We start from the raw sequence: 57,671 nt of genomic DNA on the forward strand, positions 1-57,671 counted from the left end.
GGAAGTAGTAGAACAGTGACTCGGTCCGGGATTGTTCACCCATCATCTGGTGTGCTCCTCCTGAACATCTCATTAGCACACTTGATGATCATCACCAACAACAAAACCCGGATGTGCAGCCGAGTTTTTCAACAGTCTCATCTGGTTTAGAAACGGCCCTGGCGACTCCCAATGGGCTTGGAATTTCAGCTACTTAGCGCCACAGTTTTGATGAGGTTTTTGGAACGGCAACTTCCGTGTTCCGTCATCCGACCGCGATCGGGGCGCTTGATCCAGCGGACCAGCACTTCCGAGAACCGGACTTCTGGACCCGGATAAGTTACGGTTTGCCCGTGATCCGGGCCCAACGAATGGGGCGCGCGCTCACACCGCCTTGTGATGGTCGGCCTTTCAACGTCTTCACAATGAAGAACATCGGGTGAGCTGCAGTTGCCATAAACGATGGTCTTCATGGTTCAGGCAGCATCCTCGCGAGCGCCCTTGATCAGCGTCCAGAACACGAATCCGCCCTCCCCAAGGGCTTGCGGCAGCGTTGATATCTGGGCGACGATGCTTCCGTAACCCGGGAGGAAGAAATACGTCAAGGCGTCAATCACGTACGAACACCCGGCGATGAACACCAGGACGCCGAGCAGACGGGGAAGGAAGCCGGACTTGTAGACGAGAATCCCCAGTGGCAGGAGCCACAGACCCCAATACATTACGGCCGCGTGTATTCCCTGGTTTCGCAAACCAAGGAATCCCAGTGTGAGGGCATCGAGCTGCCGTTTGTCGAAAGCGGACAGGTAGCTGGCCCCGCTCGTCAATACGAGTGGGCCAGCCAGCACCACCATGTTGACGAACCCGATCGCAACCATGCCGAACACGAACCCCACCAACAATCGGGCCTGTTTGCGGTCCACGTCCTTGAACAGGTCATACAGGACCATTGCCATCCAGATGGCAAAGACTCCGCACATCAACTCGGCGAAGACCCCGAGCCGGTACAACGCCGGGGACGCCTCAATCCGGCTCGCCGTCGCCGCCGCGTCCCCCCGGACGAAGAAGACGTAAGGGATGTACACGAGCGTGAATGCACCGGGCAGGCTCATCGCCGCGTAGAGCACGCCGCCGAGTCTGGCTGTCTGTTTGCGTGACATCACTGTTGTCTCCCGTCTTCCGTTAGTCGTCTTTCAAAACCGTAGTTGCGATAGGCGATGGTCTTAGTGAGCGATTGAATCAGCCTGCATGCCGCGCTGCGCCTGAGCAACCGCAGAACAGACCGTGAGGAGGTTATTCCACCCTAGGAATAGGGTGCGCTTCGTCCTGGAGACAGATACGAGAACCGGAGCCCGACAGTTCTACTTTTCTTTGTAGGTGAAAGTTCGGACAACGGCTCTTCGTGACCAGTCGGCACACAGGCTATCTTATCTCAATGGGAGTTCAGGCCCACCTGCTCTGCGGACGGCCAAGTCCTGGTTAGTCGGCTACACGGAAGCTATCCACAAACGGGCTTGGGAGACATCATAGGCGATCTCCCACAAGCCGACTTCGGGCCCGGAATAGTTTCCCGATGGCCCGTCAATGTTCCAGGATCGTGGATTGTGCCTGCAGAATCGTTGGTAAACACATGCCGACTTCTCGGTACAAACTCGGCCAATTGCCTCGACGCCCGGTTGTGGACCTTGCGCGCGGGAGGCTTGAAAAGGCAGCAGAACGATTCAGCCGGGAGTATGATTTCGGAGAAATGCGCGTATTGGTCAAACTCATCTTCACTAGTTCCTTGGCTCTTTCGCTGGGCGCTTGCGCCCATCGGGATTCACCTTTTTGCGGACAAAAAGCTGACAACTCAAAGGCAGTTCGAAGCAAGTCGACGCTGATTACAAAAATTGAAGGAGATGCCGTTCACGTCACCGATTACCTGGGCGCGGAACGATGGATGCAAAAGGAGATTCCCTACGAGTCCTGGAGGCATGTTGCGGATCGGTTGTCCCGAGACGTTATCTCTAACACTTCTTTTCCTCCCCGGAACCACGGTCAGCCCAGTCTTTTGAAGGAAGACGGCTACAGAAAAGAGATGACCGGCGTTCTGCAAAAGCCGTTCCGGTTTCAATTTGTTTCTGGAAACCAGGTTGACGTGCTGGTCAACGGACCGGCTTCTTTCGCTAACAGAAAAGAGCTGATTGAGCAGGCCCGCGAGTCAATCTACATGTTTGCGTGGGCCTTCTATGATGATGGGACAGGTTGGGAATTCGCCGACTGGCTTATTAATGCCAAACTGAAACGTCTCTGCGAAGGCGGAGATTTGGATATCAAGATTGTGGTCGACGGCAATGTGGCCAAGGAAATCGGTTATCGGGACGTCCTCAACTATCTGGAAAAGTATCCCTCATTTTCCAAGAGCCCGATTCAAATTGTGCGCCTCAAAGACAAGCGGGACCCTTACATGGGAATGCATCGCAAAGTGATGATCGTGGATCGTCAATACATGGTCATGGGTGGAATGAACGTGGGAAACATATACAGCCACTTGTACCCGGACAAAGGTGGCCGCTGGAGAGATACGGACATTTACGTCAGAGGGCCTGCGATCAATCAGGCGCAAATGACGTTTGTCGATGAATGGAACGAGCAAAGGGGCCGGAAGGAATTAACTTTTCTTCCCTATGATTTCGGAGCCCCTTCGGGCGAAGGTCTTTCCATGATTGTCGATCATCAGCCCTTGCGGGATGACAACATTCATATAGCGACGGTGAAAGCTTTCTACGGCGCCTCGCAATCGATCGATATTGAGAATGCCTATTTTATTTTGGACGCAGTCATGGAAAGGGCGCTTGTAGACGCCCTCAAGCGGGGGGTTCGCGTAAGGATCCTTTCGAACTCCAAGGACAGCATCGATGAGCCGGTAATGACGGTCCCGATTTTGCAAAGTCTGGCACGGCTCAAGAAGCAGGGAGCGGAAGTCTTCACGAAAAAGGTCTATGACGGCTCAACGACTTTGCACAGCAAGTTCCTGTTGGTCGATGGAGTCTTCTGCTGGATTGGAAGTTACAATTTTCATCCCCGGTCTTACCGCTACGAGCGGGAGATCGTTTTTGCCTCATTCGATGAAAACCTGGCCGCGCAATTCGGCAAAATCTTCGCGGAAGATATCGCGCCCGAGCGAGCCACTAAGCCGTCTCTTGAAGAACTGCGCAACGTCAAGAGCAGCCTGCTCAACAAAGAGGTTAGCTCGCATTTCTTCGATCAGCTGTGATGCGTTATTCCTGCCGTCCCATCCTTGTGCCTTTGACATGTAGGCTCATTTCCCAAACGAGAACCTCTCTAAGAGGGGGTGCTAGTTACTCGTCCCCCCCAGCTTCTTCTCCAACAGGAAATACATTGCGGGGATCAGGGCGAAGATGAAGAACGAGGCGTAGATCGAAACGTAGGCCAGCGGAACGGAAAGCAGGTAGACGTGCCGGAGAGAGCGTTCTTGTGCTGGATGTGCTGATGATATTCGGTCATGGCGGAAGCGGATGAGGGAGGCGGTCGAGGCGGCTTCTGTGCGAGCAGTCGGTCTGCGAACCATCGCGACGACCCAAAGTGGCCTGCGTCAATTGTTCTGCGCAGAGCTCCGTTCCCGTTTCAGGACTCTGTACATCACCAACAACGGGGGGAACCGTCTCGAACAATAAATACCAGGGGCCGTCGTTCGACCTCCGTATGCAATTGACACTCTCTAGTTTGATGCGAGTTGTGTGTTGTGGTCTCCTGGGAATTGAATTTTTAAGTTCATTGTCATTCGATTCGTTTCTGTGGTGTGATCTTACTCTCAGGCGGCGGTGGCGAGTATTGAAGTGTTGGAGTGTTGGAGGGACAGTTGTCCTAACCTTGGAGGCTTTTGATGCGACTGATCGCCTGGAATTGCTGTATGGGTTTTACACGGAAAGCCCCGCGACTCTTTGGGCTCCAACGGGCCCTTGAGGGATATTTGGTTGCCGTTGCTGTCTGTGATCAGAGAGGCAAAAGCCAGCTGGGAACAGTACTGGTCGCCCCCATGCGTATCGTCGAACATTGCGGGGGTTGCCGGGAGCTGAAAGGCCGGACGATGGTTGCAGGAGCAAGTAAGTCTCCGCAGTTGTTGAGGTTAGAGGGGTGGGCGAAACACCACCCTGGGCGCAAGAGATGTTGATCTGACTCGTTTGCCTCTCTTAGAAATGGATTTTTGCTGTTTCCTGTCGATCAGGATAGTCGGTACTCATATTCCGGGTCCTCGCTTATTGCAGAGTGAAGTCAACGGCGCTATCGCTGCTAACGGTGATTTTCTTGGATTGGACTTTTTTACCCTCGTGCCAAGCGGTAATTGTGTATGGACCGTCGGGTACGTTAGAGAGAGTGAAGTCACCGGCTGCGTCGGTCTCGGCGAAGTAGGGAGTGGGAGACACGATGACGAAAGCCGACATTTCAGGGTGCGCGCTGCAAAGCAAGGGGACGATACCGGGGTCGGTAAACTTGAAAGACCGTTTCTGCCCCTCCGGCCAAGTGCCCAGGTTGTGGGTCTTCTTCTTGTCCCCGGAAATGGACGGCCAGAATACGTTGTGTTGTACTTTGTCGCTGTTCAGGAACTCGACCGTCGTCCCCACTTGGACCACCAGCACGTGCGGCTGGAAGAGCAATCCGCGTTGGTCCATGGTCACGATCTTTTCTGCGGGCTGTGGTGCAGTGCTTTCCAAATAGACTACTGACTTGCCCGGAGACACTTTGCCTTTGATTGAGCCGGCCATGCACAATTGAGACGCGACAAGGGCCAAAGCAATGACCTGGAGTGAATATTTGAGTTTCATTTTTCCTCTCTTCAAGACTACTGGCTGCAAATCCTCAACGGCCTCTATCGCCGAGCCGCATATTCGGCAAAGTAGATTGCCGCGATCTCTTCCTCAGTGAAATACGGGTAGGCGGGCATCACATCCCCCCCTGTTTTTTTCATCACGTCGCAGGAGCCATATTGGACCTGGTGAACAACGCCGCTGAGAGAGTGCCCTCTCGGGATGCTGGCGAGTGACGGAATGGTCCCCTGCTGCATGCTCGCGTGTCCAGCGCCTGGACCGGTGGCGTCGTGACATATGTGACAGGTCCCCCTCTCGATGTGCTCGCCCACCCGGGCGGCGGATTCGGGAACAAGAAGACCATCACGTTTTGTCGGTGGGACCCCAGCCAGCTTCTCCAGATGACCCAGCAAAGCGTCCACTTCATCTGCGCGCAGGTACTCAAAGGACGGCATGCTCTTTCCACCGTGTTGAAGCCGGTCGCGCAGGGAGGTGTCTGCCATTTCGGTCACCTCGTTGATCATGTCGTCATCCACATCGATTCCTCTCGCCGTCAGGCGAGTTCGCGTCAATACCGCGGACGTTCCCTGGACGGGGCCCAGCACCGAGTTGATTTCCGGCGTTGATCCTTTTCCATCGGGTCCGTGGCATCCCTGGCAATTCCAGCGGTAAAGATCAGCTCCCGTCACCACGAATTTTTCATTCAGGATTTCCGAAGATTGTTCCGGGCGGGCGCGGAACGTCGAGAGCAATCGCTGGACAATCGGTTTCAAGTTGTCCGGCCCTGCAGGAGTTCCCGTTGTAAGTCCCGGCTTCTGGTCGGTGGCGGGAACGGGCCCTCCTGCTCCCACCTGGCCCATCTGAGTTTGTGAGACTGTGAGCCCAAGATGTTTCAGCCAGCTTGGCCCCTGCACGGAAGTAGTGGGGAGCTCACGGGGTTTTGCGTCCGCAATCAGCATCTTTCCCGGTTGCTGCGCGCTCCCCTGCCCCCCGTTGGCTTGCATGTTTTGCCCTGAAGCGGAAAGCCGGAACCCGGCCACTGCCAGGGTCGCGGCGAGTACCAAAACAACATAGATCATCCGGTTCATGAAGTGTGGCCTCACTTGCTTTGGAAATTGGACTGCAAAGCGTGGTGAACATTGAGCGCCTGGGGTGTGCTTAATGTTACGGTTGATGACGCAGTCAATGCTGCGGTTGATGATGCGGCTAACGGCGTCTGGATCGATGCTGGTTCTGTGTCCTGGGAAACGCTGCGCATTTTCCATAGGATCAAGTATCCAAAAGTGTAGATAAATGCCGCCCACATGGTGCCGTAGAACGCCAGAAAAGGAACCGTGATAGACGGGGTAGCGAAAGGAGTGATCAACACACCGGTTTGAGGCAGCGAAGGCAACGGTCGTGCGCCGAAATCAACAGTGATGTTGAAGTCTGCAGGAGCGTATTCTTCATCGCCGCGGAAAGCCACTTGCACGGGATAGGAACCGTAGCGGCGGTCTTTGATGATCAGTTGCGCCTTGCCATCGGCCAGTGTGGGGCGGCTACCGAACGAAAGGTTGCCGAGACCGGTCTTTACTGAAAACTCCACGGGCTTGAAGCTGATGGGCGCCCCGCTCGCGTCACGCAAGGTGGCAATGACGGCCACGGGAGGCAGTGGTTTCGGCTCGTTTTGAGGTGAGCGGGTGAGCAGTCCATGCAGAGTGAAGAGGCCAGCGTACGTCGAAACACGTTCTTTCCCCACAGGAGCACTCTCGTCGGACGCGGACACGCGGGTCGCTTCCGCCAACGGAACCGTCTTCCACTCCGCAGTGATTGCGGCTACTTTGGTTGGCTTGGGCCGGACTGGGCCGGCAGCGTTCGCGCTTGTACCCCAAAGCAGCAGGGCCGCCAACATCAAGGCTGGAAACACGATTCCCGGTTTCCACCACCGCGCGGGCACAACCACGGCGGGCTCGGGCTGTGCGATCTCCGGTTCCTGCTCGCGCGTCTCCCACATTGATACGATCGGGAACACCTTGGCCATCAACGTGTAAATCAACGCGAAGCCGGCAACCGCGGCCGCAGTGATTGACCACTCCACCCAACTGGGATGGTAGTGTGTCCACTCCCAGGGCAGCCTTTGTCCCGAAGGCAGATAGGGGCTGCGCAGCGTTGGAACAACGATGATGTAGCGCTTCACCCAAGCGCCCACGATCACCAGTGCCGATGAGAACACCACGCCGGGTATGGTATAGCGCTGATAGCGCTTGAAGCCCAGCACGGCGATCATGACGGCCGCCGGAATAAATACGCACATGCTCTGCGCGACCCAGAACAATACGGCATAGTCACCAGTAAATAGGCGGTCCATCAGCATGCGCTCCATTCCTTCCAGCTTGTAGCCGGCGGTCAGGTACTCGTTGATGTTGAAGTACAGATAGATGAGCGAGAACGCGAGCAGCAGCAGGCCCAGTTTGCGGAAGTGCAGATCCTCAACGTATTGTTGCAGGCGGAAAACGCGCCGCAGCACCCACATGGAGAAGATCACGCCGGCTGTCCCGGAATAGATGGCGCCCACGACGAAATAAGGCCCAAAGATGCTACTGTTCCATCCTGGACGCAGGGTCATGGCGAAGATCCACGAGACCACCGTGTGCACCGAGACCGCCAGGGGGATAATGAAGACGGCCATGGAGGAGATGGACTTCTCCAGCAGCGCCTTCTGTCCCACTGTCCCGGTCCAACCCAGCGAAAGCGCGCGATACAGGCGGCGCCGCCAGGAAGAGATCTGCGGGAGTTTGGCCAGAATCGCCAGGTCGGGGATCATGGGGATGTAGAAATAGAGGATGCAGCCGGTCAGGTAGGTGCTCACACCGAGCACATCCCAGATGATGGGCGACTGTATGCGGCCGTAGCGGAACACGTTGAGCAGCCGGTCGGGCCGGCCCATGTCAATCATGACCATAGGCGCGCCAATGCACAGCGCAAACACTGTGATGGCCTCGGCCATGCGGGTGATCGGTTTCCGCCATTCGGTGTCCGTGACTCGCAGTATGGCCGAAATCAGCGTGCCCGCGTGGCTGATGCCGATGAAGAAAACGAAATTGGTAATGTACAGCCCCCAGGAGATCTGGTCGCGCATGCCGGTGACGATCAGCCCGTTCCGCAGCTGTTGGATGTAGGCGTACAGCCCCCACAGCAGGACCGCGACTAGGAAACCGACCCAGAGATAGAATCGCCAGGTGTTTTCCAGCATCGAACGCAGCAAATTCTGTTCACGAGCTTCCATGCTCACCTCTCAGTGCCCCATGCCTGCCATGTCGGTTTGCTGCTTCTCCTCGGGAGACGGGTACTTACGGCTGGCGGGAGGCAGGTAATAAACGCGCGGCTCAGTCCCCAGTTCTTCCAACAATCGAAAACCAGCCCCACGCTGGGCGATCTTGGAGAACTGGATGGTCTCCCCTTTGCCGTTGGTCACCGCATCGTCAAGTTGATCTCCGAAGTAGATGGCTCCCATTTTGCAGGTTGCGGCGCACGCGGGAAGCTTTCCCGCCTTCAGGTGCTCGGGACAGAAGATGCACTTTTCTATCGTGCCTTTGCGGTGCGGGTAGTTGTATTCCACGTCGTAGGAGCGGGCCAGTTCCTGCGACGTATGCGGCGGCTCTCCCCAGTTGAAGGAGCGCGCGGAATATGGACATTGGGCGATGCAGTTGCGGCAACCGATGCAGCGATCGTCATCCTGGATGACTATGCCATCCGTGCGTTTGTAAGTAGCGCCTACCGGGCAGGCCCGTACACACGGCGGGTTATCGCACTGCATGCAAGGACGGGGCAAAAAATAAGGCCCAGCAGCCTCATTGTCGGTAATTTCAAATACCTTGATCCACTCCTGCATCGGCGGAACGAAGTGCATCGCAGTGCAGGCTTTGGTGCAGTCCCGGCATCCGTCGCACTTGGCCAGGTCAATAACCATGACCCATTTCTGGTTGCCGGGAGCAATGGACCGCGCCGGAAGCACTTCGCGGAACATCTTCGCGGCGCCCGCCTTCCATGCCGCTCCCACAGCTACCACGACCCCGGTTCCGCGCGCCAGGAACTGCACGAAACCGCGCCGTGACATCGCGTTGTCCGAAGGCTTGCTCATGGGGTGACCACCAGCCGCATCTTCATGTCGTCGTGGCCTGCACCGCATTTGACCGTGCACTCCACCACGTATTGGCCCGGCTGCGCAGGCGCCGCCAGGGTAAAGTCTTGCGTGCCTTCCTTAAGGCGCAAGTCCCATCCCTGGTCCTTGAGCGCATTGATTGTGAAGGTATGGATGGTGCCGTCTTTGTCCCACTCCGTGCTCTTGTTGGCGATGATCCGCAGATGCACGACCTCATTGGCTTTCATAGTGATGACCGGCATTTTCTGGCCTTGAATCTTGAACAAGTTGTCCTTGTCGGCAATCACAGTAATCAGCCGCGGCGGGCCACCGGACATGGCCGGCGTAACCCAAACCAGGAACATGATCAGGATGACAGGCAGAATTCGATTCATTTTTAACAAGTGCCACCTCCCAAGAAACTGTGTAGGACAGATGCATTTTGGCCACCAGTCCGATATCGCGTGCAGCATGCCCCAGCCGGAGCGACAGTAAGTGCGCACAAACGTTGATCTCTGTGGCTGCCGGCAAGAGAGGTCACAAGTGATTAGTGATGACTGCGGCCGTTCTGCACGCGAAGAGCATCGGACAGTTTGTGTCAGATAGTCGGACATCTCAGTGGCGCGCCCCGGCCGGCAAATTCAGGAAGGCAAGCAGGTCGCCGACATCGTCTCCGGCCAAGGTTGGCCAGGCCAGTCCCAATTGGCGAGTTTGCGCATGCATCTGCTGGCCGTGTCGCCACAGTGCCACCGCCAGACTGATCGAGTTGTAGGTTCGCCCTCGAAGCGCGGGGGCCCGCGGGGTGCCTTCGGCGTTTTCGCCGTGACAGCGGCTGCAACCGCGCCACTGAAACACGCTTGCTCCCACATGGGGCGAACCGGAGGGTTCAACGTATGTAAGGCTGTAGAGGAACGCGAAAATATCTGTCATCTCCTGGGCCGAAAGCTTGGGGCGCGTGATGCCTTGCCGAGCCATCGCCTTCTCCATCTGGGGACAATGGCTGACCATAGCGCCGCCCAGTTCCATAAACGTCCCCGGCAACGGCCGCTCAGGCACAAAGCTGGGTCCCTCCAGGGTGTAGGCATCACGAATGGAGTGACATCCCGCGCAGGATTTCTGTTGAAACGTCTGCCATCCACGCTCGGGATCGCCGTACGGTACCGGGCCATTTGAGCTATCCTGCCGCACGAACGCATACAGGTCCCGCATCTCATGACCCTGAAATTTCGGCCATGGGACCCCTTCCTGCTCCGCGGATTGCCGCATTTTCGAAGCGTGGTTCCAAAGGGCTTCCGTCCACTCCATCGGCCCGATTAGGTCGTTAACTGCCGCAAGATCCGGCCCTGTCCTGCCGCCGGCCCCGTGAACGGCGTGACAACGCACGCACCCTTTGCTTTGAAATAACTCGCGCCCGATGACGGGATCACCGGGATCATCAACGTGGCGGGACATATAGAGGTAGGACAGCAACTGCGCAACGTCGTCGTAGCTGAGACTGGGACGAGGAACGCCGTCGGTGCGCATCCGCTCCCACATCTTGGGTCCGTGGTTCCACATCGCCGTGACCAGCTGTGGCAGGTCCGATCGGGACGGATCTCTGCGGCCCAGGTCGGGGCCCACGTTGCCACCCTCGCCATTCACCGAATGGCAGCGAATGCAGCCTTTCGCGCGGAACACTACGCTGCCTTGTTGTGGGCTGCTTGCCAGAAAAAGCGAAGATCGCTCGCGCGCTCGCCGGCCCTGAGTAACCATGGCCCCGGCGAACACCACCACAGCGACTGTAGCCAGGAGCGCCCAAGCGATCAGGCGAATCGGCTGGCGCCCTTCGGAACTCTGGCCATGCGACACGGTAGGTCTCCGCATGAGACTCCTGCAATCGCCTGGCCATCACGGGCGTGAAGTGATCTGAAAACTAACTTGATTGCAAACGGTTAGCGTTGGTGTTTGTGAAGAGCGGCCGGCCGGCAAGTGTCCGATCTGCGTGCATGTCAGAATATCGGACAGTCGCGGCGGTAGCTACGGTTCGGTACGGTACTCCCGCATCTTGCGATAAAGCGTGTCGCGAGAGATCCCCAGGAGCGCAGCGGCCTTGCTTCGGTTTCCTTCCGCCAGTCGCAGCGCCCGGTCGATGGCCATCCGCTCCAGCGGCTCCATCGCCACCGTCTGCCCTACACCTTTGGCCGCAGGCTCGTCCGCTAGTCCGGCCGGATCGAGTAACGGCCGCAGGTCTTTTTCCGTAATGGTCTGCGGATCGTCGCGCGACAACGCGGCGAGGCTTTCGAGCAGGTTCTCCAGTTCGCGGACGTTGCCTGGGAACGCGTACTTGAGCAGCAATTCCAGAGCACTGCGATGGAGTGTGATGTGCCGTTCGTAGCGTTGTTCCAGCCTTTGCAGCGTGTGTTGCGCAAACACCAGAATGTCCTCCGGCCGCGCGCGCAGCGGAGGAATCTCGATCACTACAGTCGCAATCCGGAAATAGAAATCCTGGCGAAGCTGCTCGTGGCGAAGCTCGTCGTTGGTGCGGTTGGTAGCAGCAATGATACGCACGTCCACGGGAATGGCCTTGGTGCCGCCTACCGGCCGCACCTCTTTATCCTGCAGCACCCGCAGCAGCTTCACCTGGACTTCCTTCGGCATCTCGCCAATCTCGTCCAGGAACACGGTGCCACGCGCCGCGGAAGCGAAAATTCCCGCGCCGTCCGCAAAGGCGCCGGTGAAAGCACCGCGACGATAGCCAAACAGCTCACTCTCAACCAACTCCCTGGGCAGAGCGCCGCAATTCACCGGAACGAACTGGTTGGCCGCGCGGCCGCTGGCGGCGTGGATGGCGCGTGCCAGCAGTTCTTTCCCCGTGCCGGTTTCACCCAGCACCAGAACCGGCGAATCGGATTCGGCTGCTGTCCGCGCCTTCTCAACCGCCCGCTGCATGAGCGGCGAAACGTACACCAGCGAGTCGAATGAGGGACGGCAACGATGCAAGTGACTCTCGAGTTGCGAGACCCGGCTTCGCAGCCGGAATACCTCCACGATCCGCCCCACTTTCTTCTTCACTGCTTCGGGCTCCAGCGGCTTGGTCAGATAGTCTTCCGCGCCCCGCTTGATGGCCTCGACTGCCGTTTCGATGGTTCCAAAGCCGGTCATGATCATCACCGCCAGATCGGGATCTTCTCTTCGCAACTGCTCCATCAGCGTGATGCCATCCGTCAGCGGCATCATCAGGTCCAGCAGCGCCAGGCAAATGCGGGGGTTCTTCTTCTGGATAGCGAGCGCTTCTTCGCCATCATGGGCAATTTCCACCAGGTATCCCTCTTCCTCCAGGAATTCCTGGAGGGTCCTGGTGAGGCTGGGGTCATCGTCCACGACCAGCACCGTGGGCTTGGCGCCTGACTCGTTCATGCTGATACCTCTTCCGGTGCCGCTGCTCTTGACGAGAGCGGCAGCTCGATCCGTACCACCGTGCCCTGGTTCGGAACGCTGTCAATGTGCATGCAGCCTTCATGTTCCTGGAGGATGGTCGCTGCAATGGACAACCCCAGCCCGGTACCCTTGCCCACCGGCTTAGTCGTGAAAAACGGCTCGCAAATATGTGGCAGGTTGTTCGGATCAATGCCGCAGCCGTCGTCTTCGATGGTTACGTGAATCCGCTGGTTTTCCGTGTGGCAGCCAACCAGAATATGTCCCTTTAGGCCGACGGCGTCCAGTGCATTGGTGATCAGGATCAGGAACAAGGCCTCAATCTGGTTGCGATCGGCCATGACCGCGGAACCGGGCACCTGGTCCATGTCCAGCGTGATGCGGGCCTGTTTGGCCACAAGTTGTGGGCTTAAAAAACTCAAGACCGAATGAAGCGTTTCCTGGATGCCTTCCGCGTGCCGCGCAAGTTGTGGCCGGCGGCTGAAGTCCAGCAGCCGGCGAACAAACTGCTGGCAATAACGAATGCTGCCCTCCAGGTCACCGAGGTCCGTGTCCACGGCTGAGTTCTGGGCGTGCTTGCGCGCCAGCTGGACGCGCAGGAGCATGGACGCCAGCGGGGTATTCAGGTGGTGTGCTGTTCCCGCCGCCATCTGGCCCATCGTGGTCAGCTTTTCAACCTGCAGCAGAGTCTGTCGCAGACGGATGCGTTCCCGGATATCGACACTCACCTCCAGGAAGTAATGACCGGGTTCCTCTTCGTGATATGGAAGTACGTTGGCTTGCACGTCAATGATATCGCCGTGCTTTGCGCAACGGCGCGTTTCAACGTCCAGCACCGGTTTGCCCTGGGAGGCTTGCGCAAGAAACGTCTGCATTTCGTGTTGCTTCTCGGCGGGGACGATTGGCAGCTTGCGTCCAATCACCTCAGCGCGGGTGTAACCGTAGAGGTCCTCAGCCGAGGCATTCCACTCTTCAACCACCAAAGCAGAGTCGAAAAGCGCGATGGCCGCGGGAGAACAGTTGAGAATCCCGAGATAGCGCGCCCGCGAGCGCCGCAGCTGTTGTTCGCTTTTACGGCGTCCCCGCAACACAAACCAGCCGGCCCAGAACGCCAACAGGAAAGAGGAAAACACGCCTCGGCTAATGTAAAGGTAATGAAGAGTAAGGTAATCGGCGTCGCGGAAGAAGCGTGATTCCAGCAGTTCCCATACGGCGAACACAAATCCGACAACGCTGATGCTCGAAAGCACCAGCGTCACCCAAAACCACCGCCGTTCGGGAAAATTGTCGGGCATCACTCCCCGGGTTGCGGCCATCTTTGTTCGACAACCTAGGCTGGAAAGGTATCCCTGTTTCTCACTCCCTGGCTGTGATCGCCGTCACATGGGGGTTGGTTCGGTGGGCCACGTTTCTGGCTTCCGGGGACACAATTGAAAATTGGGCCTTGCTAGCGGCTAGATGTACGAAGTTCCCAGAATCCTGATTCTGAAACAGCCATAATGTCCTGCCTAGGCACCGTAAACTTAGTCACTTGGCGACCCACTTAAGCCGAGGTTTTTGGCAACAGCACGTTCACGGCTGCCCTTTACTTATGAGCTTGGAAGAGAAGGGGGTGACCGTCCACAAAAGCACAGTGTGGCCGTTCATCGACTTCCGGGTTGCCCGTGATCTGACCGCAATCGGGGCACACGGTCCAACAGGCAACTGCACTTCCCCGAACCGGACTTCGGGGGCGTCTTGACGGCATCGTTTCTTAAGATCGCGACCTTGCAGGCGGGGTTAGATTTCCAGGAACCCATCCAAAAATTATTTTTGAAACGTTCATGTCCTCATCTGCACTAACATCGGAAGGGATTTCCGATCCCGAATTGCAGTCATTGTGGCATTTGGCACAGATTGAGGCCTGAAATTGAGGCCTGAAGGTGATAGAGGCTCGCGTTCACCCCGAGGCCTTACTCCCAGCATTCATTTTTCTTAACGTAGGTGACCGTCTTGGTGAAGCCGCAATTCCTTCGGTAACTGAAGTTGACATGTTGTTTGGCGGGCCGAATCAGGATTGCCATAATTCTAATTCAGAAGATTGGGAGGAAAACACATGCCCCTCACATTTGCACATTGCCTCCGGCTTTGCCGGTCCACCCGCTGGTTGACTCTGTGCTTGCTCGCCTTCTGTATGGCGCCTTCGGTGGTTGAGAGTCAGTCGGTAATTCAAGGGATTAACTGGTTTCCAATCGGTCCGGCTGACTACCAAAACGGACAGACCAACGCCGATTCTCGGGTGCATGCCAGCGGCCGCGCGACGGTGATCGCGGTGAATCCAGCGAACTCGAATGACGTCTGGCTGGGAACGGCCGGCGGGGGTGTATGGCACTCTACCAACGGTGGGGTCAACTGGTTGCCAATGTCCGACAATGAGGCATCTCTGGCCATCGGTTCAATCGCGCTGGATGGTTGCAGCGCCAGCGGCTGCTCTGTGATTTATGCGGGTACCGGGGAAAACGGCATCCGGCGTGACACCTATTACGGCATGGGACTGCTGATTGGATCGACTTCGGGCGGCGAGTTTCCCACGTTCAGTTGGAATCTGGTGGGCGCCAGCCTTTTCAAGTTCGCATCGATTACCAACGTCGTTCTCGATCCTACGACCTCGGCGGGCAGCAAGGTGATTTACGTTTCCGTGTCGAGCGGCGTTACTGCTTCCGCGACTGAATCAACGGTGACGGCGCCCCCGCCGCCGCAAGGCTATGGAATCTACAAGTCCACAAATCAAGGCTCCGGCTGGACCCACCTCACCGTTCCCGGATCGGGAACTGCCCGGTCAACCGATCTGTTGATGGATCCGCAGAGCAACACGACACTTTATGCCGGCTTCCTGGGAAAAGGCATCTTCAAGACTACGGATGGAGGAGCACACTGGTGTCCGCTGAACTCCGGCATCGCGCTGCCACCGGGATGCGCGGCAGCCACGGGACTGCCCAACCCGGCAACCACTACCTTCGACAGCGTGCGGCTGGCCATTCGTCATCCTAGCGCCGCATCACCGGCTGTCCTTTACGCCGTTCTTGGTAATTGTCCCGATCCCATTGGCAATGGGCCGGTCTTTGGAGGCTACTGCAGTTCGCCCTTGTTCAAAACCACCGATGCAGGCGCGACTTGGACCCAGGTCAACGCTGGCGTGCCAACGGGTTTCAGCCGCTATCACCAGGCGCTGACCATCGACCCAGGCACTGACGCGACGGTCTATTTCGGCGGCCTGGTCATCAACAAGTCCACCAATAGCGGCCAAACATTTAATGAGATGGGCGCGAACGTCCACCCGGATCACCATGATCTGGTTTTTCCCGACCCCTCGAACGCGAGCCGCATTTACGACGTGAACGATGGCGGTTTTGTGTTTTCCAACGACGGCGGTAATTCGTGGACCAGCGGGAACAGCGATCTGCAAATCAGCGGATTCCAATCCCTTTCTTTCTCGCCGTTGACGGCTCGCATTATCGGAGGGACGCAGGACAACGGAACCGAAATGTGGGTGGGCACGCGCATCTGGAACCACAGTGACGATGGCGACTCCGCCTCGACCGTCATGGACCGGGATGACGTCATGACCATGTTCGATCTTTACGTGAGCGTGGATCCCCGCAGGTCCACGGACGGCGGCAGCTGTTGTGGCTGGTCAAGCATTACGAATGGCTTGAATACCTTGGAGCCGGCATCCTTTTATGCTCCAATCGTGGAGGCCGCCGCGGCTCCCCATAATCTTTTCTTCGGCAGCAACCGTTTGTACCGGAGCCCCGACAAAGGCAGCTCCTGGACCGCGGTGAGCCCGGTGCTGGGCGGAACGACACCAGTCTTTCCTGATATAGGCGTTTCCAACGTGATTACGACCATTGCCGTGGCCCCCAGCAATGGCAACCGCGTTTACATCGGCTACTACGACGGGCAAATGTTCGTCACCAATAGCGCCTGCACCACCCTGGCTTGCTGGACCCCGATCGGGGGCGCAGCCAAGGGTCTTCCCAACGCGCCGATCACGCGCATCGCCGTGGATCCCAACAGCCCCGATGTCGCTTACGCCACCTACTCGGGCTTCAGCGCCGGAGCCCATGTGTTCAAGACCACGAACGGCGGCGGCATGTGGACACCGGCGAATACCGGGCTGCCAAGCATCCCCACCAACACCATCACGGTGGAAAACCCCACTACCCTCTGGGTGGGCACGGATGACGGAGTTTATCTGAGCACCAACTCTGGTGGCAGCTGGATCAAATATGGAACTGGACTGCCGCATGTACCGGTGTATGAGATTTCCGTTGACACAGTTCGTGGGCGTCTTTACGCGGGTACCCACGGCCGCGGCGCGTTCATCATTACGCAACCGTTCCTCAGCAACTTTGAAGGCTGGGTGAACAATGACATCTGGGACATCCCGGTGTTTGGCAATGGCTTTGTCGGCACTCTGGCGAACCCGGTCGGCTCCGCCTGCACCATGCAGATCATTCAGCAAAATGGCGCCGTCTGCGCTGCATCTACCACCGATGACATGGGCGGAACCATTTCGTTTGACGGCTCGGGCAGCATCGTGACCAGCAAAGGCGGCTTCTACAAAGGAAAAACCGTTGCGTGGGCCTGCTTCAATGGAAGCTGCATCGGCGGCAAGACAATCGCGCAATGCAATCCGCCTGGCAACCCGATCACCAGCGTAACCATCACCTGCGGCGGGCAGGTGGGGATTGATCATATTTTGGGTTGTCCGGCGCAAGCGAATCCCCCGAGCAGCATTCTGGGTCTTTCCGGTATGCCGGCCGGGGGGCCAGCGCCGGGACCTGGTCCGGCTCCGCCAACACCCGGATCGGAACCGGTCCCAGCCGCTAATTTTGACGTGATTCCCGCGGTACAGGGACGGAACGGTGTGCAGGTCCTGTGCACTGCGAATGTCGCCCTGCAGACGGGAACTAAGACCGACGCGGCGCTCTTGAAGACGCGCGACGCCGTGAATTCAACTCCCTCCTGCCAGCAAAGCGGGGTGAAAGCTGAGGTTCATGGAATACCACCGGAACCGCTCAAAGGGGAAGACCTCCAGGGCAGCCCGCCGAATTTGAAGCTGTTCGCGCCGTCGGCCGTGGGAGGGCAATTGTTCACGGCAATCCATGCGGCTCCCGGATCGGCGACCAGCACGTGTTTCGACGTCTCGGGAATCGGCTCACCGTTGCGCAACCAAATCGCCGTCATGAAGGTCGACTTGGAAACTTCGCCCGGTGGCGCGGCCGGTGGTGACGTTACGGTGCGCGAGAGCTCCAGCCTGGGTTCTTGCACAGCCAAGGTGCACACCGATCCCGGGGAGAGTGCCGCCCAGATTGCCAGCGACCTGGCCAAGGCTTTCCAGGCGCCCGGCGTACCCGGACCCGCCGCGTGTCCAGCAAACCAGAATCCGCGCGACATCACACCCGACGGAACGTCGATTATCAGCGTGCTGGCGTCGGAATTGCGGGTGTGCAATACCGACCGCAACGTGGGCATCCTGATTGGTCCCAAGGAGCTGCCCAACGTAAAGACTCGCGCCCTGCAGTACTCAGCCAAATTCGTGTGCGGACAGGTGGAGAAGGAAAAGGACTTGTTGCATGACCTGTTCGGCAAGAAGGACAAGAAAGGCGACAAAGATAAGGACAGGGATGATAAGGATAAAGATAAAGACAAAGATGAGGACCGCGACCGCGGCGGGGAGCAGGTAGCCAACGGAAGGTACTACACCGCCATCAACGTTCACAATCCTACGGAGAGACCGGCAGCGATCCGGATGAAATTCGCCGTGGCGCAGGCGGACGGAAAACCCGGCCCGATTTCGCGTTTCCTCGATCTCCGGCTCGGACCCGATGAGGTGATTTCCATCAATTGCTCCCAGATCCACCGGTGGCTCGCAACCAAAGAGAAGTTCTTGGATGGATTTGCGGTGCTCGAGAGCGACGTCGAGCTCGACGTCGTTGCGGTATACACCGCAGCCGGGGAGCACGGAGACGTACAAACCCTGCACACCGAACGTGTGCCGGCCCGCTTGCAGCAATAGGGGGCTTGTTTACGTGACTGTATTCAGCTATCCAGGACGGAGGATCGCGATGGCGAACATCGCGATCCTTGCCTTGGTGTTGGTCCCCACGCTAGCGTGGCCGCAGGCGCCGCGCCAGCAGAGCGTTGTAGTTCTCTGGAACCAGGCCGCACTCGCTGCCATACGGAACACCAGAACTTCGCCTCCCGTGGCGGCACGGGCCATGGCCATCGTCCACACCTGCATGTTCGATGCATGGGCAGCCTATGATGACGTTGCTGTAGGAACAAGACTCGGCGGTAGCCTGCGCCGCCCGCAGGCTGAGCGCACTGCGGCCAACAAGAAAAAGGCGATAAGCTTCGCGGCCTACCGTGCCTTGGATGATCTCTTTCCGGGGCAGAGGCCTACAAATATGGATCCTCTCATGCAGGCTCTGGGATTTAATCCTGCGGAGGCCGCGGACGCCGGCACGCCCAGCGGCATTGGCAAAAGCGCCTGTGACGCGGTGCTAGAGTTTCGACATCGCGACGGGGCGAACCAGCTCGGCGACCGGCGTCCCGGCGCCTATTCTGACTACACCGGTTTCACTCCGGCCAATACCTCTGAGGTCCTGATAGACCAGAACCGTTGGCAACCGCTGCTGGTTAATGGGACTCCGCAGAGATGGCTCTTGCCGCACTGGGCCATGGTCACGCCATTTGGGCTGACTTCTGGCGCTCAGTTCCGCGATGTCATGCTGGCCCAGGGGCCTGCTCGCTATCCCTCTCCCCGTTACTGGAAACAAACCCTGGATGTGGTGGATTTAAGCGCCCACCTGGGCGATACGGAGAAAGTAATAGCGGAGTATTGGGCCGACGGCGCCTCAACCGTAACTCCACCCGGACACTGGATGGTCTTTGCGCAACAGGTCTCGCAGCGCGACCACCAGAGCCTTGATCAGGACGTCAAGCTCTTTTTCATTCTGGCGAACGCCCTCATGGACGCAGGGATCGCCGCCTGGGACGCGAAACGTTGCACGGATTTAATTCGTCCGGTGAGTGTAGTGCGCGCGCTCCTGAGTACAAGGCAGATACAAGCCTGGGCTGGACCGGGGCTGGGAGTAAGAACCGTGTACGGTAAAGACTTCAGGAGCTACCTGCCCACGCCACCTTTCGCCAGCTATGTCTCTGGCCATAGCGCGTTCAGCGCCGCGGGCGCGGAAATTCTGAAGCGATTTACGGGCAGTGACCAATTCGGTGAATCTTTCATCGCTGGGCCGGGAACGTCCTTGATTGAGGTTGGGCTCACACCCTCGGCACCCGTAACGCTCTCGTGGCCAACGTTTTCAGACGCGGCGGACCAGGCGGGCATGTCGCGGCGTTATGGGGGCATCCATTACGAGGAAGATGATCTGGCCGGGCGCGCCCTGGGACGCGCTGTTGCCAACAAAGCATGGGACAAGGCGATAGCCTACATCGACGGGACAGCCACTGGAACCAACTGATCCTTGGAACGCTATCATTCCCGGAAGAGACAACGAACCTGAGCGGGGTGCGGGTAGTGGGTCAGTTTGATCAAACTGCACCACTACCGGGGTGTGGCCGTGAATTTCACGACAAGCCGAATGTTTGGCTCGTGTCAAAGTGCTATTCGCGGTCCAGAAACGGGCTTGAACGAAGCCGCTTCGCGGCGGACGCTATCACGTGCGTGCAGCAAGCGACATCGGAGATCCGAGAGAAATTCAGGAGTAGGCAGCCTTGAAGAATGTTGTGCCTCGCGTTACGATGAGGCGATCATTGAGCCGGGCTTTACGCTTATGTCGATGAAATTCGATTTGAGAGGCGCCACGCAACTACCCTTCCTTCCAACGACTTGCGAAACAAAGTCGATTGAAATCCCATAGCTCCCGCCGCGAACAAAGCGGCTTCCTTCAAGCCGCGGTATTGAAAAGCGCCCCCACATCAAAATCGTGCTGCCTTTTCGCGCTGCGGCGCTTCCGATACAGCCCTAAGGCTTCTGGGAAACGCCAAGGTTGGTTCCCGCCTCCGGGTGTGTCGTCGGCAACCCAGAAACGGGCATCTGGGAGATCGGGGGCGAGCGGCGTCCAAGCAGCACCACGCTTCTCCCAAGAGAACTTAGCGCTGGCGTTTTCTGGTCGGCTGGCGCCGAGATCGGATTGGCCAGAAAGCTTAGCACATCGTGTCACAGGGCCCCGCAGCGGCCATTACTGGTTGCGCTTCCAATCCGGCACGTAATATCCATGTGCGACTACACTGTAGCGAGAACCTGAAACGGGGAAAAAACCTGGAAAATGAACGAGTAGGCTTTCGCCTCGCCGCAATTGGACATACTGTCCGTCCTGATCCTGAAGGGTGCTGAGATCCGGCAGTAAGATTCTGGTTTTCCCTTCTGCTGTCATTTCGCGTACGAAGAGCTGATCGATGTATGAGACTTCAGGGTCCTCTTCTCTGATCAGAACAGTTCCATCGAAATCAGCTAGACTGATCTCATCGGTTGATTCTTTGTGAGAGCTGTTGAAACCGTACAGAATGTGTCCTTGTCTTTCCCATAAGTCCGTTCCCCGCGACTTTGCGTAGATATATGGGCAACTGCCGACGCCACCCCCACCTTCCCAGATCGCGAACACCTCCGGGTCGTACTGCCTCACTGGGTAGACAAATCCGTCCACCTCAATGTCATCCAGCATCAGCGATGTGCCCGTAACAAAGACCTTACCGAAAGCCGGGTCGGGATTCTCTTGAGTTAAATAGTGGTCGAAGACGCCAGATGGAAGAACCACAGGATGTGGATGGGCGGCGCCAGGTGCGGGGAAGCTCGGCAGTTCGACGTGCGTAACGCTCTGAATCTGCGAGCGCAAGTCCCTCCTTTGAGCAGTCGGAAGAGTCCTGCCGAATCCAAAGGCAGGTTCCTTAGCTGCGAGCACGACTGCAAGCGGGACTATTATTTTTTCCCCCGGTGCAAGAATCCCCTGTGGAATGAGAGTCGTCAGTTTCGATGTAGTAGATCGCAAAGCAGCCTGGTCGGCAGGAAATTCACGCAATCCCTGGGGGCTATGCTCCCTTATGCTGGCGGGCCCAATCCTGAGGGGCGAAGAGGAAGTATTCTCCAAAGTGACGACTCGGAGCTTGGTTGGCCGCGCGACAAAAGCTATCAACCATTCCTCCTCGCATCCTCCTTGATCAGGCCGATTCGCGGGAATGAGTGCGACCGCTGCGAACTCCAGCGGCATGGAATGACCGGCCTGTTGCATGAGCAAAGAATGCTCCCCTGCAAAGCGTCGCAAATCCTCCCCCGTTGCAAACCTCCAGAAGAAGAACGCCGGATTGAACCGAACCATGCCGGAGGAGGAGCCGGGCTCGAATAGCACCGAGCCATGTGTGCCGTCTAGAAGCCGTTCCGGCACGATTTCAAGGTGCCATTCGTCAGAACTTGTGTTTAAGGAAGCAACGTCCGCTGTAGTCGCCTGGCGAAACCAAGATATGCTGGGCGGGCTCCCGCTGAAAAACATCTTCCCTTCGTTCTTACGGCGGAAGTCCATCCAATCCACGGTCGCCCCGCCAGTGATCTCGACTCTGGCCCGATTCTCCTGGTTGGATTCGAATGGAGCACCCATCGGTTCGGAGAAGCTCCTAACCAAGGAACTCATCTCGTTGTACACGTGGTTGGGGACCAGGAAGGGATGTCCACCAAGCCGTTTGTCCCAAGCAACGTCGATTTCGCCTTTCATCAAGAAATCGATCGCCATACCGTCTACATCGAAATAAAACAGACGAAAAGGCGGCGTTCCCTGGGGCATAGTGATCAACATCTCATTCGGCTTCCGATTCAGGAAGTCAACAGGCGTTCTGCTTTTTATATCCTTGTACTGAACCTCGACAACGAGCTGCCCGATTTGCAGCCCACGTAGATCAACCTTCTCAAATCGGAATCTCCCGTCTGTGGTGGTCATTGTGTGCTCGATTTGGCCGTTGCGTAGGAGATTAACCAGAGCCCCATTGATTGGTTGCTTGGTGGCGCTTACCACCAGACCCTCCACGTCGCGCATTTTGAGGTCACGATACGAGTCGTAGGCGGCAGAGCTGGTTATTGCCAGAGCAGCGGAAAACAATACAAGTGTGGCAGCTTTTGTAAACCCATTGACCTGCAACAGGCGTCGCAGAATGACCGTTTCCCACTTTTGCTCCTTGTCCGCGGACTCCGAAGAAGGTCTCAGTTCATTCACACTGGCATTAATCGCTGCGAGAATCAGCGCCCCAACCTCAACGACGGTTTTGAAGGACGATCCGAGCCAGAGAGCAGCCGAACCAATGCACCAGACGACCCCCACACTAAAACTGATGAGCCAGAGAGTTGTATGTTGAGAACGCTTAGGTAAATCCACAGGCTTGCGACCTCACCCTTTCAAGATTCGGGTCAGAATACTCGATGAGACGTTATTCCTAAAGCTATTTCAGACTGTTTTAGCCCCGACGTGTTTGGACGCACCGTCGAGCAAGAGCGTGAGAATCGTCTGGCCCACCTCTGCCCGAATTTTAACTCCGCCTCGCCTCCTCGGGCGCAACCGCCGAGTCGAACTGATAGAGCGTCTGGTTTAAGAAGCACTTTGCTAAGTCACAGTTCGGAACTTCAGATCTGCCGGCAACCCCTCCCACAAATCTGCTCTGTCCGGCCCGTGATATGAATAAAATGCCCTAGAAAGCCACCACCCAATCCTCGCGGGTGGATCATCGATTTAGGGAGCAGACTATGGCAATTGCTCGCGATTCCGGACGTAAGGACGGAACGCAAATTGCGCCAGGAGGACATGATTGGGTACCGCTTCAGCCTGGCTCACTGGCAGATGATTGAGGCCGGAGCTCGAGCACCCTCTTCACGCTGTTGCGCGTATGCGACTCGTGCGGCGTCACTCCAGAGCAGCTTGTGGCGGGGTTGGGTCATCATCTGCGCAAGCGTCGAGCAGCGGAGTGAGATGAGGACCGTTTTGACTTGCGGGCAGTACCCGGTTGCGAGCGAAGTGTTTTGCTCCTTTTCAAAGCGGGTGGTTTCTTGCCTTGTCTTGCCAATTCCCTACGCCGCTCCTCGGCGTGGATAAAAACATCGTCCGGGTCGCGCAGTTCCTTCTCCCGCGCCAGCCTCGCTTTGCCGAACCGAAACTGGTCGTGGGACTCAACTTCGTCCATGGCGATCATCACGTCCTCGTTGATTTCCGCCTGCAGTTCCTGGGCATAGGACTGGTAGAGCCGGGTGAACTTCGGGCTCAAGATCCCGGATTCCCCCAGAGCGCGGCAATTCGCGACGATGTTGGCGAATGAGAGATTGAGGCGATAGATCGTATGATAAATGCGCAGTTTCCCGGCGGCGTCACGATCAGCCATGGTCGCCTCTAACAAAGATGCTCCGGGAGCCGGCTTGCGCTCGCTCGGGGGAGGCGGAGACGGGAATGTCGGGGCCGTTGTCTTTTACCCTCAGGAGCCAGAAAAGAGCATCGAACAGCAGGTCTAAAAGAACGTTAAAGAACCTGGATTTCATAGCCTGGAAATGATCTCACAATTTGATTATGGTAATCAACTATATAGTTATGGAATTCCGTTTCTTGGGGTTGCGAGCGCCTCCGTGTTACGGTCGCTTCGTGATCACTGGAAGACAGTTGCGCGCCGCACGGGTCTTGCTCGGCTGGGAACAAATCGAACTGGCGAAGCGCTCTCGCGTCGCCATTGGCACTATCCGCCGTATGGAGTCTTTCAGCGGCCAAATCGGCTCGCGTACCTCCACACTCTCCCAAGTCCAGCAGGCGCTGGAAAAAGCAGGAATCCAGTTCCTCAATGACGAGAGTCCGGGCGTACGCATCAGAAAGAAATAAATGCTCAAATTCTTGGGGTTATGTCGCCATGATAGCGTCGTGCCTTGATATATAGGAAAGATAAGAACTCATTTCAGTCACATTCCGCCAGATGAGTTGTCCTTGTGTTCATCTATAGGAAAAACAAGAATTCATTTCAAACCTGCGGAGTGCGCTCAAGAAGAGGGTTTGTCTTAATGTGATGGGCGGCGAGACGAAAAATGAATGTGAATCGTCATTAGTTCTGTTTCCGATCTCACATAAGGATCCAAAAAGACAGAGCTTTCCCCGATTCTTGGGACAGTTGAATGTTAGCTCGCGCTACGCTGCAACCGGACAGTACTGGCCAACATATTGCATCGGTTGGCCGCGACTATCAATCCGCGGATTTCTCCCAAAATACTTCATGATCATCTCTGCCCAAGACAATCGGCGTGGGCGGGGGCGTCGGGTTTGGCCCAGCAGCTTGAACATGATGGCGAAAACACGGCTCCGGGAGCGAGGCGCCAGCAAACCGTAGTAGCGGACGGAATGCACGTATTTATCGGGTACGTGATCCGCTAGAATCTGGATGAATTCCTCTTTAGTCAGCTCGTCCAAAACGGTCTCTTTGGTGGCAGTGTCTTTGGTCAAGAATTTAACCGTCGGCCCGTCGATTTCCTGGAAACGATGTTGCGCAATGGGAGGCCTCCGGATATAGCGGGCTGCATACCCCAAGAAATGGCTTTTTGAAATACGTTCTTGCATATCAACATGCCAGCCGACTTCGTATTTGTCTGCAAGTAGTTCTCGCAACTCCCAGCTTTTCAAGTCTGATTTCAGTATTCCTGCCTCAAGAGCCAGGCGGAGATATGTGATGACGCCATGTTTCCACAACTTCATGAAGCCCACCGGATTGAGGGTCAATCCTTCTATCCAGCGGCTTTCCACTTCCGAAAGGCCGCCGGCGGAGACCAGCATATGAAGGTGCGTATTGAAATTCAGGTGCCGCCCGAAAGTGTGCTGCACCACCAGGATAAGCGGCCGTATTCCATACTTGTCTTTCATCCACTGCAATACCGCTTCACCGCCCATGGTAGGGAGGTCATGCAGCAAGTGCCGGTTTTGTTTAAAAATACCCCAGAAAACATCGGGCATGGTAAAGACAAGTCCGGCATAGGGGACATCCGGGAGCTGGGTCCACTGCTCCCGTTGCCATTGAAGCGTCGCTCGATAACCGCAGCTAGGGCAGGACCGCACTTTACATGTGAAATAGACGCGTCGTACCTCCGTTTCAGAGGCATAGATTTGCCAGCCCAACGCGGGAGTTCTGCATGCGATCATCTTCCTGAAGCTTTCGCGGACGCACGCGCGAGTACCGTCGTGATCCCAGGCAGATCGCGCGTCCTTAAGGATCTGCTTCATCGGTTCTTCTAAGGACATGGAAGGGCCTCCTCCCGAAATCCAAGACGTTGGGCTATGTCTTCTGAAAGGGCAAGGATTGGCACCGATGCCTTGATGAAGATCACGTCCACGGCGCCGAGCGCTTCTGGTGCCAGAGAGCCCAACCGGCTTACAGTCTCGCTCAAAGTTGCATTCTTCCACCGGCTTGCTGATCGGCGTTTAGACTTCAGCTTCTTCACCTGCCGCGCAACCAGCTTTTCTGCAACTCTCTCCATGCCGCGATGTCGCCTATAAAGCTTCAAACTCTCGCACTGGCAGATGCGTGATTCTTTGGACCATCTCCAAGCCCTATCGATCTTGATCTCTCCGTTGCACAGTGCTCGCACGATTTCCTGATCGCCAGTCTTAAGGACTTCGAGCAGCGCATTCAGCCTGGATGCGGGAACCTTAATGCCGAGTCGCGCATAACTCGGGTGCGGCCGGAGGTCACCCACCAGCCAGGGAACAAGTTGGTCTCGCATATGTGTAACCGTGGGGGAATTATGGGAGGAAACGCTCTGGCCATTTTGTTGATTTCTTGGTTCCGAATCCGGCGAGATACGTCCGCGATTTTCCGAGAATTGAGATTCAGCCATTGCCCAAAACCTGGCGTCGTCACGGGCAGGTGCAGGACACGTTGCGGAAGAAGCGCCGTTATCCGATTTTCCAAAAGGAATAAGCGGTCCAGCTGTCATTCAGGCACACGGCGATCGGTGTGTGCCGTAAATGTGCCATACGGCGACAACTGGCTGTCAACTTCCAGCCACTTCTGCAACCTTGGCGATACCTTCCGTGCGAGCGTAAGTTGGGGGTAAGTGATTGATTTGATTTGACGAGCAACTATTTTTGGCTGCTCACGCTTTCATGCCTCCGAAGCAACAGGCCGGGAGTTCGAATCTCTCCGGGCGCACCATCACCCCTTGAGTCGTTCGTCAGAGAGATCCTTTGTTCTGGTCAGTCGTTCTCTGGCGCAATCGGCTTCTCGCGGCCCAGGCGGCCGCTTTCAGGAACCGGAGATGTCTTGACTGCCTTGTGCAAAGTCTTCGGTGTGCGACCAGAACCCTTCGTCCATAGAACGCGTGCTGAAGGCTTGCTCTGCGAAGGATCGCGGACTACCTCCTCGCGACGCAAAGGGCTGACGCCGAGTTTGTGCGCCGTCAGTGCATCAAGTTGTCCTGTAACCGGCAGGTTCTCAGCTTTCTGAAATCCGCGAATGCTCGCCCGGGTCCGGAGACCGAGGACGCCATCCATCTTTCCGCGGTAGTGTCCTTTGCCCCACAGAGTTTGCTGCACCTTCTTGACGTCGGTTCGATCTCCGGCTGCCGGCATTTCTTTGCTGGAGTTGGCCTCCGCAGTGATCGGCGGGCCGGGTCCTGAAATCCCCGTCGTCAGCAACAGCAAGGCGATTCCGGCGCATACGGCTTTGCTGACGAAGAACATTCCCTCTCCTCTATTTGCATGCCAGGCCGTTGTACGGCGCAACTCTCCTGAACGGAAGGCGGACCGAAGACTTGGTCTCGCTCGCAAATGGTTCTCACAGAGAACTTTCTCATTTCGGAGGCGCCGAAGACTGGTCAAAAAAGCTCAGTTCGATGAACAGTCTGCAAGCGAATGAACGCTGTTCTGGCTTCTAGATCATCGGCCGGGGTGCGCCTTATACGTGTTTCCTTTTAGCCCTTGTCTGTTTCTCTGCCAGGCTTTAGACTCGACAGTTTGCTTATGAGCCAAAATTTACTGCCCATTCAGTCCATTGCCGCCAAGCTGAACTTGCCCGAAGCTTATTTCGAGCCCATTGGCCGCCACGGCGCCAAGCTCAACTTGGATATTCTTTCCGACCCCAAATTTCCCCGGCGTGGGAAGTTGATCCTGGTTACGGCAACGACACCCACCGCGTCGGGAGAAGGCAAGACCGTGACCTCAATCGGCCTGACCCAGGGTTTGGAGCGCCTTGGCCGCAGGACCATTATCACTTCGCGCGAGCCGTCGCTGGGGCCGGTGTTTGGTATGAAGGGCGGCGCTGCCGGCGGCGGACTCTCGCAGATCGAGCCCAGCCAGAAGATCAATCTGCATTTTCATGGCGACTTTCACGCGATCACGTCAGCCCACAACCTGCTGGCCGCCTTGGTGGACGCCCACCTCTTTCATGGCAACGACCTGCAACTCGATCCCGACCAGATCACCTGGCCGCGCACCATGGACATGAATGACCGCGCGCTGCGCCGCATTACGGTGGAGATCGGCGAGAAGAAGGGCGGGCCCACACGCAACACAGGTTTTGTGATCACCGCGGCGTCGGAGGTCATGGCCGTCATGGCGCTGGCCAGCGGCTTTGAAGATCTGCGGCGCCGGCTGGACGCCATCGTCGTGGGCGTCTCCAAGAGCGGAAAGCCGGTGCGCGCGGCCGATTTGAAGGCCACCGGAGCCATGATGGCGTTGCTGGCTGAGGCCATTCTGCCCAACCTGGTGCAGACCACCGAAGGCACTCCGGCCATGGTGCATACCGGCCCCTTCGGCAATATCGCTCACGGGACCAGCAGCATCGTCTCCCACAATATGGGAATCCGCCTGGCCGACTACGTGGTCAATGAAGCCGGATTCGCCGCTGATCTGGGAGCAGAAAAGTATTTTGATATTGTCATGCGATCGTCGGGCATCGCGCCTTCCTGCGCGGTGCTGGTGAGCACCGTGCAGAGCTTGCGCAACCAGGGTGAAGGCGATCTGGAGAAAGGCTTCCCCAACCTGGCGCGCCACATCCAGAACCTGAAGAACTTTGGCGTTCCGGTGGTGGTGGCGATCAATCGCTTCCCCAATGACACCGACGCCGACTTAAAGCGCATGGCCGATTACTGCGCCCAGCACGGCGCGGAGTTCGCCTTGAGCGAAGCCTACGCCAAAGGCGGCGCCGGCGCCGAGCAGCTCGCCGAAAAAGTAGTGCAGACGATTGAGAAGAACCCCAATCCCAACGTCCAACCCATCTACGCGCTGGAAGACGCCATGGAAGACAAGATTGCCAAAGTGGCCACCGGCATCTACGGCGCGGGCGGCGTCAACTTCAGCGACAAAGCCAAAGCCAAGCTACAACAGTTCAAGGACTGGGGTTTCAGCAAACTGCCGGTGTGCATCGCCAAGACGCAGTATTCGTTCACCGATAATCCCAAGGTCCTGGGGGCGCCCACCGGTTGGACGCTCAACGTGACCGACGCCTCGCTCTCCGCCGGTGCCGGATTTGTGGTGGTGATCTCCGGCAACATGATGCTGATGCCCGGACTGCCCAAGGTTTCGCGCGCGATGAGCGTGGACGTGAACGCCAAGGGAGAGATTATTGGCGTGTAACCGCTAAGAATAAGCAGACGCTCAAACGCAAAAATGCCCGCGGACAACGCGGGCTTTTTTGGTGAATCAGTTCGATTGCGGTTTATGAATTGGGTCTATCGCTTGGTGGGTATGATCCCGCTATCGCAGATAGAGTAGGTAAGTCCGTTGGGCGCTGCACTGCGCAGATCAGGGACGCCGAAGGTAGTCTTGCCATCGCCGCCAAACCTGGTTCCCAACTGGTTGAACAACGCCGGGTTCTGTGCAATCTGCAATGTCTGGCCGTCCGCGGGGACACCCGAGGTAACCGAGCCGGCACTCAGAATGATTTCGCCGATGTTGCAGGAGCGTCCGTTGCCAGCAGCTGCTCCTTGTGTATTCGCGCCAAAAAGATTGCTGGAGTTTCCGGGAGGGCCCTGCGGGCCTTGCTGCCCGGTCTCACCTTTGTCGCCCTTGGGACCTTGCGGTCCAATAGGGCCGATCGGTCCGATGGGCCCGATAGCTCCCTGCGGTCCGGCAGGTCCCTGCGCGCCAGCCTTGCCTTCCGGACCGGCGGGGCCTTGCGCTCCCTGCGCGCCGGTGTCTCCCTTGTCGCCTTTGTCGCCCTTCGCTCCGACGGCGCCGATGGTGGCGTCAAACTGCGCGGTCCTGCTGTCAGCGTCATCGCCGTCGTCGCCCTTCTTGTCGCCGCGACGATTGCTGGCGCGGGTGACCCGCAGAACGTAGCTTCCCGGCGCGATCTTAGTCGGCGCCACCGTGATGTGCGTATCCGTAAACGAGTGGACGGACTGGTCCAGCCCATCCAGTACAACAGCCGGCGGAAAGGCGTTGCCAAAGCCTTTGCCGAAAATGTCCATTTGCACCGGGCTGGGATTGCCGGAGTCAAACGTGAACGTCACTTTTTCGATGACCGGGACTTGCTGTTTCCCTCCGTCGTCGGCGCGCACGATTGCGGACGCGCAAGAAAGCATCAGGAAGAGTCCGAGTGTAGTGGCGGAGGCAAAGCTCCGCGCAAAGCTGTTGCGTCGCATGATAAAAGTCCTTACTTCAAATTGTGAGGGGACCTTTGTTCGTGCTGGTAGAGGCTGAACCACATCAGCCTTGCGATCTTGGAAGTGGCGACAACAACTTGCAGCGAACTTGGGTGCATTCTGGGCCAAGTGGCCGGATCAGGCAAGTTACCGCCGGAACTGGTGGGCGAACCAGGCTTGTAAACAGCCACAGTAAGAACCTGAGGTGCAAAGAGTTACGGCGCAATCGCGGGCCGCGGCTGGTTACAGATCGGGGCCGTTCTTGCCCGTCATTTTGCTGAGCTGGAACTTAGCTTTGAGTTTGACCTTGCCCGCCTGGCTGAAGAACTCAATCTCTTTTTCGTCTGCCGGGATGGCGGGTTCCCCGGCTGCCGTTTTTCGCGGAAACTTGAACGTCAGCTGGTAGGGCGTGGTGCGGCCTCCATACTTGGCGATGAGCACGGACTCCGGCGCGATCTTCTTTTGCGTCTTGGGATCCACCAGGTTGGTAATCTTGATCAGCCCGTCCTCGTCCAGTCCTTCAAAGGGTGTCATGTCCGGCGAATTGACGATGATGATGTAATCGTCCGGCGTATCTTCCAGCAAATCGTCGCCTTTTTCCGGGTCCACGCGGCCGCACAGCGAAGACTGGCGGAATTTGGCGGCGCGAACCGTGCGCGACGACTGCCAGGTGACCTGAAAGATCACAATGGACTCGGTAGCTCCCGTGGCCCAGGAGGAGGGCGTTCTGTCCCCCTTGCCCCATTCCGGCCGGCCGTTGCAGTCCACCGGCAGGGGCGTAAGGAAGTGGGTGGAGCCTTTGAGCCACGGCGCTCCAACTTCCACCATCTTTACCCAGGGCGAATCAAAAAGGATCTTCTGCACGTCCTCCATCGTCCAGGCTTTGTACTCTTTGTCCTTCCACGGGTCGGCGGCAAATGCGGTGATGGCGATCGCCGCCACACAGATTCCCACGAGCATCTTGAGCGGCGCTCGCAAACCAGTTTCAGCCTTGCGGCGTAAGGGATGAACTGCGGACGGTCTGGCGAATGGACGCATAAGGGCCCTCGTTGCAGATGAAGTGCACTAACTTTTCGTTTCTGGATTTGTTTCGGACGGCGCTATTGTAGGTCTCGGGTTTTGGCGGAGTCAATCTTTATCATGGCTGCCACGCGCTCATCTCATTGTTTGCATTTTGGTTATCATCTGCCGGCCCGGTCACACGCCCGGTGTGGCCTTTTGTGCCGGAAGGGAACCGCCAGCCGCCGCGCATCGTATAACATTTGGGAGAGGCCTCTATGTTGACTTTTTTGCTGTGGTGCATCCTTTTGGTGGTGTGCTGGCCGCTGGCCCTGATCGCCCTGGTCCTGTATCCCTTGGTGTGGTTGATTCTGCTGCCTTTCCGCATCGTGGGCATCGCCGTGGGCGGGGTGCTGGAACTGCTGCGCTCCATCATTTTCCTTCCGGCTCGCGTCCTGAGCGGACGCCGGGCTTAGATTTCCCCTCGCCAGGTTTTGCGCAGCGCCGGCGCCTCGACGGGCAAGCGCGGGGGAGCCTCGCAAAAAGTCAGGGACGCGATTTTCCGCGTCCCTGTATCTAATGATTGTAGATAGAAGCTCAGCCAAATTCTGGCCGGGTAGGCACCGGCGGTATCTCTCAGAGCGATGACTCCGAAGAGCCCACAACTTTGAACGGCGCCGCCCCAAAGATCACGTCAATCACATCGCAACTGTAGGCGATGCTGAAGCCGGCGACGCCCGGTGTTGCCCGGTCCGTTGCGGTTTGCAAATTCAAAGTGGTCCCTGACTGCAACAACAAGCCACCCCTGATAAAACCGCTGGCGCCTGGGCCAACTACGAACTGGCCATTGGTGCCTTGCACCAGGACCAGTCCTGTCCATTGCAAAGTAGCGTTGTTGATTTCCAGATCATTGGGGACCACCAGGATGCCGAACCCAGACAGGCTTGCTCCGGACGAGAGCTTTAGGTTCGGGTCCGTGATCACCACGATGGCCGGGTTGGCGCTGGTGCCATAGCTGGGCGCCAGACTGGCTGCGGACACCGCGAAGTAGTTAGGCTTACTGTTGTTGGCGGCGACGAACGTATTGAGCGCCGCAATGGAATTCTGCATCATCAAGGCGCTGCCTGACTGGTAAACCGTGGAATCTGCCTGGTTCCCTGGTCCGCCAACAAACGGAGACGTGGCGTTCACCGGCAGTGTCACGGCGGGCACCTGAGGCGCAAAGAAAGCTGAGGTGGCCAGCAGTTCCGGGGCCGCCAGATTGAGATTGGCGTAGCAAGTCGGGTCGCTCGGATCGCAGCTTGTGCTTGGCGGCAGCGGTGTGGGCGTCGCGATCGGCGTGGGCGTTGGCATGGGCGTGGGTGTCGGAGTCGAATCATGGCCGTCGTGACCGTGGTGGTCTCCACTTCCGCTCGGCGTCGGTGTCGGAGTCGGAGCCGGCGTGGGCGTCGGAGTCGGACTCGAAGTCGTGCTGCTGCCTCCGCTGGTGATGAACCGCGGAGTTGGGTCCGTGCCGCGCACCCACCACAAACCGGGCGTGCAGGTGTTGCTTCCGATGCTGCTGCCATCAGCATTGCAGGAATTATTGGCCACGGTCACGATGTTGAAGCGCAGATCGTCCAACGACTGTTGCAAACGGCTGGAAGTCTGCGTGGTATCCGATCCCAATGCGGAAACGGCTGAGCAGCGGCCGCTGCTGGAAAGTGAGCCGTCCACGGCATGCGGCCGGCCGTCAATCGCCGTGTTGGGAATGCCTGAGCCCGAGGTGCCGAACAAAACTGCGGCGTCCGGAGCGTCCATGGTGATGGCCCCAGGAGGGCGAATCGAAGGCGCGGCCACTTCAGCGCGCAATACCTTGCTGGCGCTCAAGCCCGCGGGGCCGGGAGTGGCTGCCAGCGCGGTCAGCATGTATACCGTCTGCATGCCGTTGGCGTCACAAGCCGGATTCACGCCGCCGGGCGAGACTTGTTCGGTTTGTCCGTCCCAGCAAACGCGCGCCCCGGCCAGAGCGGCAGAGTCCACGGGATAAGGACCAATGCCGTTGGTCTTCATGTTGATGCGGACCCATTTGTAACCCATGGGGCCGATGGCCGGCGTCATGGCAGCTTGCGGCGTCAGGTTCCACCCTGCGGTCGAAGGCACCACGTTGCATTTTGTCCCGTTCGGAACGCCGGACGGGTAGTCATGACAAAGCTGGGTGTCAAAATAGCGGTTGCTGGGGTCGGTGGGATCAACCACCTCGCCTCCCGCCGGATTCAACACGTACAACACGCCGCCGGCGTTGCCGGCCACATCTTGCGGCAGCAGATCCGCCAGGCCTCCGCCTGCGGGATTGGTGGCCCAGGGATACTTCAGCCGGTCGCGGACTTCTTCCACGCCGGAACGCGCCGCGTAATAGGTGCTCAAACTGGTCGAGTAGTTGGCGTCAATGCGGGTCTCTGTGTCCGCTGACAGCACCATGAACAAGCCAATCGCTGACAGCAGAAGCAGCGCAAACAGCGTGAGCAGCAGGGCTGCTCCGCGCTCTCTGGTCCGAATTGCTGTGGCCATGGCGATTTTCATCATTGGCTCAACCTTGAGGTTGCGGACATCGAAGTTCGCATGTAGCCCCCGCTGGCCGGATCACGAAGCGTGGTGACCAGGCTGAGATTGATCTTGATGGTACGGATGGAAGCGATGGTGGCTTGACCGCTTGTCGTGGAGATGTTCACTCCTCCAGTTACGTCTATCGGATTGCCATTGATGTCATAAAACGCAAACAGGTCCTCGCCGGATTGTCCCGCGCCGGTGCCTGGGGGATAGACCTGGTTGGTTTCCGTGTAGTTAATGGTTGTCGGCTGCGCCAGCGGACTTCCCGGTGTCTTGGGTACGGCGTAACGCCGTACGCAGGGGCAATTGGGATCATTGGAATCGCTGGCGACGTAGCCGATGGTCACGCTGTAGACCTGCCCTTCCTGGTTGACGTCGCCTTCCATCAGAATGCTCGTGGGCGAAACCGCCACCAGGCCCGCGGCCACGCGGGGATCAGTGTTGTCCGGCATGCTGGCATACATGGAAGACTTGGGATAGCCGGCCATGTGCAGATCGCGCACCGTCTGGTCCAGAAACTCGCGCGCCTGCTGGCTCATGTCCAGTTTCATGGCTTCCGATGCTGACCTTTTCTGCATGCTGTCAACCTGTTCGAACACCGCCGCGGTAATGACGCCGAAGATGGCCACGGCAATCAACATCTCCAGCAGGGTAACGCCCGCCGCCGCGCGGCTACTGCGCTGTCTGGCCATGGTCGCTGATGATGGACGGCGCTGCGCCATTACAAATTCCCCCGATAATTATGCAAAGTAACGGGCCGGGCAAAAACCGCCGCCGGGCTCGCGTTGCCAACCATGGCTTTGGCGCTCACCGTAACCAGTTGCGTACCCGGCGTTGGGCCGGGATCAATTCTCCAGCGCACGTCATACCGTACACCCGAACCTGCCGGGCACCCGCCATACTGCATCGAGTAATTGGGGACTGGCGCCTGGGTGTAGTCCACGGCTGCGTCAAACGCTCCCGGGGCAATTAGCGGCGAGCCGCCGGGATTTGTATCCACAACAAAAGCGTTGCCGGCACAATCGTTGACCTGCGTCATCGCGGCAGGACCGGTTGCGCTCTGCGGAATGGCCACGATCTTTTCCATGGTGCTCTCAGCCAGGGTGGCCGCGGTGGTGTTCAGCTTGGAGCGTCCGTTATTGGCCGTGGCCACAAAGATGATCCCCATGCTCCCTAGCAGCCCTACCGTCAAAATGGTCATCGCGATCAGCAGTTCGATCAGGGTGAAGCCGCCTGAGCGCCCGCGGGAACTGGAACACCGAATTTGCGCCACTGTTTTCATTTCGTCTTCTAAACTAACTTCTCCTGGACCAACTTCCCTAATTCCAACTTCTTCCACCGCCTGGGGCCGGCGTGTAAACCCATATTTTGACCCTGCCCGTGGGGCTCACGGTGACCGCGGCGTAGGAAATGTCCACCGTGGAACGCTGCATCTGCAAATATTGCACCCAGGCCACCGAGCCGGAGGGAATCAAGTTCACGCAACCGGACGTCGTGGATGTTCGCTGGCACGGCAGGCCGCGTCCGTTCCAGGCCAGGCCCGGCACCATGTGGTCCTGCTGGTTGTACATCACGGAGCTTTCCAGGGAGATGGGCGTGAAGCCCAAGGTGGTCTGGTCCATGGTCACGGGCAGTCCCGTGTTGTTCAAAGTGACCAGCCCAGACAACTGCACTTGCGGTTCCGTGGGAGCACAGAGTCCATCGCCGTCCAGGTCCAGGCAAACCTGCGCTGGACGCGCGCCCGGCGGCGTGCTCAACACTTCGTAATAGGTGTTGTCCTGGGTGGACCGTATGCGGGCCTGCTGATAAAAGCTGGCCAACTGCTCGGCGGCCGATTTCAGTTTGGCGTTGTCCACCACGCGGGAGATGCTGGGGAGAGCAAGTCCTCCGACGACCAGCATGATCGCCAGAACGATCAGCAGCTCCGTCAGGCTGAACCCCGCTCGTGATTTCTTTTCCGCCAACCTCACTCCACACCTTCCTGGACAAGCTGTGAGCTCGCTCGTTTTTTGAGCGACAAAAAGGGCCCTATCAACACATAAGTGCTTGCATGCATCCGAACCATCTACCCTGGCAAGGGGGGCTGCCAGGCTGTCATACGCGAGTAGATTTCAGATGACTTTCGTAAGGTTACTTTGGTACCCAAACATAGTAGCGCACGTGCAAGTGTGATCTGTTAATAATCCACTTAAGCTATTGATTATAAGCTAATTATAATTATTTCCCCAGTGCCTAAAAATGGGTCAAATGGCCACCTTCTAAGGCGGCCGTCCGGCCTCCGGGTGCTGTGTTCTTATGGCCCTGACCGCTAGGCCATTGGCCATAAGAACAACAACCTCGTGCATATACACAGCAAATGTTTTCATGTCGAAACGTTCTCCGTCACACGTTCTGCGTGACCGCCAGGTTTCATCCAGAGCTCTTCGCGGTCCTTCAGGAAGTCTCCGGATCTTCCGCCAAGGCTTGGTTCTTTGTCGCCACCGTCTTCAAAAAGGGCGACTGGTTGTGATTCGTCGATGGCAGGAAGAGGAACCCAACACCGGTTTTCAGGCTTTGGACTCGTCTGGCTGGGAGAGCAAACTTAGGCCACCACTGCTTGGTATAATCGGTTGCCTTCTTGCACAGGGAACCTATCCCCCAGGGGATCGAGTTTCCCTGCATCCTAGGTATGTATCACCAGGAGGACCGCATGGCTTCGCGTCTTTTACTTCTAGTCGTCATAGTTTCTCTTACTTTCCCGGTTTCCAGCCTTTCCCAGCAAGCGTGTAGAGCCGAGTTCTTCGTCGGTGTGATCGGCGCCACGGGAGACAGCTTCCGTGGACTCGGCGCGGACGACTTCTCGGCGCGCGCCGCCAAGTCCGCCATCGCCATCAAGTCGGTCAGCTTCGATGATGGTCCGCGCCGCGTGCTGTTTGTCGTAGACAACGGCAAGAAGATCAACAGCAACACTAGAAAAGTTGAGATCGAAATGGTGAATGCCATGATGGCCGCAGGGCGTCCCGGCGACACTTTTGCTTTGATCGCCACCCATGGAGCAAACCGCACTGCCAAGTTTGGCGAAGAACGCGCCAATTTGACCTCTGTTCTGGCCCAGGAGGTGGACAGCAAATCCGGAGCCACGGTGGGCGCACTGGACGCGTTGATGGAAGGAATTGAATGGTTCGGAGCTCCGGCCAATGGTGACGCGATTGTGGTCATCGCCGCTGAACTGGAGGGCAGCCACAAGGCCAATCCTAAAGCAGTCGCCAAGGCCCTGGCAGAGCATCGCATCCGCATGTTCGGTTTAGCGTTGGGCCCGGTGGCCACAAAGAGTGTGGTAGCCGGTGGGACGATGACCTCCACCACGTCCCAGGGATTGGCATACACCACGCCGGGCGTCGGGGACATGGTGTACAACACCGGCGACGAAAATTTCTTTCCGCTTACCAGCCGTAGTGGCGGCCTGGTGCTGGGGGTGCTCGGCGGATCACGCCAGGCCTACAATCTGGAGGATCCCAAAACAAAACAGATGCTGGGACAAAAAGCCCGCCAGGTCTTCAGCATGATCGGCACGTTTTATCGTGTGGAAATTGTGCCGCCGCAGCTCTCGCATCCGGAAGATATTAAAGTGGATGTAGTGGAGCGGATCCACAAAATCGCCCCGCAGATGTGGCTTCTGTATCCAGTGGAACTGGGTCCCTGCTAAAGCACCGCAAGCAAACAGCATTCGCATAAACGGTGCACCGCCTCAATGACGGCGCATCACGATCTTCCTGGTTCCGCCCGTCCTGCGCAACTAATGCCTTCTGCCGGGTTAATACGTCGCATAGCGCTTTCACCTGGAGGAATTTGGAACGAGGGAGAGATCTTTACTATGCGACGAAATCTGGCTCATCTAATGGCACTGGCAGTTCTGGGACTGGGGACCGCGGCTTTTGCCCAACCCACGGGCGACGGTTCTGATCTTCGCAATGACCGCAGAGATGTGCGGCAAGACAAACGCGACCTGCGCGGCGACCGCAGGGACATCCGCTCCGATAAACGCGATCTGCGGGCCGATCGCACCGACCGCAACGCCGATCGCCGCGACCTGAACCGCGACAATCGTGACCTGGCCCGCGACCGCCGCGAGCGCAACCAGGACCTGAGAAACGGCGATGTCCGCGACGCCAGGAAAGAACAGCGCGACATCAATCGCGACAAGCGCGATATCCGCAGCGACCGGCGCGACCTGCGCGCTGACAAACGCGACATACGCAACGACCGTCGCGACCTGAGCAAAGACCGCAGGGATGCGCGCAGCGACAAACGGGACATCAAGCACGACCGGCGGGACATCCGTCGCGACAAGCGCGGCAAGTAGAATCTGACTCGAGAATTCGAAGCGAAGCCCTGGGGGCATTCCCCGGGGCTTTTCTATTTTGGCCCGAGGTGAATCGGTCGGATTCGGCTACTTGGGTGGGATAAGTGCGCTGCCGTACCCCATTCGGCTCCAGATTGCGGCTGCAAACGCGCGGTTGGAACGGATTGTGCGAGAGCCGAGGGGATCAGAACCCCATGAGTAAACACTACATCTAGTGTTCGTCGTCAAGCGCTTCCACAAGGCACAGGAGTCGCCCCGGTGAACTGTAATTTCCACAGGACACCCCAAAAATAGTCCTTGACACAGATAGGGTTAGGCGTACGATGTGGTAGAAAGTGGTTTGAAGTGGTACAAAAGTGGTTCGATCTAGGGGTAAGTGGCCAGAAGTAGAGCAAAGGGCAAATGAACCATAAAAACCCCCAAATTGCGGTGACCGAGCCAGTAAATCAGCAAGAAATGGCCGTTTTTGCCTCCGTTCGACCGGCAAAAGCCGGAATGGAAGTAAGACCCAATGTTTCGCGGCAACCATCCAACTCGCGTGGACGAAAAGGGACGGCTCAAGGTCCCCGCGGAGTTCAAGCGCCTCATAGACGAGAAGTACGGAACGCAATTTTACATCACTTCTTTGGACGGAAAGGTTGCTCAAGTATATCCCTTCGAGGAATGGCAGCGGATCGAGCAGAAGCTGGCGCAGCTATCGAATTTCAACCCGACCAAGAAAAAGCTTTTGAGCCGCACCAACTATTACGGCCAGGTTGTCGAGATGGACGGGCAGGGGCGCTTGCTGATGCCGGCGCTGCTGCGCGACGCGGCCGGGATCAAGGGCGAAGTGGCGGTGGTGGGCAATCTTACTTACCTGGAAGTGCAGAGCATCGAGCGCTACCAGAAGGACATCGAAGACAACCCGATCACGTCGGACGATGAGAAGACACTCGACGAACTGGGCATCTAGTGGCGCGGCAAGAAAACGATTTTGGCTCGAAAAAAGCTCCCGAGGGGGCGCATGGCGGTGGAAAAGCGGCTGGCCATGTTTCAGTTCTTTTACAAGAAGCGATCGACTTTTTGGCAATCCGTCGCGGCGGGACCTATATCGACGCGACCCTGGGTTTGGGCGGCCACAGTTTCGAAATTGCAAAGCGCCTCAGCCCACAGGGTCATTTGATTGGCTTCGATAAAGACACCCACGCGCTGGAGCAGGCAGGGCAGAGGCTTTCGGAGGTCGGAGGTGATGCTCCGAAAATCACTCTGCTGCATAGCTCATACGCCGACGTCGCCAGTCACGTGCCGCCCGCATCTGCGGACGGGCTGCTGGCCGACCTGGGCGTGAGTTCGCTCCAGTTCGGGGACCCCCGGCGCGGATTCAGTTTTCAGGCGGATGGACCGCTCGACATGCGGATGGACCCGCAGGGTGAGCGTACCGCCGATCAAGTGGTAAACCACATGCGCGAAGAAGACCTCGCAAATGTGATTTACGAATTCGGTGAGGAAAGGAGGTCGCGGAGAATCGCCAGAGCCATTGTCCGGGCGCGGCCGATAAGAAGTACCGCTCATCTGGCACAAGTCATATCGGCTGCGCTCCGGTCAATGAAACAGCGACACGGGGCTCGGGAAAAGATTCATCCGGCGACCAGGACTTTCCAGGCAATCCGAATCTTCGTAAACCGCGAACTGGAAGACCTGCAGGCGCTGCTCGAAGCGGCGCCTAAGGTGCTGAAAACAGGGGGACGGCTGGTGGTGATCAGCTTTCACTCCCTGGAAGACAGAATGGTGAAAGACGCCCTCAGAAAAGGTAGGGAAGAGGGCATCTACAACGTTCTTACTAAGAGGCCAGTCGTCGGAACCGAAGCAGAGGTTGATCGCAACCCACGGTCACGCAGTGCGAAGCTGCGGGCCGCGGAGAGACTTTAGAGTTTTGCTTCTCGTGCACCGTGGTAGGGCAGGGAAGCGAGCAGGATTCCGGGAGGGCGCTGCCTTCCTCCATTACTTGGGCGAAAACTACAGGTTCCTTCCTTTGCATCGGCGCCTTCCCGGAACACAAAGATCCCTCGAGAAAGCTGAGGACCAAAGAAATGTTTCAAGGCACAACGATTGACGAGCTGATCAACAGCGTGGAGCGCGCGGAACAGAACGCGCACAAACAGACCGCTCACAAACAGACCGCTCACAAACAAAGCGAGGACGCCGTGGCGTTCTCTTTTCGCGACTATCCGCTCCGCCGCGTGGAGTTGCAGGAACTAACTGAGGTGGCTTAGATGTCAGCCGGAGCAATGAACATTACGGGCATGATTACGCCGGTGGATTTGCGCGCGGCAGACGCGCCTGCCGGTGCGCGCCGGGTGTCAGCCACGGCGGGGATCACGCCGGAATTCTATTTTCACAAGAATATTGATAATTCGCGCGTGGTGAAAGTCTCGGATCCGCGCCGCCGCCGGGAGATCCGCCTGTTTTCCGGCAGCGTGGCCGTGTTGTTCCTGCTCATCATGGTTTATTCCTGGCAGCACTTCAGTGCCGTGGAATACGGCTACAAGATTGAAGCGCAGAAATCTGAACGCGACCGCCTGGTGGAAGTGAACCGCAATCTTAAGCTGGAGGAAGCCGGCCTGCGCGATCCCGGCAGAATTGATGTGTTGGCGCGGCAGATGGGCCTGGAATCGCCCGAACCGGGTCAGGTCATGCGACTGAATGACGGCGACACGGATCGGCCGTCCGGTCTGGCGGGTGGTCCGGTGATGGCTCGTATGTCTCCGGTGGCAGTGGTGCCGGCGCAATAGCCGAAGGCATGTTGCCGAGATCGCTGCGGAAAAAGTTTAATCAGCAAGTTTGAGCCGGTTCGCCGGTTCATTCGATGGCGGACTCTGGAAAACCAGCTAGGGCCGCCATTACGTTTTTGTGGCGCTAAGAAACAAGCGTGGCCAACACTACTCCCAATCGGCGTCTCACCTACCTGGCCGCATTCCTGGCATTCTGGTTTGTGGCCATCTGCCTCCGTCTGGTTTGGGTGCAGGTGGTTTGCTACGGAGATTACGCTGGCAAAGCCGGCCGCCAACAACAGCGCACCATTGAAGTCTCCGCCGTGCGCGGCAACATCTATGACCGCAAGGGCAACGAGCTGGCCATGACGGTCACCGTGGACTCGGTCTTTGCCGTGCCATCTGAAATCCCCGACGTTCGCTCCGTTTCCCGGCTGCTGGGCAGCATTCTGAACAGCGATCCCATGGAAATCGAGCACCGTATGAGCGGGACACATGCGTTTGCCTGGGTGGCGCGCAAGATTGATCCCGCCCAGGCCGCGCGCATCCGCTCGCTCAACTTAAAAGGCATCTACTTTCAAAAAGAGTCCAAGCGGTTTTATCCCAAGCGCGAGATGGCGGCGCAGGCGCTGGGCACGGTGGGCATGGATGACACTGGCCTGACCGGGTTGGAGCGCGAATTTCAACCGCAGTTGGCGGGCAAACCGGGCAAGTTGCTGATCTCCATGGACGCCAAGAAGCGCTGGTTCGGACGCGTGGAGAAGAAGCCAGACCCGGGCGACAACCTGGTCCTGACGCTGGACGAAAACATTCAGTACATCGCGGAGCGCGAACTGGAGAAGGCCATCGCGGACACGCACGCGGAAGCGGGGACCATCATCGTAGAAAATCCGCGCACCGGTGAGATTCTTGCGCTGGCCAACCGACCCACATTCAATCCCAACCTGCTCAGCGCAACCGATCCCAGATCGCTCAAGAACCGCGCGGTGAGTGACATTTACGAGCCGGGGTCCACGTTCAAGATTGTCACGCTGGCCGCGGCGCTGGAAGAAAAGATCACCAATCCCGATGAAGTCGTGGACTGCCAGAACGGCTCCATCGTGCTCAACGGGTTGAAAATCCACGACCACAAATCTTACGGCGACTTGACCGTCGCGCAAGTGCTGGAGAAATCCAGTGACGTGGGCGCCATCAAGATCGCGCTGCGGTTGGGCGAACAGCGTTTTGACCGTTACATCCGCAACTTCGGTTTCGGCTCGCAATCGGGCATCGAGCTGCCCTACGAAACGCGCGGCATGACCAAGCCGGTGACCCGCTGGTCCAAGGTGAGTATCGGCGCAATTTCCATGGGCCAGGAGATTGGCGTTTCCCCGATCCAACTGGTGAGCATGGTTTCCACCATCGCCAATGACGGAGTGTACGTGCCGCCGCGGATCGTCGCCGGGACCACGCCGCCCCGCAGCACGCCGCAGTTGATTGCGTTTCATCCCGCGCTGGGGCGCCGCGTGATCTCCACCCTGACTGCCGCGCAAATGAAGAGCATGATGGAGGGCGTGGTGCTGCGCGGAACCGGCAAGCGGGCCATTCTGGATGGCTACAGCTCCGCGGGCAAGACCGGCACGGCGCAGAAGATTGACGAGAACGGCAGATACTCGCACCAAAAGCACGTTCTTTCTTTTGTGGGCTTTGCGCCAATCAACAACCCGGCAGTCACCGTGCTGGTGGTGCTGGACACCCCAACCGGCCCGCAGGATGGCGGCATGGTGGCAGGGCCGGTGTTTTCACGCGTGGCCCAGCAGGTGCTGGGTTACATGAACGTTCCGCATGACGTGGAGTTGCAGGCCCGGCGACGCATGACGCTGCGCGCGCAAGCAAAGAATGAAGATCTGACCGACGCTGCTCCGGATTACATCGCGGACCAGACAGCGACAGCGTCGGTTGCTGCACCGGCCAGTGCGGAGCCTGCGGGGCCGCAGCCGGCTGATGGAAGCACCAAACAGGCAGTCGCACAGGCGACTCCGGTGGCCAAGCCTTCTGCCCCTCCGCAAACTGCGCCTGTGATCATGACTGCGGCAGTGGTCCCGCGTGGGACTCTGGTGGTGGATGTCGGCGGCAGCGTGACGGTTCCGGATTTTCGCGGCAAGCCTTTGCGTACAGCGCTGGAAGAAGCCGAGTCAGCGGGATTGGAACTGGAAGTCAGCGGCAGCGGAGTTGGGAAAGAACAGTCGCCGGCGGCAGGAGCGAAAGTGATGCCGGGAGGACACGTGGTGGTGAGATTTGGAAGATGAAGCGATTTAGTAACTGGATAATTTGGTAATTTGGTAATCGTGAGCAGACAAGACGAGCTTCGTGATCGAACAAAGAAGTTTGCCATCAGGATCGTACGTCTCTTTCGCGCACTGCCGAAATCCATTGAAGCCCAAGTGATGGGGAAGCAGCTGCTGCGCTGTGGCACATCTGCAGCAGCAAACTATCGCGCCGCGTGCCGCGCCCGATCAAAAGCTGAGTTTGTCGCAAGAATCGGCATTGTTGCAGAAGAAGCTGACGAAAGCGTCCTGTGGATTGAAATGCTGGAGGAAACGAATGTTCTCAGTCGTGATCGGCTCGCGGAAATCGTGAAAGAAGCCCGTGAACTTACCGCGATTTTCTCTGCATCTCACAAAACTGCAAGGGACAATCGGTAGTTTCAATTACCAAATTACCAACTTACCCAATTACCAATTTCCTAGATAAACATCTCTTCGTCTTCTTCCATAGCGTTGCCCGTGGCGGGTTTTTTGCGGGAGCGGTTAGCGCGCAGGAAGCCCAGCCCCGCGTTGACCGCGTGCAGGATGGCGCGGACGCGGCGCACCGGCCCCAGAACTTTGTACTGCAGAAGTTCCGTAGTGGTTTCGATCTTCTCCATGGTATGGCCCACGAACTCGTCCAGGCGGACGGCGTGGCCGTGCGCGCGCTCCACGATATCGCCGGTGGCCTCCGCGATTTGTGATACCTGGTCGCGCACGGTAGCGCTGGATTCTGCCAGATTGGCGGTGATTTCCGCGATCTTGGGCTGAGCGTCATCCAGGATGGCGCGGCTGGTCGCCAGGATAGGCGTGGCTTGTTCTTCCACGCGCCCGGCAAGCTCCTGTATGCGCGCGGCCGTCTGCTTCATCGCCAGAAACATTGCGATCAAGATCACCAACTGAATCACGATGGCGACGGCCGCAACAATCACGAAAATGGCAACAACTTTGTCCACGATAAAAGTGAAGTCCCTGTTTTAGGAGCCTTTCTTGCCTTCGCCGGCGGTAGCTTCACGATACGCCTGGCGGCTGGCATCAATGGCCCGACTAATCTGCTCTTTTTGCTGGCCGACGACTTCCTTGCCGCGGTCCACCCACTGGCCCACGGTTTCGCGCGCCTCGCGGCCGCGATTTTTCAGGTACTCGGTGCCTTCCTGCGCGGTGTTCTTGAGGGCCTCGCGGGTCTCGCGTCCGGATCGCGGAGCGTACAGCACGCCCATCAAAGCGCCAAAGCCCAGTCCTGCCACAAACCACAACAGATTGTTGCCGTTATCTCTATCTGACATGCAGTAACCTCCACAAAACTCGATGGTAACACCCGGCGCTGCCCTTATTCAAATGTACGGCGGACGCTGTACCTGAGGCGGAGCTTTCTCAGACGGACGCTTGTGCCCGGCTTGTTGCGCCAGAAAATCAGGGCTCTCCATAGGTGTCAGAGTAGCTGCCGCTCTTGATCTTGGCCACCACCTTGAATCGCTTCAAGGGCACAGCCAGCAGGGCGCGGGCAAACGTAATGGATTCCACCGTGCGCACGTCAGGGTCCTTGATTTCCTGCAGCAGCTTGGCGGTGGCGGGATGGGAGATCTTGGTTTCAATCTCAACGAATTGCCGATACGCGTCCGCCGATGGCCACCAGGCTTTTAATGCTTTGTTGGGATCGTCAGGATTGATGTCAATATCCAGCATCTTGCCGGCGACGCTGAGCCCCTCGCCCACCACGTCTTCCGCCCGGTCAACGTCTTCCATCTGTAAATAGAGGTTGGCGGCGGTCGCAAGATGCCGCGCCTGATTGCCCAAGGGCAGGTCTTTGATGGCTTTTCTCAGTTCAGAAAGCGCCGAGCGGGCGGCGGTGGGGTTCTTCTTCATGGTCAAGCGGGCCAGGGCTTCCAGCGTGGTTGCGCGCGGCGCCGGCCCGTAGGAGCGCGGGCTGCCGATCGTCACCGGCAGCATGCTGGCTTGGGCAATGGCTTGCGTGGGATCAGTCTCCGCAAGTTGCAGGATCAGGTCTTGGCGACGCTGTATTTCCTGGCGGATCGCCATGTCGGAGGCAGCCTTGCCGCCGGCGTTTTTGTTGGTCACGTTAAAGCTGGTGTTGCGGCGCGGCGGCTGGCCATCTTTGCCGGGCGACAGCGGCATGACCGAATCAATGCCGTTGGGATACTTGTCCATGGTGATCTTGAGCGTTGCGTTTTCTTCCAGCAGATGTTGGGCGCCGCTTTCGTCCAATTTGCGCAGCAGAGGGAGCAGCGCAAAGAGCTGAAATTCGTAGATGGAGCTGAAGCTGGCTGAGCCCCCCGATCCGCCTGCGGTAATGGCGAAAGTATCGTCAGCCTTGCGGGCCTGGCTCAGAATCTCATCAATGGCTTCGCGCGCCAGTTTGGGCGGCATGCTCTCGCCAAAGCGCGTGACCAATGCGGTGAGATCGCCGCCAAAAGTCACCGTCCGCTTGTTGTGCTCATGGACGCGGTAACTGGCCACGGCGGAGGCAAACAGCGACTGCTTTTCCGCGTTCATTTCCGGCGGCATGGCATCCAGCAGGGACGTGGCCGCGCCGTAAGGGAACTCGTCCCAGGATGTCACCTGCTGGATGAGGTGCATGGCTTTGTCGAACTGTTTCTTCTGAACGTAGTTGCCAATGATGACCTGCGACGCCTGTTTGCGGGCGTCGGGTTCGGCTTGCACCAGGCGCTCTTCCACATCGGACGGGGAGATGGGAAGCAGGACGCGAAAGATCTCAGTTTGCAAGTCGCTCTTGGTTTGGTCGTCATCCTGGATAGCGAGCGATACGGAGAACGCGTCCTGCAGCAGCCCGCGGGCCTTGGGTTGATCGGACGCAGCGTAAGCGGCCGCGATCTGCAAGAGCGAATAACAGCGCATCGGCGCATCCAGTCCGCGGGCCTGGCTTTCCGCCAGCTCCAGTGTCTGATGGGCGAGCAACTGGTCGGGGGTAAGCTTAGGCTTTGCGTCGGCAGAGTCTTTGGCGGCCTTCGTCTTTGCCGGCGGCTTAGCGGATGGCGCGTCCGGCTTAGGTGCGGAAGTCTTGGGTTCCTGGGCGACGCTCCAATGCAACGTCATAACGACCAAAGTAAGCACCGTCACTCTGCTGATGTGAAACATGTCATGACCCCCGGTAGACGCGGACGACCGCCATCGATTGTAACCATATTCATAAGGGGTGTTTAGTCCTGAATTCGGCACTCCGGCGCTGGTTCGGGTTGGCAACGTGGGCCGTTGCGCCAAACATTTACAGGCGCTTTACACCAAACTGTCAGGTTCTTTACGTCGAACGTGCGGGAAACGTGTTTCCATGAGTGTACGGAGTGAGCGGTTGATCAAGTTCGCAGCGCAATTTCTTATTGATTGGCATCGGCACTCAAAAATCTTGTTAAAGGTTTGACGGAGAAGCAAAAAAATGAAAAAGCCCCTTTTGAAAGTACTAGCAGCGGTCGCGGTCGGAGTGCTGGGTCTGGTGGCGTTTGCCCAGATGCCCAAGCATCATGATCCGGCGGCGCGCATCCAGCATCACGTGGATTTCCTGACCAAGAAGCTGGCGCTGACCCCGGCGCAACAGCAGCAGGCCACCACCATTTTCACCAACCAGGCCAACGCCGGCAAGGCGATGCGCGAACAGATGAAGACCGCGCATGAGAGCCTGAAGGCCGCCGTGCAGAAGAATGACAGCGCGGCGATTGACCAGGCCTCCAACACCATCGGCAACACCACGGCGCAGATGATTTCCTCGCGCGCCAAGGCGCGGGCTGCGTTTTTCGCCACGCTCACTCCTGACCAGCAAAGCAAACTCACGGAAATGGAAAGTCATGGCCGGGGCAAAGGCTGGGGCCATGGACGCGGACGCGGCGGACATGGCGGACCCGGCGGACCCGGCGGACCTCCTCCGGACGGACAATTCTAAGAGCCCAGGTCTCCTTCTGGCTCTCCCGCTGAGGACAGGCCCCAAGTCGGCAGCTTGGGCTTGTCCTCAGCATTTTTTTATGGCGATTCCAGAACAGGCCTAAAACCCTGCTAAATCCACAAGATCCAGATTATTCAGGGACTTTCAGAGCACACCCCAAGTGATCTTTACGATAACTTTACAATCCGCTTTCCGGTTGTTTACCCTGCGCGAACCAGGCGCCAGCTAAGCTCGAAGGAGAGGTAAGGATTCGTATGTCACTGGCGCCAAACACCATCAATGTGGGGAGCTTCAATTCGCTGCCCGAGGCGCCCCCGCGACTGGGCCGGAAGAGCGCGCTGGTGGTGGACGATTCGTCCACCATCCTGCACATGATCTGCACTTTGCTGGAACACCATAAAGTGGTGGAAGTGGTGGGCCGGGCGGAGAATGGATTGGAAGCGATCGATGCGGTCGCCAGCCTGAATCCTGAAATCGTGCTGATCGACGCGGAGCTTCCGGAGATGAGCGGCCTGCGCACGGCGCTGGTGCTTTCCCAGATGTGTCCGGCAACCAAAGTTGTTTTGATGACCATGGACCCCAGTTCGCAATTTCGCGAAGCCTGCGCCGGGTGCGGCGCGCACGCGGTGATTTACAAACCGCGTTTCCTGAAAGAGCTTTCAGCCGTGCTGCGGAACAATCCCGCCCCGCACAAGCCGGTGGCGTAGAGGATCACCCGGTGTGCCCGCGTACCAGTTGTACTTTCCGCAGACGCGGTTGCCATCCCCAAGGAAATATAATGAAGACGGGAACGGGCTTGGCAGCTCAACGCTTGCCTGGAACGGCGCGACCTTAAAATGGTGATGAAGATGAGACCGGCGACGAAAGAGCGAGTTTTCTGGTGGACGGCCGTGCCCGCCCTGGCCGGAGTGCTGGTGTTTCTCGCCGTCCTGCAATACCACTGGAGCCAGCAGGTCAGCGACGCCTCGCGGGAGCAGATGCTGTCCAACTTGCAGACCGCGCTGACGGGATTCCGCCTGGACCTGACCCACGAACTGGGCGCGGCGTGCCTGGAGGTGAGATCGGCGGTCCGCGAATCCGCGAACCAGAACAGCACGCGGTTCGGCGAACGATTCCAACATTGGCAGCAGACCGCGACCCATCCCGCGCTGGTGTCCCAGATATTTCTTTGGCAGAGCATCCCAGTTCAGAGCAACCCAGGGCAGACCAGCCGTCCAAGTCAAGACAATCAAGGCCGCTTGGTGCGTTTGTTTCCGGTGAGCGAGCACAATGATAAAGATGCGGTGAGCTGGCCACCCGAATTTCAGCGACTCCAGCAACGTCTGCAGGCGATGTCGCAACCAACCGACCGCCCGGGTAATGGCGGACCGCGTTTTTTCCGAAACAACAGAGGCCGGGGCCGCGGCGGAGCAGGGCCACGCGGTGGAACTGGACCGCGCGACGGTGCAGGGTCGCGAGCCGGTCGTCCGAACCGTAGCGCCGGCACTGCGGACGCGTTCCTCCCCTGGTTTGTGGACCAGTCCATCCCCGCGCTGGCGTCTCCTGTGCGGCAGCGCGATGAAGCCGGCGGCGATACCGCTTCCCCCGCTTCGGTTTCCTGGATCATCATCCAGTTGAATCCCGGCGTGCTGGAAAAAGAAATCTTCCCCGAACTGGCGCAGAAGTACTTTGGCGGCACCGGCGGCTTGAGCTACCACGTGGCGGTGGTAGACCAAAGCGCGCAGGCGCACGCGCTGTATGCTTCCGTCGCCGGGTTTGGCGGGAGCAGCGATCAAGCTCCCGACGCCGCGCTGGACCTGTTTGGTCCGCCACTCCGCCGCAACGGACCGGCCGTTGCCGTCGGGCCGCAGGACGTATTTGGCCCGCGCACAGGAACTACGGCAACCAGCGGACGTCCGCGGCAAGCGCAGAACCCCAACGGCGACCGCCGTGATTCCGGCGGGGAAAGAATGGTCCGCCTGGAGCCAATCCGCTATTCGTCGGACGACGGCGTGTGGAAAGTTGTGGTGAAGCATCCTAGCGGCTCGGTGGAAGCTGCCGTGAGCGGATTGCGCCGTCACAATCTGGCGGTGAGCTTTGGCGTTCTGGTGTTGCTGGCCGTGACCATGGGATTGGTGGTGGCTGCCAGCCAGCGCGCGCGGCGGCTGGCCATGCTGCAGATGGATTTTGTGGCCGGCGTGTCGCACGAGCTGCGCACGCCGCTGGCGGTGATTTCTTCCGCAGCGGAAAACATCGCGCACGGCGTGGTCGCCGACAAGCAACAACTGGCGCGCTACGGCGCGTCCATCGTGAAGCAAGCGCGCCAGCTCGCGCAACTGGTGGACCAGGTGCTGGTGTTCGCCGCCACCCAGCAAAAGCCGCAACGCTACCCGTTGCGTGCCGTGAACGTGAGTGAAGTGCTTTCCGCCGCGCTGGAAAATACGGCGAGCGTGGTCACTGCCGCGGGAGTTTCCGTGGAGCGCAATCTTGAGCCGGGATTGCCGCCGGTGAGCGCTGATTTCGCCGCGCTCTCGCAGTGCCTGCAAAACCTGATTACCAACGCCGTGAAATATGGCGGTGACGGACGCTGGGTGGGCATCCGTGCGGCAGCGCGCAAAGAAGGCGACGCCGTCCGCGAAGTGGAGATCACCGTTCAGGATCACGGCATGGGGATGAGCCAGGAAGAGTTGAAGCATATCTTTGAGCCTTTTTATCGCAGTCCGTCGGTCGCGGGATCCAGTATCCACGGCACCGGCCTGGGCCTGCCCCTGGCCAAGACGGTGATTGAAGCCATGCGCGGCACCCTTGCGGTGGAGAGCGAACCAGGCAAGGGAAGCGCTTTCACCATCCGCCTGGCGGTGGCCGACGGCCTGCGCGAATCACACGACGAACGCGCCGCCAAGAAAATCTCCGGACAGACCGCGGGTGAAACGCCATGAGCAACCGCATCCTGGTCATTGAAGACGAAGAAGACTTGCGCATGACGCTCAACGACCGTCTCAAGGCCGAAGGCTACGCGCCGGAGTTCGCTGCTGATGGCGACGAAGGCCTGCGCAAAGCCATCCAGGGCAAATACGATCTGATTCTTCTGGACGTGATGCTCCCCGGCAAAAACGGCCTGGACGTTTGCCGCGACATCCGCAAAGCCGGGCTCACCGTTCCCATCATCATGCTCACCGCGCGCGGCCAGTTGCTGGACAAAGTGCTGGGCCTGAAGATCGGGGCCGACGACTATCTCACCAAGCCGTTTGAGATGCTGGAACTGCTGGCCCGCATTGAAGTCCAGGTCCGCCGCAGCGAGGGGCAAGACCAGGAGCCGGACGGCATCCAGCAAATTGGACCGATCCAGGTGGACCTGCGCGGCACCACCGTCTCCCGCGACGGCAAAGTTGTCCCGCTTTCCGCCCGCGAATTCCGCCTGCTCCGCTACTTCGTGCTGCACCGCGGAACGACTCTCTCCCGCGAAGTGCTGCTGAAGGAAGTCTGGGGCTACAACGAAGACACCTTTACCCGGACGGTTGACGTCCACGTGGGCAGCCTGCGCCAGAAACTGGAAGCCGACCCCAAGAAACCGGCGCTGATCCTGACCGTTCCCGGCCTGGGTTACAAATTTGCGGCGTAAGACCTTGCCGCTGATGACGGACCAAAACCTCACCACTGATGACGCTGATTACACTGATCATCACTGATCAGAACCGGGCAAAGGCCAAGGGCAAAGGGCCATATACAGCGGCCAACTACCAAGAACCAAATACCAAATACCACAAGCCGAAAGCCAACCCGGCGATCCTCTGATGCCGCGTCATGTCTTTCTTGACCTGTCTTCAATCAGCGTTCATCGGTGACATCAGCGTCATCAGCGGTAAGTTTTTCCGGTCTTCACGTAAATTCCCATATTCACCCGTGTAAAAATCCGGTAAAGCCTATGGACTTCACCCCTGGCAACGGATTACAAAGCTCAGCGGAGCACAAAAAGGGTACCGGCATGATCCAGGATTTATGTCCCCGCGGCGCTGAACTCGTGGAAGCAGCCTCCCGCGCTGATCGTACTTTTAAGGCCAGCATTATCCAGTTTTTTTCCAATGCCAAAAAAGACGAAGAAGAGATGCGGCAGTTGGAGTCGCTGGGCGAGCTGCAGCGGGACGCCGATGAGGCATTCCATCGCCACCAGAGATTGTGTACGGCCTGCGCGCACATGCACGAAGCGGCGGTGCGCGAGCCTGCGGGAGATTGATTTCGGCTTTATCCTTAGTTCCTGAGTTTCCTCCATCACTTACAAACGTGAGCCATGCTGAAAGTGGGCGTCCCCGGGCGCCCATTTTTTTTGGGGGCCTTCGAATGTGCTGCGACGTACCTCTCGATTTGCTGTGTCTTGCGAAACCCGTGTGACGGCCCCCGCTATCGGGAAGTGTTTCTTCCTTTGCGACCTCCGCGTCCTCTGCTGTGAAATGCCGGGTTCGGTTTTCACCTAAACCCCCAAAACCCGCCAATCGCCACCCGGATTGCCCTGATCACAGCGACTGTGTGGGACAGTTTCCCGACAGACATTTAGAATAAAGACCAGCGGGAACCTTCGGGTCTCGACTTAGACAATGAAGACCTTTCTCGACACAGTTCGCGAGCGCGTAGTCGTCTATGACGGCGCGATGGGCACGCAGATCCAGGACCGCAACCCGTCGCTGGACGACTATTGGGGCCAGGAGAACTGCTCAGAAATTCTGGTCCTGAGCCGCCCGGACATCATCAAGGACATCCACGCCGCCTATTTCACCGCCGGGGCCGACGTGGTGGAGACGGACACCTTCGGCGGCACCAGCATCGTGCTGGGAGAATTCGGTCTCGCGGACAAAGTCCACGAGATCAACAAGCGCGCCGCGGAACTGGCGCGCGAAGTCGCCGCCGGTTTCTCCACGCCGGCGCGTCCGCGCTTTGTTGCCGGCTCCATGGGCCCGGGCACCAAGCTGCCTTCGCTGGGACACATCGGCTTTGACGCCATGTGGAAGGCCTATCTGGAGCAGGCGCTCGGCCTGATTGACGGCGGCGTTGACGTGCTGCTGATTGAAACCTGTCAGGACATTCTGCAAACTAAGATCGCGCTGGCTGCAGTGTTTGACGCCATGAAGCAAGCCGGCAAACGCCTGCCGGTGCAGGCGCAAGTCACGCTGCAGGACAACGGCGCCATGCTGCTGGGGACTGAGATTGGCGCGGTGGAAACCACGCTGGAGCCGTACGATTGCGAAATCGTCGGGCTGAACTGCGCCACCGGACCGAAAGAGATGAACGACGCGGTCCGCTACCTGGCGCACAACTCGCCGCAGGAAATTTCCGTGCTGCCCAACGCCGGGCTGCCGCACTCCACGGGGCAGGTCTATCGCCTCACGCCGGACGAGTTGGCCGAGTATCACAAGAAGTTCATCACCGAATACGGCGTACGCATTGTCGGCGGATGTTGCGGCACCACGCCCGAGCACATCAAAGTTGTTTCAGAAATATGCGCGAACCTGGAACCCGCCAAACGCGAAGTGAAGATCACCGCGGCCGCGGCCAGCGCCTACAGCATGGTCCCGCTGGACCTGGAGCCCAAGCCGCTGATCGTCGCGGAAGAAATGAACACCACCACGCGGGTGGAGAACTTCAAGAACATGGTCCGCGAAGGGAAGTATGACGACATTCTGGCCCTGGCCAAAAAGCTGGTGGCGGAAGGCTCACACATGCTGGACCTGTGCTGCGCCATTGTGGGCGAAGACGAGAAAGCGTACATCAGCAACATTCTGGACAAAGTCGCCACGCGTGTGCCCGCGCCGGTGCTGGTGGATTCCACCGAGGCCGACGTGATCGAAGAAGCGCTGAAGCGTATTCCCGGCAAGGCCATCATCAACTCTATCAATCTGGAGGACGGTGAGAAGCGCACGTCGAAAGTTCTGCCCATGGCCAAGCGCTACGGTGCGGCGGTGATCGCCCTGACTATTGACGAAGACGGCATGGCCCTGACGGCGGAGAAGAAAACCGCCGTCGCCAAGCGCATCTTCAAATTGGCCACCGAAAAATACGGCATTCGTCCGCAGGACCTGATCTTTGACGCGCTGACGCTGCCCATTTCCACCGGCCAGGAAGAGTACCGCAGCGCCGGCATTGAGACCCTGAACGCCATCAAGAGGATCAAGCAGGAACTGCCCGACGTGAAGACCATTCTGGGCGTGAGCAACATCTCGTTTGGCTTGAACACTTACGCGCGGCGCGTGCTCAACAGCGTGTTCATGAAGGAAGCCGTGGACAACGGTCTGGACATGGCGATTGTGAATTACGCCAAAATCTATCCTTTATATAAGATCCCGGAAATTGAGGTGGATCTGGCGCGCAAGCTCATCTATCGCGACCAGGCGAATGGCGATCCCCTGCAGTTCTACATGGCCCATTTCGCCGGGGCCACGCAGCAGCCGCAGGCGGACGTTACGCCGGTGGAAGCGCTGTCCGTGGAAGACAAGCTGAAGCGCTGCATCATCAACGGCGAAAAAGCCCTGGGTGACGGCGCGCAGAAGCAGTCGCTGGAGCAGATCCTGGATGCTGCGCTGGCCACCTACTCGCCGCTGGACATCATTAATACCGTCCTGCTCGATGGCATGAAGACCGTGGGCGAGTTATTTGGCGCGCGCAAGATGCAGTTGCCTTCCGTGCTGGATTCCGCCGGCGTGATGAAGCAGGCCGTGGCTTATCTTGAGCCCAAGATGGAGAAGAAGGACGGCAACCAGAAGGGGACCATCGTGCTGGCCACGGTGAAGGGCGACGTACACGATATCGGCAAGAACCTGGTGGACATCATCCTGAGCAACAACGGCTACAAGGTGGTGAACCTTGGCATCAAGCAGCCGTCGGACTCGATCATCGCCGCGGCCAAGCAGCACAACGCGCATGCCATCGGGCTGAGCGGGCTGCTGGTGAAGTCCACCCTGGAGATGAAGTACGTGATCCAGGACTTGCAAGCCCAGAAGCTGGACTATCCGGTGATCTGCGGCGGCGCTGCGCTCACGCGCAAATACGTGGAAGACGACCTGCGCCGCGAGTACGCGAACTCTGTCTTCTACGCCGACGATGCTTTTGCCGGCCTGCACATCATGGACGACCTGATCTCCGCCAACGGCCAGCGCGATAAGCGCCTGGAAGAGGGAAGAACAGTAAAAGAGTTTGCCAAGACCACGGCGATCGCGGGCGGCGCAAGCTCCGCGAGCACGGAACGGTCATCGGCGGTGCAGCCTGCGCCGAACATTCCTGTGCCGCCGTTTTACGGCGTGCGAGTGCGCAAAGACTGGGACCTTGAGCAACTGTTCAGTTACATCAACCACACGGCACTGTTCAAGAACCAGTGGCAATTGAAGACGGCGTCGCAAGCCGATTACGCGCGCCTGGTGGAAGAAAAATATAAGCCCGTCCTGCACGACTTGCAGAAAGAGGTTGCGGCACAGGGCTGGTTTGAACCGAAAGTCGTTTACGGCTACTTTGCCTGCCAGGCTGAAGGCAATGACGTGGTCCTGTACGACTCGCCGCAATCGAAAAGGGAAATCCAGCGGTTTACTTTCCCGCGCCAGCGCGAAGGCCGCAAGCTCTCCATCGCCGACTTCTTCTTACCCAAAGACTCCGGGCAGTTTGACGTGATTGGCCTCTCAGTGGTGACCGTGGGCAGCCGCGCGTCGCTAGAGACCAAGAAGCTCTTTGATGCCGGCGAATTCACCAAGTATCTCTACTTGCACGGACTGAGCGTGGAGACCGCCGAAGCCCTGGCGGAGTTGCTGCACAAGAACATGAGGGAAGAGTTGGGCATCGCGGGCGACGATGCTCCGCGCATCACTGATCTGTTCCACCAGAAGTATCGGGGGTCGCGCTATTCATTCGGCTATCCCGCGTGTCCCAACCTTGAAGACCAGACAAAACTGTTCGCGCTGCTCAAGCCGGAAGAGAACATCGGCGTGCGCCTGACGCCCGGGTTCCACATGGAGCCGGAACAGTCCACGTCAGCGATTGTCGTGCATCATCCGCAAGCCAAGTATTTCGTGGTGTAGCGCGGCGCGCTTCTCTAAACATGAGAAGGACAGCGTTAAGAAACGTTCAGCACATCGCGTGAACCACACACAAACTCATTTGCTTTGACGCCTCATCAACAAAAAAGTTAGCGATGATGAACCGTCAATTTGTTGCGCGATGGAAAATGCGTGAAGAGCGCGCGACAAGCTCTCCACAATTGTGTAGAGAGCGCGCAGGTTCGCAACAAGAAATCATAGTGCAACGTGTTAAGAAATTGTTAAACAAGCGTGCCGATAGTCATCGGTTGGTTGATACATTACCTCAGCCGCGTCGAACTATGCGGATCTAGTGCTCGCGCAATCAAATGAATAGTCATCTCCGCAACTAATATTTCCGTTGATGTAAGAGATTGCATCGTCGTGCGATGCGTGACGCTGATGTCCTCCGCGTTGCACTCGTCGGCAGAGCGTCAACCCTCGCAGTATTGCTCATCCGCGCAAGCAAAGCGGGTAGAGCCATATGGGTTAAGTAGTCCGCCGCTGCTCCAGTTCGCGAATGGCATGCGCATTGCATTACGCGTTAGCAAGCGATGTGCAACCAGGAGACGGAGAAGAAGGCCGCGCCCGCGGTCTGCCATCGCTGCATGTCCAAAATAGTGAAATGGAGATTTGCAGTATGGAAAGAGTACTACGCAGATTCATAGTTCCTATTGCCATGAGCTTGGCACTCATAGTGTGCATCCCATCGTTCGGCCAGGTCCTCAAGGGTTCAATCTCAGGGACCGTGGTTGACCCGTAGGGTGCAGTCATACCTGGAGCCCAGGCTAAGGCCACGAATACGCAAACTGGGGTCGCGCTCACTACTACCACGGATGAAACCGGGTTCTTCAAGTTCAACCTGATTGCCGCGGGAGACTACAAGATTGAAGTGTCCGCCAAAGGCTTCAGTACGGCCGTGCAGAAAGACGTTGCCGTGACGGCCGGACAGGACACCGGATTGAGTGCAATCAAGCTTGCCGTCGGTGACATCACCAGTTCGGTGGAAGTCACGGCGACCGCGCCGATGATTGAGTCCACGCAGGCGCAGGTTACCAACACGTTCAGCGGTCTGGCGCTGAGCCAGTTCGCCGGCGTCCAGGAAAACCAGGGTCTGGACAACCTGGCTTTGTTTGTTCCCGGCGTTGTGTCCACGCGTGACAACAGCTTTTCCAATGCCAACGGTGGCACTGGATTCTCTTCGAACGGGTTGCGCGGCCGGAATAACGACCAGGAAATTGACGGTCAGAACAACAATGACAACAGCGTGGCTGGCCCGGCGTTGTTTGTCAGCGATCCGGAGTTCGTCCAGCAGTACGTGATCATTACCAATAATTTTGGCCCGGAATACGGCCGCAACGCCGGTTCGGTGGTGAATCTGATCACTAAGAGCGGCGGGAATGCGTGGCACGGCAGCATTTACGGCAACGAGAACAACTCCGTCCTCAACACTCTGACCAGCGGGCAAAAGAACGCTTCGCCTCCGCTGACCAAGCCGCCGCGCGCCAACGACGAATTCAGCGGTTTCACCATTGGCGGCCCGGTGGTGAAGAACAAGATGTTCTTCTTCGGCGGATTTGACAATCAACTGGTTTCCACCAGCAGTTTGTTCAACACCGGCAGCGTTACCCCCACACCCGCCGGGTTGGCCACGCTGGCGGGTTGTTTCCCCACAGGGGCCAGCGCCAACGCAATCGCGGCGTTAGCCAAGTTTGGTCCGTACGGGATTTCCGCCGGCGTTCCAACCCCCGGCAACATCACCACCACGGACCTTACGGGATGTTCGGGGGTTGAGATCGGCACCGTGTCCCGCCTGCTGCCGACCCCCGCCCACATTTTCAACTGGATTACCCGGGAAGATTTGCAACTGGGCAATAACACCATCACCGGCCGTTATCTTTTCGGGCGGACGAACTTCTTCAACCTCAATGACAACGGCGCCGCGGGCTACGTGATTAACGTTCCAGCGCTAAGCCAGGCCGCTTTGATCAGCTGGACCCGCAACTTCACCACGCACATGGTCAACGAGGCGCGCGTTAGCTTTGATCGCCTCAACGTGGAGTTCGGCGGAAGCAGCATCGGTACCGAACCCACCACCGGCAATCTGCTGAACGCGGTGACCAACGTCGCCTTCCTGGACGGCGCGACCCTTGGCTTCGGCCCCAATCCCGCCTTTCCTCAGGGACGCGTGGTAAACACCTGGCAGGGTCAGGACAACTGGAATTATTTGCTTGGCCGGCATCAGCTGAAAGCGGGCGTAAACTATACCTACCAGCAGTCGCCCACCATCTTTTTGCCGGGCGTGAACGGAAACTACAACTACGCCAGCCTGGACGCCTATGTTCACAACGTTCCTTCCGTCGTGTTCATCACCCAGGGCAATCCGGAGCTTGGGCTGAAAGAGCATGACACGTTCCTGTACCTGGGCGACGACTGGAAAGTCCGCCAGAACCTGATGCTGAATCTGGGTCTCACCTGGACCTACGTTGGGCAGCCCATCAACCAGCTGAACGACCTGACCGTGAAAAACGAAACAGGTCCCAACCCTCTGTTCGATCCCACGCTGCCGCTGGCGGTGCGCACATCTCCCAGGATCGCCTCTTTCAAGAACGGTTTTGGGCCCAGCGCTGGCTTTGCCTACTCGCCGCAGTGGGGAGGCTTCCTCACCGGCAACGGCAAGACCGTGATTCGCGGCGGCTATCGCCTGTCTTACGATCCGGCGTTCTTCAACATCTTGCTTAACAACTATGGCGGCGCTCCTAACGTACTTTCCACCGCGCTGGTGCCGACCCCTACCA

At 58.1% G+C, this 57,671-nt stretch carries 43 protein-coding genes and 1 pseudogene (1 of these 44 running past the window's edge); 21 read left to right on the top strand and 23 right to left on the bottom strand.

Translation table 11 applies throughout. The features are described 5' to 3' along the window. Positions 1-455: 455 nt before the first annotated feature. Positions 456-1,139, bottom strand: a complete 684-nt coding sequence (locus tag LAO20_17810; GenBank protein MBZ5533289.1) for a DUF4386 domain-containing protein — start codon at positions 1,137-1,139, stop codon at positions 456-458. A 470-nt stretch (positions 1,140-1,609) separates the two neighbouring features. Here LAO20_17810 and LAO20_17815 point away from each other — a divergent pair, with 470 nt between their 5' ends. Further along, positions 1,610-3,235: a phosphatidylserine/phosphatidylglycerophosphate/cardiolipin synthase family protein gene (locus LAO20_17815; GenBank protein ID MBZ5533290.1), complete on the top strand. Its 1,626-nt coding sequence runs from the start codon at positions 1,610-1,612 to the stop codon at positions 3,233-3,235. A gap of 1,003 nt (positions 3,236-4,238) precedes the next feature. Here LAO20_17815 and LAO20_17820 read toward each other — a convergent pair. The 8 genes from LAO20_17820 to LAO20_17855 all read right to left on the bottom strand — a co-directional run bounded on the left by LAO20_17820 (position 4,239) and on the right by LAO20_17855 (position 13,637). Beyond that, positions 4,239-4,805: a carboxypeptidase regulatory-like domain-containing protein gene (locus LAO20_17820; GenBank protein ID MBZ5533291.1), complete on the bottom strand. Its 567-nt coding sequence runs from the start codon at positions 4,803-4,805 to the stop codon at positions 4,239-4,241. Between the two features lie 44 nt (positions 4,806-4,849). Continuing rightward, entirely contained in the window at positions 4,850-5,875 is a 1,026-nt protein-coding gene (locus tag LAO20_17825; protein ID MBZ5533292.1) for a cytochrome c, read from the bottom strand. Positions 5,876-5,886: 11 nt separating this feature from the next. After that, positions 5,887-8,052 (bottom strand): polysulfide reductase NrfD, encoded by a 2,166-nt coding sequence (nrfD, locus tag LAO20_17830; GenBank protein MBZ5533293.1) that lies wholly within the window; start codon positions 8,050-8,052, stop codon positions 5,887-5,889. Positions 8,053-8,061: 9 nt separating this feature from the next. After that, positions 8,062-8,793, bottom strand: coding sequence for a 4Fe-4S dicluster domain-containing protein (locus LAO20_17835; protein ID MBZ5533294.1), 732 nt, complete (start codon positions 8,791-8,793; stop codon positions 8,062-8,064). Between the two features lie 110 nt (positions 8,794-8,903). Then, on the bottom strand, positions 8,904-9,302 hold the full coding sequence (locus LAO20_17840; protein ID MBZ5533295.1) for a hypothetical protein: 399 nt from the start codon (positions 9,300-9,302) through the stop codon (positions 8,904-8,906). A 220-nt stretch (positions 9,303-9,522) separates the two neighbouring features. Continuing rightward, positions 9,523-10,770: a cytochrome c gene (locus tag LAO20_17845; protein ID MBZ5533296.1), complete on the bottom strand. Its 1,248-nt coding sequence runs from the start codon at positions 10,768-10,770 to the stop codon at positions 9,523-9,525. 153 nt (positions 10,771-10,923) lie between these two features. Continuing rightward, complete coding sequence (locus LAO20_17850) at positions 10,924-12,303, bottom strand: sigma-54 dependent transcriptional regulator (GenBank protein MBZ5533297.1); 1,380 nt, start codon at positions 12,301-12,303, stop codon at positions 10,924-10,926. Further along, positions 12,300-13,637 (bottom strand): PAS domain S-box protein, encoded by a 1,338-nt coding sequence (locus tag LAO20_17855; protein MBZ5533298.1) that lies wholly within the window; start codon positions 13,635-13,637, stop codon positions 12,300-12,302. Before LAO20_17855 ends, LAO20_17850 begins: the two co-directional genes overlap by 4 nt. Before the next feature lie 869 nt (positions 13,638-14,506). On the opposite strand from LAO20_17855, the gene LAO20_17860 reads away from it, so the two are divergent. Both LAO20_17860 and LAO20_17865 read left to right on the top strand, forming a co-directional pair. Further along, complete coding sequence (locus LAO20_17860) at positions 14,507-18,382, top strand: hypothetical protein (GenBank protein MBZ5533299.1); 3,876 nt, start codon at positions 14,507-14,509, stop codon at positions 18,380-18,382. 49 nt (positions 18,383-18,431) lie between these two features. Beyond that, positions 18,432-19,844 (top strand): vanadium-dependent haloperoxidase, encoded by a 1,413-nt coding sequence (locus tag LAO20_17865; protein MBZ5533300.1) that lies wholly within the window; start codon positions 18,432-18,434, stop codon positions 19,842-19,844. Positions 19,845-20,564: 720 nt separating this feature from the next. Here LAO20_17865 and LAO20_17870 read toward each other — a convergent pair. Continuing rightward, on the bottom strand, positions 20,565-22,742 hold the full coding sequence (locus LAO20_17870; protein MBZ5533301.1) for a carboxypeptidase-like regulatory domain-containing protein: 2,178 nt from the start codon (positions 22,740-22,742) through the stop codon (positions 20,565-20,567). Between the two features lie 556 nt (positions 22,743-23,298). Continuing rightward, a complete protein-coding gene (locus LAO20_17875) occupies positions 23,299-23,736 on the bottom strand; it encodes a hypothetical protein (protein MBZ5533302.1) in 438 nt (145 codons plus the stop codon). Between the two features lie 203 nt (positions 23,737-23,939). On the opposite strand from LAO20_17875, the gene LAO20_17880 reads away from it, so the two are divergent. Further along, complete coding sequence (locus tag LAO20_17880; GenBank protein ID MBZ5533303.1) at positions 23,940-24,221, top strand: transcriptional regulator; 282 nt, start codon at positions 23,940-23,942, stop codon at positions 24,219-24,221. A gap of 300 nt (positions 24,222-24,521) precedes the next feature. On the opposite strand, the gene LAO20_17885 is transcribed toward LAO20_17880, so the two are convergent. From LAO20_17885 to LAO20_17895, 3 genes are all read right to left on the bottom strand, one after another. Next, on the bottom strand, positions 24,522-25,622 hold the full coding sequence (locus tag LAO20_17885) for a transposase (GenBank protein MBZ5533304.1): 1,101 nt from the start codon (positions 25,620-25,622) through the stop codon (positions 24,522-24,524). Next, positions 25,613-26,218, bottom strand: a complete 606-nt coding sequence (locus LAO20_17890) for a hypothetical protein (protein ID MBZ5533305.1) — start codon at positions 26,216-26,218, stop codon at positions 25,613-25,615. The genes LAO20_17885 and LAO20_17890 overlap by 10 nt, the downstream gene beginning before the upstream one ends. A gap of 358 nt (positions 26,219-26,576) precedes the next feature. Next, positions 26,577-27,062 (bottom strand): peptidoglycan-binding protein, encoded by a 486-nt coding sequence (locus LAO20_17895; GenBank protein MBZ5533306.1) that lies wholly within the window; start codon positions 27,060-27,062, stop codon positions 26,577-26,579. A gap of 279 nt (positions 27,063-27,341) precedes the next feature. Here LAO20_17895 and LAO20_17900 point away from each other — a divergent pair, with 279 nt between their 5' ends. Further along, positions 27,342-28,955, top strand: coding sequence for a formate--tetrahydrofolate ligase (locus LAO20_17900; GenBank protein ID MBZ5533307.1), 1,614 nt, complete (start codon positions 27,342-27,344; stop codon positions 28,953-28,955). A 95-nt stretch (positions 28,956-29,050) separates the two neighbouring features. Here the strand turns inward: LAO20_17900 and LAO20_17905 are convergent, their stop codons facing one another. Together LAO20_17905 and LAO20_17910 are read right to left on the bottom strand one after the other, a co-directional pair. Beyond that, positions 29,051-29,965 carry a tail fiber protein gene (locus LAO20_17905; protein MBZ5533308.1) on the bottom strand — a complete coding sequence of 305 codons (915 nt, stop codon included), beginning with the start codon at positions 29,963-29,965 and terminating at the stop codon, positions 29,051-29,053. A gap of 243 nt (positions 29,966-30,208) precedes the next feature. Then, positions 30,209-30,943, bottom strand: a complete 735-nt coding sequence (locus LAO20_17910; protein MBZ5533309.1) for a hypothetical protein — start codon at positions 30,941-30,943, stop codon at positions 30,209-30,211. A 299-nt stretch (positions 30,944-31,242) separates the two neighbouring features. Between LAO20_17910 and LAO20_17915 the strand changes: the two genes are divergently transcribed. Continuing rightward, positions 31,243-31,440 (top strand): hypothetical protein, encoded by a 198-nt coding sequence (locus LAO20_17915; GenBank protein MBZ5533310.1) that lies wholly within the window; start codon positions 31,243-31,245, stop codon positions 31,438-31,440. An 835-nt stretch (positions 31,441-32,275) separates the two neighbouring features. On the opposite strand, the pseudogene LAO20_17920 reads toward LAO20_17915, so the two are convergent. The 4 genes and pseudogenes from LAO20_17920 to LAO20_17935 all read right to left on the bottom strand — a co-directional run bounded on the left by LAO20_17920 (position 32,276) and on the right by LAO20_17935 (position 35,523). Next, positions 32,276-32,437 (bottom strand): annotated as a pseudogene (locus LAO20_17920) (type III secretion system needle length determinant). A 1,088-nt stretch (positions 32,438-33,525) separates the two neighbouring features. Next, positions 33,526-34,245 (bottom strand): prepilin-type N-terminal cleavage/methylation domain-containing protein, encoded by a 720-nt coding sequence (locus tag LAO20_17925; protein MBZ5533311.1) that lies wholly within the window; start codon positions 34,243-34,245, stop codon positions 33,526-33,528. Between the two features lie 29 nt (positions 34,246-34,274). Continuing rightward, positions 34,275-34,835, bottom strand: a complete 561-nt coding sequence (locus LAO20_17930; protein ID MBZ5533312.1) for a prepilin-type N-terminal cleavage/methylation domain-containing protein — start codon at positions 34,833-34,835, stop codon at positions 34,275-34,277. 37 nt (positions 34,836-34,872) lie between these two features. Continuing rightward, positions 34,873-35,523 carry a prepilin-type N-terminal cleavage/methylation domain-containing protein gene (locus LAO20_17935; GenBank protein ID MBZ5533313.1) on the bottom strand — a complete coding sequence of 217 codons (651 nt, stop codon included), beginning with the start codon at positions 35,521-35,523 and terminating at the stop codon, positions 34,873-34,875. Positions 35,524-36,242: 719 nt separating this feature from the next. On the opposite strand from LAO20_17935, the gene LAO20_17940 reads away from it, so the two are divergent. The 8 genes from LAO20_17940 to LAO20_17975 all read left to right on the top strand — a co-directional run bounded on the left by LAO20_17940 (position 36,243) and on the right by LAO20_17975 (position 43,329). After that, on the top strand, positions 36,243-37,238 hold the full coding sequence (locus LAO20_17940; GenBank protein ID MBZ5533314.1) for a hypothetical protein: 996 nt from the start codon (positions 36,243-36,245) through the stop codon (positions 37,236-37,238). Between the two features lie 192 nt (positions 37,239-37,430). Continuing rightward, on the top strand, positions 37,431-37,895 hold the full coding sequence (locus LAO20_17945; protein ID MBZ5533315.1) for a hypothetical protein: 465 nt from the start codon (positions 37,431-37,433) through the stop codon (positions 37,893-37,895). A 511-nt stretch (positions 37,896-38,406) separates the two neighbouring features. Continuing rightward, positions 38,407-38,847 carry a division/cell wall cluster transcriptional repressor MraZ gene (locus LAO20_17950; protein ID MBZ5533316.1) on the top strand — a complete coding sequence of 147 codons (441 nt, stop codon included), beginning with the start codon at positions 38,407-38,409 and terminating at the stop codon, positions 38,845-38,847. Further along, positions 38,847-39,803 (top strand): 16S rRNA (cytosine(1402)-N(4))-methyltransferase RsmH, encoded by a 957-nt coding sequence (gene rsmH / locus LAO20_17955; GenBank protein MBZ5533317.1) that lies wholly within the window; start codon positions 38,847-38,849, stop codon positions 39,801-39,803. Before LAO20_17950 ends, rsmH begins: the two co-directional genes overlap by 1 nt. 161 nt (positions 39,804-39,964) lie before the next feature. Next, the gene (locus LAO20_17960; GenBank protein MBZ5533318.1) at positions 39,965-40,147 is read left to right on the top strand and encodes a hypothetical protein; all 183 of its coding nucleotides are present in this window, start codon (positions 39,965-39,967) and stop codon (positions 40,145-40,147) included. Continuing rightward, on the top strand, positions 40,148-40,666 hold the full coding sequence (locus tag LAO20_17965) for a cell division protein FtsL (protein ID MBZ5533319.1): 519 nt from the start codon (positions 40,148-40,150) through the stop codon (positions 40,664-40,666). Between the two features lie 137 nt (positions 40,667-40,803). After that, complete coding sequence (locus tag LAO20_17970; protein MBZ5533320.1) at positions 40,804-42,933, top strand: PASTA domain-containing protein; 2,130 nt, start codon at positions 40,804-40,806, stop codon at positions 42,931-42,933. Positions 42,934-42,972: 39 nt separating this feature from the next. Then, positions 42,973-43,329 (top strand): four helix bundle protein, encoded by a 357-nt coding sequence (locus LAO20_17975; GenBank protein MBZ5533321.1) that lies wholly within the window; start codon positions 42,973-42,975, stop codon positions 43,327-43,329. 41 nt (positions 43,330-43,370) lie between these two features. Here LAO20_17975 and LAO20_17980 read toward each other — a convergent pair whose 3' ends face one another. The 3 genes from LAO20_17980 to LAO20_17990 all read right to left on the bottom strand — a co-directional run bounded on the left by LAO20_17980 (position 43,371) and on the right by LAO20_17990 (position 46,047). Further along, positions 43,371-43,886, bottom strand: coding sequence for a hypothetical protein (locus tag LAO20_17980; protein ID MBZ5533322.1), 516 nt, complete (start codon positions 43,884-43,886; stop codon positions 43,371-43,373). 21 nt (positions 43,887-43,907) lie between these two features. Then, positions 43,908-44,216 (bottom strand): YtxH domain-containing protein, encoded by a 309-nt coding sequence (locus LAO20_17985; protein MBZ5533323.1) that lies wholly within the window; start codon positions 44,214-44,216, stop codon positions 43,908-43,910. Positions 44,217-44,343: 127 nt separating this feature from the next. Then, on the bottom strand, positions 44,344-46,047 hold the full coding sequence (locus LAO20_17990) for a hypothetical protein (GenBank protein ID MBZ5533324.1): 1,704 nt from the start codon (positions 46,045-46,047) through the stop codon (positions 44,344-44,346). Positions 46,048-46,342: 295 nt separating this feature from the next. Here LAO20_17990 and LAO20_17995 point away from each other — a divergent pair, with 295 nt between their 5' ends. The 7 genes from LAO20_17995 to LAO20_18025 all read left to right on the top strand — a co-directional run. Next, entirely contained in the window at positions 46,343-46,843 is a 501-nt protein-coding gene (locus tag LAO20_17995) for a periplasmic heavy metal sensor (GenBank protein MBZ5533325.1), read from the top strand. 254 nt (positions 46,844-47,097) lie between these two features. Continuing rightward, the gene (locus tag LAO20_18000) at positions 47,098-47,550 is read left to right on the top strand and encodes a response regulator (protein MBZ5533326.1); all 453 of its coding nucleotides are present in this window, start codon (positions 47,098-47,100) and stop codon (positions 47,548-47,550) included. A gap of 135 nt (positions 47,551-47,685) precedes the next feature. After that, entirely contained in the window at positions 47,686-49,761 is a 2,076-nt protein-coding gene (locus tag LAO20_18005; protein MBZ5533327.1) for a HAMP domain-containing histidine kinase, read from the top strand. Next, positions 49,758-50,444 carry a response regulator transcription factor gene (locus LAO20_18010; protein MBZ5533328.1) on the top strand — a complete coding sequence of 229 codons (687 nt, stop codon included), beginning with the start codon at positions 49,758-49,760 and terminating at the stop codon, positions 50,442-50,444. The genes LAO20_18005 and LAO20_18010 overlap by 4 nt, the downstream gene beginning before the upstream one ends. 303 nt (positions 50,445-50,747) lie before the next feature. Then, positions 50,748-51,056: a hypothetical protein gene (locus tag LAO20_18015; protein ID MBZ5533329.1), complete on the top strand. Its 309-nt coding sequence runs from the start codon at positions 50,748-50,750 to the stop codon at positions 51,054-51,056. A gap of 358 nt (positions 51,057-51,414) precedes the next feature. After that, positions 51,415-54,876 (top strand): methionine synthase, encoded by a 3,462-nt coding sequence (gene metH, locus LAO20_18020; protein MBZ5533330.1) that lies wholly within the window; start codon positions 51,415-51,417, stop codon positions 54,874-54,876. Positions 54,877-55,645: 769 nt separating this feature from the next. Next, positions 55,646-57,671: the 5' portion of a carboxypeptidase regulatory-like domain-containing protein gene (locus LAO20_18025; protein MBZ5533331.1), read on the top strand. Its footprint extends 1,370 nt past the window's final position; 2,026 of the gene's 3,396 nt are visible here — the first part of the coding sequence; its start codon is at positions 55,646-55,648; its stop codon lies beyond the right edge, outside the window.

It is taken from the genome of Terriglobia bacterium (assembly GCA_020072815.1).
Taxonomy (GTDB): Bacteria; Acidobacteriota; Terriglobia; order Terriglobales; family Acidobacteriaceae; genus Angelobacter.

Bases quoted from the DNA above. Each gene is read 5' to 3' on its own strand.
- LAO20_17905 (MBZ5533308.1), bottom strand. From the start codon at position 29,965: ATGCGACGCAACAGCTTTGCGCGGAGCTTTGCCTCCGCCACTACACTC.
- LAO20_17880 (MBZ5533303.1), top strand. From the start codon at position 23,940: ATGGAATTCCGTTTCTTGGGGTTGCGAGCGCCTCCGTGTTACGGTCGC.
- LAO20_17815 (MBZ5533290.1), top strand. From the start codon at position 1,610: ATGCCGACTTCTCGGTACAAACTCGGCCAATTGCCTCGACGCCCGGTT.
- LAO20_17875 (MBZ5533302.1), bottom strand. From the start codon at position 23,736: ATGGCTGATCGTGACGCCGCCGGGAAACTGCGCATTTATCATACGATC.
- LAO20_17810 (MBZ5533289.1), bottom strand. From the start codon at position 1,139: ATGTCACGCAAACAGACAGCCAGACTCGGCGGCGTGCTCTACGCGGCG.
- LAO20_17915 (MBZ5533310.1), top strand. From the start codon at position 31,243: ATGTTGACTTTTTTGCTGTGGTGCATCCTTTTGGTGGTGTGCTGGCCG.
- LAO20_17840 (MBZ5533295.1), bottom strand. From the start codon at position 9,302: ATGAATCGAATTCTGCCTGTCATCCTGATCATGTTCCTGGTTTGGGTT.
- LAO20_17985 (MBZ5533323.1), bottom strand. From the start codon at position 44,216: ATGTCAGATAGAGATAACGGCAACAATCTGTTGTGGTTTGTGGCAGGA.
- LAO20_17930 (MBZ5533312.1), bottom strand. From the start codon at position 34,835: ATGAAAACAGTGGCGCAAATTCGGTGTTCCAGTTCCCGCGGGCGCTCA.
- LAO20_17960 (MBZ5533318.1), top strand. From the start codon at position 39,965: ATGTTTCAAGGCACAACGATTGACGAGCTGATCAACAGCGTGGAGCGC.
- nrfD (MBZ5533293.1), bottom strand. From the start codon at position 8,052: ATGGAAGCTCGTGAACAGAATTTGCTGCGTTCGATGCTGGAAAACACC.
- LAO20_17965 (MBZ5533319.1), top strand. From the start codon at position 40,148: ATGTCAGCCGGAGCAATGAACATTACGGGCATGATTACGCCGGTGGAT.
- LAO20_17940 (MBZ5533314.1), top strand. From the start codon at position 36,243: ATGGCTTCGCGTCTTTTACTTCTAGTCGTCATAGTTTCTCTTACTTTC.
- LAO20_17835 (MBZ5533294.1), bottom strand. From the start codon at position 8,793: ATGTTCCGCGAAGTGCTTCCGGCGCGGTCCATTGCTCCCGGCAACCAG.
- LAO20_17890 (MBZ5533305.1), bottom strand. From the start codon at position 26,218: ATGGCTGAATCTCAATTCTCGGAAAATCGCGGACGTATCTCGCCGGAT.
- LAO20_17855 (MBZ5533298.1), bottom strand. From the start codon at position 13,637: ATGGCCGCAACCCGGGGAGTGATGCCCGACAATTTTCCCGAACGGCGG.
- LAO20_18010 (MBZ5533328.1), top strand. From the start codon at position 49,758: ATGAGCAACCGCATCCTGGTCATTGAAGACGAAGAAGACTTGCGCATG.
- LAO20_17900 (MBZ5533307.1), top strand. From the start codon at position 27,342: ATGAGCCAAAATTTACTGCCCATTCAGTCCATTGCCGCCAAGCTGAAC.
- LAO20_17895 (MBZ5533306.1), bottom strand. From the start codon at position 27,062: ATGTTCTTCGTCAGCAAAGCCGTATGCGCCGGAATCGCCTTGCTGTTG.
- LAO20_17995 (MBZ5533325.1), top strand. From the start codon at position 46,343: ATGAAAAAGCCCCTTTTGAAAGTACTAGCAGCGGTCGCGGTCGGAGTG.
- LAO20_17825 (MBZ5533292.1), bottom strand. From the start codon at position 5,875: ATGAACCGGATGATCTATGTTGTTTTGGTACTCGCCGCGACCCTGGCA.
- LAO20_18015 (MBZ5533329.1), top strand. From the start codon at position 50,748: ATGGACTTCACCCCTGGCAACGGATTACAAAGCTCAGCGGAGCACAAA.
- LAO20_17925 (MBZ5533311.1), bottom strand. From the start codon at position 34,245: ATGGCCAGACAGCGCAGTAGCCGCGCGGCGGCGGGCGTTACCCTGCTG.
- LAO20_17865 (MBZ5533300.1), top strand. From the start codon at position 18,432: ATGGCGAACATCGCGATCCTTGCCTTGGTGTTGGTCCCCACGCTAGCG.
- LAO20_17850 (MBZ5533297.1), bottom strand. From the start codon at position 12,303: ATGAACGAGTCAGGCGCCAAGCCCACGGTGCTGGTCGTGGACGATGAC.
- LAO20_17950 (MBZ5533316.1), top strand. From the start codon at position 38,407: ATGTTTCGCGGCAACCATCCAACTCGCGTGGACGAAAAGGGACGGCTC.
- LAO20_17885 (MBZ5533304.1), bottom strand. From the start codon at position 25,622: ATGTCCTTAGAAGAACCGATGAAGCAGATCCTTAAGGACGCGCGATCT.
- LAO20_17990 (MBZ5533324.1), bottom strand. From the start codon at position 46,047: ATGTTTCACATCAGCAGAGTGACGGTGCTTACTTTGGTCGTTATGACG.
- LAO20_17845 (MBZ5533296.1), bottom strand. From the start codon at position 10,770: ATGCGGAGACCTACCGTGTCGCATGGCCAGAGTTCCGAAGGGCGCCAG.
- LAO20_17945 (MBZ5533315.1), top strand. From the start codon at position 37,431: ATGGCACTGGCAGTTCTGGGACTGGGGACCGCGGCTTTTGCCCAACCC.
- LAO20_18000 (MBZ5533326.1), top strand. From the start codon at position 47,098: ATGTCACTGGCGCCAAACACCATCAATGTGGGGAGCTTCAATTCGCTG.
- metH (MBZ5533330.1), top strand. From the start codon at position 51,415: ATGAAGACCTTTCTCGACACAGTTCGCGAGCGCGTAGTCGTCTATGAC.
- LAO20_17820 (MBZ5533291.1), bottom strand. From the start codon at position 4,805: ATGAAACTCAAATATTCACTCCAGGTCATTGCTTTGGCCCTTGTCGCG.
- LAO20_18005 (MBZ5533327.1), top strand. From the start codon at position 47,686: ATGAAGATGAGACCGGCGACGAAAGAGCGAGTTTTCTGGTGGACGGCC.